The organism is Brevundimonas sp. EU05-FHT14B11 (assembly GCF_058790835.1).
On record NZ_JBYTCY010000001.1, the window covers coordinates 658132 to 712674 of the forward strand.

Genomic DNA, 54543 nt, shown 5'->3' on the forward strand with positions numbered 1-54543 from the left:
TGCGGCGGATCAGGTCGAAATGGTTGACGCCGCAGTGGCTGGTCTGGCCGTCGATCTTGAAGACATAGCGGCCCCAGACTGTGGCGATATTGCCGTCGATGGCCACGGTCGGGTTGGGCATCTGCTCCTCGAACCGCTCCGGGCCCGCGGTCAGGCCGCTGGTGAATTCCGCCCAGGTCGGCGTACCGACGCGGCGTGCGCCGTCGACGCGATCCACCACGACGGTGATCCGGCCGTTCTGATCGACGTGGGGCAGGATCGCCTGGCCGTCGCGGGCGGCGAGCGCCGCGAAGACGGCGTTCACGGGCGCCATCACCGCGGCGCCTTCGGGCGAGGCGGGATCGACGGCGCCCGCCGGGGCGGCCTGAAGCGAAAGCGCGAGAGCGGTGGCGACGAGCATGGGATCCCTCCGAACAGGGCGGAACGGTAGCATGCGCCGCCGGACCGGCAATCGCCGTTCGATCAGGAAGAATCAGCCCCGCGTCCGCTCGCGCGCGTGCACGGTGGCGGTTGGGACCGGCGAGCTTTGTCATTCGGCTTCAACGTCCTATCGTTCGGCGACGGGAGGCGGCTGATGGACGGAGAACCAGTGATCGCGGGCGAGGACCCTTTCGCCCGGCTGCGCGAGGTCTTTGCGGGCCGCGCCGCCCTGTTGCTCGAGGATGATCCGGACCTGTCCGAACATGTCGCCGAACGGCTGCTGCGCGCCGGCTTCGAGCGGGTGGATCGGGTCGACCGGGGCGAGACCGCGCTCGAGGCGGCGGCGGCCCGGCCCTATGACGTGCTGATCCTCGACCGCCTGACCGCCGGGATGGACGGCCTGGAGACGCTGAAGCGCCTGCGCGCCTCCAACGGGCCGTCGTCCGATGCGCCCGCCCTGATGCTGACGGCCCTGGGCGGCGAACGGCAGAAGGTCGAGGGCCTGCTGGAGGGCGCCGACGACTATGTGGCCAAGCCGGTGGGGGACGAGGAACTGCTGGCGCGCATCGCCGCCCAGCTGCGCCGCGCCGCCCGCCGGGCGAAACCCGTGAACGCCGATCTGGTCAACGGACCCATCCGCCTGTCGTTCGGCGCGCGCACGGTGAAGCTGGAGCTGGGGGCGACGTCGCGCACCATCGACCTGTCGCCGCTGGAATTCGCCATCGTCTGCGAGCTGATGACCGCGCGCGGCCAGCCGGTGACCAAGACCATGCTGTGGGACCGGTGCTGGGTGGAGTGGAATTTCCTGCCCGACAATTTCGTCAACATCATCGACGCCCGCATCAGCGCCCTGCGCCGACGGCTGAAGGAACAGGCGTCCGAACTGGGCGACGACCTGCATCCGCTGATCGTCTCGGCGCGCAGCCAGAGCCTGGTGTTCCGCGACCTGTCCGACTGGACGGGCTGAGATCGCCGTGACCGGCCCGTTCCGCCGCATCAGGGCCTGGCTGGGGCGGCGCACGACCACCCAGCTGGCGGCGGGAATCGCCGTCCTGTCCGCCCTGGCCCTGACCGGGTCGCTGGCGGTGACCAGCGCCGCGGTGCGCATGGACCAGCGCCAGAAGGCCGCCCTGGCCGCGCTCGACGACTACGGCGCCATGGCCTCCAAGCTGGGCGTGGAAGGCATGACCGGGGATACGCTGAGCCCGGCCGACGCGGTCTATCTGTCCAACTGGCTGACCGCCTTCCAGAACGGCCCGGCCCGCGAACGCGAGGCGCGGACGCTGGAGGAGACCTGCCGTACCGGCCGGGGCGGCGCGGGGGTGCGCTTCATCCGTGCGCCGGTCGGCAAGCCGGCGGGCCTGTCGGAGCTTGAAAGCCTGCGTGGCGAGCGGTCGCCCCGGCTGGGCGCCGACGTCTATGTGATGCGGCTGGGGCGCGGCGTCCTGTGCCCGGCGCGCGCCGTCGAGGTGGTGGTGGTCAAGCGTTCGGTCGGGGCGCTGGACATCGCCGTGGGCCGCGTCGTGGACGCCTCGGGCGACGCCTGGGGCTGGGCGGTGGCGGCGGTGATCGGGGCGGGGGGACTGCTGCTCGCCATCGGCCTGAGCGCCGCCACCTTTGCTCGCCGCCGCCTGACCAGCGCCGTGGCCCGGGTCAGCAAGGCGCTGGACCGCGCGGCGGTCGGCGACTTCTCCGAACGCGCGCCCGAGACCGAGGTCGCGCCCGAGCTGACCGAGCTGTCGGGCCATGTGAACAGCACCCTGGACCGGCTTGAGGAGCTATTGGCCTGGCTGCGCGATTCCGCCGACCAGCTGGCGCATGATTTCCGCACGCCCCTGGCGCGCGCCTCGGCCCGGCTGGAGCGGTTGGCCGAGACGGCGGAGACGCCCGAGGCCCGCCGCCTGGTCAATGAGGCGCGCGCCGACCTGAACGAACTGACACGGGCGATGAACGAGGCCATGGCGCTGCGCGACGGCGAGGCCTGGTCGTTCGAGCCCGTGCGCCTGGACACCCTGGCCCGTCAGGCGGCCGAGCTCTACGAACCGCTGGCCGAGCTGCGCGGCGTGTCGATCCGGATCGAGGTCGAGCCGGTCGAGGTGCTGGGCGTGCGCAGTCTGCTGCAGCGGGCCGTGGCCAATCTGGTGGACAATGCGGTCAAGTATTCGCCGGACGACGGCGTCGTCACCCTGGCCGTCTCGGCGAGTGAGGGGCGGCCCCGCTTCTCGGTCGCCGACCAGGGCCCGGGCTTCCGGGGCGGCGGCGCGGGTGACGCCGCCAGCGTCGCCGCCGCCTCGGCCGAGGGCCGCGAGAGCCACGGCATGGGACTGGCCTTCGTGCGGGCCATCCTGAAACGGCACGGCGCATCCATGACGATTGATGACGCCGCGCCGGGAGCTGTCGTCACGGCGCATTTCTCGCGCTAGGGTCACGGTCCAGAACAAGGGATACGGCATGCGGCGCATCATTTCTCGGACCGGCGGAGTCTCCGTGCTGGCCCTCGCGCTCGCCGCACCCCTGCTGATCGCCGCGCCCGCTTGGGCCCAGACGGCCCAGCCGCAGTCGCTGCCCTATGACGCCGAGCGCGGCGTCTTCACCTTCGCCACCGACCTGGAACGCGCCCTGCCCGCCGTGGTGCAGGTGACCACCCTGGGCCAGTCCGAAGGTCCCAGCTCCGGCGACAACGAACCCCGCCCGATGGCCAGCGGCTCGGGCGCCGTGCTCGACGCGGCCGAGGGCATCGTCGTCACCAACAATCACGTGGTCGAGGGCGGACGGAAATTCACCGTCGATCTGACCGACGGCCGGATCTTCGACGCCGTCCTGATCGGGGCGGACAAGGCCACCGACATCGCGGTGCTGAAGATCATCGCCCCGGGCCTGTCGCAGATCGAGGTGGCCAGTTCCGACACCCTGCGCACCGGCGACCTTGCCTTCGCGGTCGGCTACCCGCTGGGGCTCGACCAGACCCTGACCATGGGCGTCATCTCGGGCCTGGGCCGTTCGGGCATGGGCGACCGGATCGAGGACTACATCCAAACCGACGCGGCCGTGAACTCGGGCAACTCCGGCGGACCGCTGCTGGACAGCCGGGGACGGCTGATCGGCATCAATACCTCCATCCTGTCGGGCGGCGGCGGCGGCAATGACGGCATCGCCTTCGCCGTGCCCAGCCGGATCATGATGTATGTCGTGGAGCAGCTGCGCACGACGGGCGAGGTCAAGCGCGGCACGACCGGCGCCATCCTCGGCTCGCTGAACGCCGCCCGTTCGCGGGACTTCGGCCTGGGCATCGTGCGCGGCGCCGTGGTCGAGGACGTGACCCCGGGCTCGTCGGCCGAGAGCGCGGGCCTGCGCCGCGGCGACGTCATCACCCGTATCCAGAACCGCCCGGTTTCCAACGCCGGCACCGTCCAGGCCACCATCGGCATCGCCGAACCGGGGACCCAGGTCGAGGTCGTCTATCTGCGCGCCGGCCACGAGGGCCGCGCCACCCTGACGGTCACGCCGCGGGTCGAGCGTCAGGTCATCATCGGCGCCGAGGTGGTGCTGGCGCGCGGCGCCAGCGTGCGCGACGGCTCCACCGGCCTGCAGGTCTTCGCGGTGGAGGGCGGTTCGCCCGCCGCTGCCGCCGGCCTTCAGGCAGGCGACATCATCCAGTCGGTCAACGGACGGTCGGTGTCGGATCTGTCGGGTCTGGCGCGGGCGCTGGACGGAACCGGCGAGCGCCGTCTCTCGGTTCAGCGTGGCGGCGAGACGGAACGGGTCACCCTGCCCTGAGGCCTGCCGACGCCTGAACCCTGCTCCGGACAACAAAACGCCCGCTCGGCCGGAGGGGGGGAGGTGGCGGAGCGGGCGTCTCGCTTTGGAGGAAGCATCGGCCCGCCGAAGCCCTTGAATGGAACAATTCCAGGGGGCTGGGGGGGCTGTTCAGGATCCGGAACCGCTCCGAACTCCGACGAGCCGATGGGTCCGGTGTCGCCTCCCAAGGGGGCGGGCGATGGGCGGAACGGAGGCGTTTTCGTGTTCGGGGCGATTTCCTCGCATTGCGGCGTTCCGGACACGCCGTTCGGCCGCAAGCAGGGACTGGCGCCCGGCGACCGCCCGCCTAGATTAAGGGGATGAGCGACGCCGCCGACGCCCAGCAGGCTGGACCGATCTTCTTCGACCGGCGCGAGCTGGACCAGATCCTGAGAGTCTACGGTCGTATGGTCGCCGCCGGCGAATGGCGGGACTACGCCATGGTCGGGCACAGGGAGGTGGCCGAGTTCGCCGTCTTCCGCCGCTCGGGCGACGCCCCCGCCTATCGCATCGAGAAGCGCCCGGCGCTGCGGCTGAAGCAGGGGCAGTGGGCGGTGATCGGGGAGGGCGGGATGGTCCTGCGCCGGGGCCGGGAACTGCCGCAGGTGCTGCGGGTCTTCGACAGCCGCAGGTTCACCGTCGTGGAATAGAAAAGGGCCCCGGCGTCGCCGCCGGGGCCCTCATTCTTTTGTGGCCTAACGCTCCCCGCGCGGCGGGTCGCTGCTTGAGGCCATCCTGTTGGCCTATCGCTCACCACGCGGTGGTTCGCTGCATGAGGCCGGTCTGTCAGTTCGCCGCGGCGATCGCGCTCAAGCAGTGAGCCGCCGCGCGGCGAACGTTGGCGCCCTTAAGAGATCAGCGACGACCGCCGAACAGGGCCAGCAGGAATTGGAACATGTTGATGAAGTTGATGTACAGGCTGAGCGCGCCGAAGCTGGTGGCCACGCCCATCGCGTTCTGGTTCCCGCCCAGCGCATAGTAGGTCATCTTCAGGCGCTGGGTGTCGTAGGCCGTCAGGCCCGCGAAGATCAGGACGCCGGCGATGCTGATGATCATCTGCATCATCCCGCTTTGCAGGAAAATGTTCACCACCGAGGCGATGATCAGGCCGATGACGCCCATGATCAGGAAGCTGCCGATGCCGGTCAGGTCCTTCTTGGTCGTGTAGCCGAACAGGCTCAGCGCGCCGAAGGCGGCGGCCGTGATCAGGAAGGTCTGCACCACCGAGGCGCCGGTGTAGAGCAGGACCACGGTGCCCATCGAGGCGCCGATCAGGGCCACGATCAGCCAGTACAGCGCGCTGGCGCCGCCCGAGGTCGGGTTCTTCATCACGAAGTTCGAGCCCAGCAGGATGACCAGCGGCGAGAAGGCCACGATCATGCCCAGCAGGGTGTAGCCGGTGATCCGGGTCACGCCGTCGGGGAAGACCGCCGTGGCGAACAGCAGGTCACGCACCGCCGGCACCGAGCCGGTGATGTAGGCCAGCACGGCCGAGACCAGCAGGCCGATGGCGACCTTGTTGTAGACGCCCAGCATGAAGCTGCGCAGGCCCGCGTCCACCGACATGTCGGCGGTCTGCGGGATGGAATATCCGTTTCTGAAATCGCTCATCGCGGTTTCGATCCTCCTCAGAGCCGGGCGATCCCGGCCTTTGCAGCAAATATCGGTCGCGACCGACCCTTCCGCAAGGAAAACCGGACTTGGGATCAGAGTTCGGACCCGCTACCAACGGTCGCATGATCCGGCTGTTCACCGCCCTGTCCGTCCCCTGGGACGTGGCCGAGACGCTGAAGCGTCGCCAAAGCGGCCTGCCCGGCGCCAAATGGCGCACCGACGAACAGCTGCATGTGACCCTGGCCTTCTATGGCGAGGTCGATGAACGTCGGGCCGACGATCTGGCGGTGGAGCTGGAGCGCGCGGCGACCGGCGGGGCCTTCGAGATCGAGCTGAAGGGCGTCGGCGCCTTCGGCGACGCGCACCGCAGCCACACGATCTGGGCGGGCGTGGCACCCAGCGAACGCCTGGGCGTGCTGGCGGGCCGCTGCCGGTCGGCGGCCGAACGGGCGGGCGTCGCTCTGGAACGCCGCGAATATCGGCCGCACCTGACGCTGGCCTATCTGAAGCCCCAGACCAATCCAGACCGGATCGGCGCCTGGATCACCGGCCACAACCTGCTGCATTCGCCGCCGATCCGGATCGACCGGTTCGGCCTCTATTCCAGCGTGCTGACCCCTGACGGCAGTCAGTACCAACTCGAACGGGAGTATCTGCTGTGACCGGACCGGTGCTTCAGACCGAACGCCTGACCCTGCGTCCCCTCGCCATGGAGGATTTTCCGCGCTGGGCCGAGATGATGGCCGATCCCGAGGCGTCGAAATTCCTCGGCGGCCCCCAGCCGGCCTCGACCGCCTGGCGCGGCTTCATGAGCATGGCCGGAGCGTGGAGCCTGACGGGCGTGTCGATGTTCTCGCTCATCGAGCGCGACAGCGGCCTGTGGCTGGGCCGGATCGGGCCGTGGCGGCCGCACGGCTGGCCGGGCAACGAGGTCGGCTGGGGCCTGCATCCGGACGCCCAAGGCAAGGGCTATGGCGTCGAGGCGGCGACGGCGACGCTGGACTACGCCTTCGACGTGCTGGGCTGGGAGGACGTCATCCACTGCATCGATCCGGACAACACGCCGTCGCAGCGCTTGGCCGAGCGGATCGGCTCGCGCAACCTGGGACCGACCCGGATGCCGCCGCCCTTCGCTGACCTGCCGGTCGACGCCTGGGGCCAGAGCAAAGCCGACTGGAAGGCGCGGCCCCGCCGTTGAAGCTGCGGTAAGGCGACGCTTTGACCGCCGTCCGGCTTCCGCTAGGCAGGACGGTAAGAAGAAAATGAGGGTGGAAATGCGCGTACTGGTTCTGGGCGGGGACGGGTTCTGTGGTTGGCCGACGGCCCTGCATCTGTCGGCCCGCGGCTGGGACGTGCTGGTCATCGACAACCTCAGCCGCCGCAACATCGACAACGAGCTGGAGGTCCAGTCCCTGACCCCCATCCGGACCATGGGCGAACGTATCGCCGCGTGGAAGGAGGTCTCGGGCAGGGAGATCGAATTCGAGAACATGACGGTCGGCAAGGAGTTCGACCGGCTCGTCGCCGTGATTCGCGAGTGGAAGCCCGACAGCGTCGTCCACTTCGCCGAACAGCGGGCCGCGCCCTATTCGATGAAGTCGGCCCGGCACAAGCTGTACACCGTCGACAACAACCTCAACGCCACCAACCACCTGCTGGCCGCCATCGTCGAGAGCGGCCGGGACGTGCACCTGGCCCACCTGGGCACCATGGGGGTCTATGGCTACACGACCGCCGGCCTGCGCATCCCCGAGGGCTATCTGAAGGTCACGGTGGACACCGACTTCGGCCCGGCCGAGCAGGAGATCCTGTTCCCGCCGAACCCCGGCTCGATCTACCACATGACCAAGACGCAGGACGCCCTGCTGTTCCAGTTCTACGCCAAGAACGACGGCGTCCGGATCACCGACCTGCATCAGGGCATCGTCTGGGGGACCCAGACCGAGGAGACCCGCAAGGACGAGCGGCTGATCAACCGTTTCGACTACGACGGCGACTACGGCACGGTGCTGAACCGCTTCCTGATGCAGGCGGCGGTCGGCTATCCGCTGACGGTGCACGGCACCGGCGGCCAGACGCGAGCCTTCATCCATATCCAGGACACGGTGCGCTGCGTCGAACTGGCCCTGAAGAATCCGCCCAAGACCGGGGACCGGGTCAAGATCCTCAACCAGATGACCGAGAGCCGCCGGGTGCGCGATCTGGCCACCATGATCGCCGGCATGACCGGAGCCGAGGTCCACAACGTCCCCAACCCGCGTCAGGAAGCCGACGAGAACGAGCTGGTCGTGGCCAACGACCAGTTCCGCGACCTGGGCCTGAAGCCGATCACCCTGCGGCAGGGGCTGCTGGACGAGGTCACCGACATCGCCCGCCGCTACGCCGACCGGGCCGATCTGACCAAGGTGCCCTGCGTGTCCAGCTGGAACACCCGGCGCGCCGAAGCGCTGAAGAGTGAAACCGCCACGGTTGCGACCGTCGGCGCTGAAACCCATGCCCGTTCCGCCTGAGGTCTGATGCCCGACGCCGCTTCGTCCGTTTCGCTGCTGGTCTTCGGCGGCGGCTGGCTGGGTCGCGCCGCGGCGCTTGAGGCCATTCGCGGGGGCGGGACGGCGGTCGCCACCTCGCGCGACGCCGATACCCGCGCCGCGCTTGAAGCCGAAGGCGTCGCCGCCGTCGATCCGACGGATGAGGCGGCCCTGTCCGTCGCCGTGGCGAAGGCTTCGGCCCTCCTCGTCACCGCTCCCCCGGACGCCCACGGCTGCCCCGGGCTGAAGGCCCTGATCCCGGCCATCACCGCCTCGGGCGCCTGGCCCGACTGGATCGGCTATGTCTCGTCCACCGCCGTGTTCGGCGACCGGGCGGGCGGCTGGGCCTTCGAAGACGACGAACTGAACGCGGCCAGCCTCGAAGGCGCGCGGCGCGTGCGGGCCGAGCGTGACTGGCTGGACGCCGGGCGCGGCATGGGCCTGACCATCCAGCTGTTCCGCCTGCCCGCCCTCTATGGTCCGGGCCGCTCGCCGCTGGACAAGCTGCGCGACGGCACCGCCCGGATCGTCCGAAAGCCCGGGCAGGTGTTCAACCGCGTCCATGTCGAGGACGCGGTGGCCGGACTGTTCGCCTCCATCGCCCGGCCGCACCCGGGCGCCGCCTACACCCTGTGCGACGACGAGCCTTCGCCGGCCGACGTTGTCATCGCGGGCGCGGCGGCCCGGCTGGGCCTGCCCCTGCCGCCTGAGGTCGATCTGGACGATCCCTCGGTGTCGGACGCCATGCGGCGCTTCTACCTGGACTCCAAACGCCTCTCGAACGCCAGGGCCAAGGCCGAACTGGGCTGGCGGCCGCGCTATCCGAGCTGGCGCGAGGGGCTGGAGGCGCTGATCCGCGAGGGCTGAGCAAAGACGCGGTCGCGCTCAAGCAGGGAGCGACCGCGTCGCGAGCGCCCTTCCTAGAACGGCAGGATGTTGCGCTGGCGGCTGTAGGCCATGGTGCCGACGTTGGCGCCCAGGCGCAGGCCGACGCCGGTGCGGATCGGGGCCAGGACGATGCCGTCGGCGCGCTGGTAGTTCACGCCCACGCCCCCGACCAGATAGGCCGAGCCTTCCACGCCGGGGTAGCGGCGGTAGATCATGTCCGGGTGGTACAGGCCGTAGACCAGGGTGAAGACCCGGCTGCCGTTGCCGCCGACGTCCCAGCCGATCGAGATGCCCTGCCAGAACACCTCCTGCGAGGCCGACAGGTCCTTCATGTGCAGGGCGCCCCGGCCGTAGCGCAGGCCGACCCCGGCCGCGCCGGAGGCTTCCTCGCCCGCGATATAGGCGGTGGGGCGGTCGCCCTGGTCGGCGAAGATGCGCTCGATGGCGCCGCCGAGGGCCTCGGCCGCGATGCCCAGTTCGCGCGAGCCGGCCGCGATCAGTTCGTCGGAGGTGTAGGCCGGCGCCGTCTGGTCCGAACGGATCGGATAGTTGGGATCGGTCGGCCCGTTGCTGGCGCAGGCGCCGAGGGCGGAGGTCGCGCCGAGGGCGAGGCCGGACTGGATCAGGTGGCGGCGGTGCATGGTTCTGGCTCCGAAGACGAGGAGGGCCGCCCGACTCGCGCGGGCGCTCATGCCACCGTCGCCGGGCTTTGCGTCAGCCTTGCGGCGGCAAGGTTAACAGGAGATTGCGCTCCGTTCGGGCCCGCCGCCTCAACCGAGAAGCGCGTGACCCAGGAGCGCGCCGCCCGCGATGACCAGCGGCGCGGCCAGGCGGTTTCTCCAGCGCCAGATCACGATCAGGGCGAGCGCCAGGATGGCCAGGGCGGGCCAGATCGACGGGACCCGCCCGGCCGTCGTCCAGGCCAGTTGCAGGAGCGTCGCGGCGATGAGGCCGACCACGCCGGCGGCGATCCCGGTCAGGGTCCGATGCAGGCGCGGATCCGCCACGACGGCCTCCAGCCGCTCGTACAGGACCATGGAGAAGGCGAAGGCCGGCAGGAAGACGCCGACCGTGATCGCCGCCGCCCCCATCCAGCCGCCGGCCAGGTAGCCGACGAAGGTGCAGAAGATGACCAGCGGCGCCGGCAGCACGCCGGCGAAGGCCACGCCGTCCAGGAATCGGCCGTCCTCGACCCATCCGCGCCCGACGGTGTCCGCCCGCACGAAGGGAATGGCCGTATAGGCGCCGCCGAAGGTCAGCAGCCCCGCCTTCAGCCCTGACCAGAACAGAGCGACGGCGCCCGGTTCGGTCACGGCCTCGGTCATGGGCGCGAAGGTCGGGGCCTGGTCGAGGCCGGTCAGGCGAAGCGTCAGCGCGGCCGCCAGGCCCGCCGCCAGGGCGAGCCACGGCGCGGTTCGCCGTCCGGACGCCATGAGTCCGTAGACGGCGCCGGCCGTCGCCAGGATGACCCAGAAGCTGACGCCCGCCAGGGTGGCGACGAAGGCTCCCGCGGCCAGGCCGAAGAGCAGCCGGTTCTCCAGGGCGTGTCCGCCGATGTGGCGCACGGCCCGCGCGATCAGGGCCAGGACCACGATCTGCACGCCGAGAAGGGCGGCGTCGAAGGCGTCGGTTTCGGTCAGGAAGCGGTCGTAGGCCCAGGCGACCCCGAGCATCAGCAGCAGGCCGGGCAGCATGAAGCCGAGGCCGGCCAGCAATCCGCCGAAGCGGCCGCGCGCGCCGATGCCCAGATGGACGCACAGTTCGTGGGCCTCGGGGCCGGGCAGGACCTGCATCACCGCCAGAAGGCGATTGAAGCGGGCGCTGCTGATCCAGTGTTCGTCTTCGACCAGCGCCTTGCGGATCATGGCGATCTGGGCGACCGGCCCGCCGAAGGCGTTCAGGCCGAAGTGCAGAAAGCGCAGGAAGAGGCGGCCATAGCCGAGGCGGGGCGGCGTGGGTTCGTAGGTGGCGTCCAAGGTCTTCGCTCCTGGCCGCGCGTCGAGGCGCGGCGAAAAGAACGGAGCTTGGGCGAGACGCCTGAGCGGGCGCCCGTGCCAGCCCGCGCGCCGATCCTAAGCCAGAAGGCCGGGGGAGCGGAAGAGGCGAAACGCCGTGCCGGGGGTCAGCCCCGAAGCACGGCGCCCAGCTTGCCGGCCGCCGCCACGACCTTGGCCGACAGGGCCTCGATCTCGGCGTCGGTCAGGGTGGCCTCGACCGGCTGGATGACGACTTCCAGCGCCACCGACTTGAACCCGTCGTCCACGCCTTTGCCGCGATAGATGTCGAAGACCCGGACCTCGTCGATCAGGGCCTTGTCGGCGCCGGCCACGGCGCGGACCAGATCGCCGACCGCCTTGCCGTCCTCGACCACGAAGGCGAAGTCGCGGGTCAGGGGCATCAGATTGGCCAGGCTGGCCGGACCCCGCGTCTTGGACTTGGCGCCGCGCGGCTCGGGGACCGCGTCCAGCACGATCTCGAAGGCCAGCATCGGGGCGTCGGCGTCCAGCGCCTTCAGCACCCGGGGGTGCAGGGCGCCGAACTCGACCATCACATTCTTCGGACCCAGCTGCAGCCGCGCCGAACGGCCCGGGTGCCACCAGTCGCGGTTCTGGCCCTGAACCAGCTGCAGCGACGCCGTCGGCGCGCCCAGTTGGTCCAGCAGGGCGATCAGGTCCCCCTTCAGGGCGAACAGGGCGTCTTCCGCCCCACCGCCCCAGTGGCGTGCCGAGCGCGGCGCGATCAGGCCCGCGATGACGGTGCGCTGGCCGTTCGGCTGGTCGTCCAGATAGATCGGGCCGATCTCGAACAGGGCGGCGTCGGCGTGGCCGCGCGCGGCGTTGCGGGCGGCGGCCTGGATCAGGTTCGGCAGCGCCGAGGGCCGCATGCAGTCCAGATCGGCGGCGATCGGGTTCTCGACCACCAGCTTTTCATCGCCGCCGCCGAACAGGGCGGCGATCGACTGCTTGGTGAAGGACCAGGTGATCGCTTCGGCGTAGCCCATGGCGGCCAGGGCCCGGCGAGCCAGGCGCACCCGCGCCTGACGCGGGTTCAGAACCCCCTTCGAGGGCGCGCCCTGGTCGGGCAGGGGCGTCGACGGCAGCTGGTCGAAGCCCTCGATGCGGGCGACCTCTTCCACCAGGTCGGCGGGACCGTCCACGTCGCGGCGCCACGAGGGCGGCGTCACCGCCCAGGGCGAGCCGCGCTCCACGGCGAAGCCGAGGGCGATCAGGATCTCGGCGATGCGGTCTTCCGTCAGCGACAGGCCGGTCAGCGAACCGACACGGGCGGGGTCGAAGGCGAAGGCGGTCGGAACGGCCGGCGCCTGACCGGCGACCACGACCTCGGACGGCTCGCCGCCGCACAGGTCGAGGATCAGCTTCGTCGCCAGTTCGACGCCCGGCACGGCCGAGGCCGTGTCGACGCCGCGCGCGAAGCGGTACTGGGCGTCCGAGGTCAGCGACAGGGCGCGGCCCGTCTGGGCGATCAGGATGGGGTCGAACCAAGCGGCCTCGACGAAGACGTCGACGGTCTCATCCGAGCAGCCCGTGCTCTCGCCGCCCATGACGCCGCCCAGGCCGATGGGGCGCTCGCCGGCGGCGTCGGAGATGACGCACATCGACGGATCGACGGCGTAGGTCTTGCCGTCCAGCGCGATCAGATGCTCGTGCTCGCCCGTATCCTTGGCCACCTGTCCCTGGCGGACGATGATCTCGGTCCCGGACAGCTTGGCGATGTCATAGACGTGCAGCGGGCGGGCGCGGTCGTAGGAGATCAGGTTGGTCACATCGACCAGCCGGTTGATCGAGCGCAGGCCGATGGCCTCCAGGCGGCGCTTCAGCCACTCGGGCGACGGGCCGTTCTTGACGCCGCGGATCGTGCGGCCGGCGAAGACCGGGCACATCTCGGGCGCGTCGAGGCGCACCGTGATCGGCGAGGCGAAGGTCCCGGCGATCGGCGCGACGGCGGGGGTCTTCAGCGTGCCCAGGCCGGCGGCGGCCAGGTCGCGGGCGATGCCGGCGACGCCCAGCCAGTCGGGGCGGTTCGGCGTCACTTCGAAATCGATGACCGGTTCGGCGCCGAACACGCCGGCGGCGGGCTCGCCCACCTTCAGGGCGTCGTCCAGCTCCAGGATGCCGTCGCTCTCATCGGCCAGCTCAAGCTCCGAGGCCGAGCACAGCATGCCGTTCGAGACCACGCCGCGCACCGGCTTCTCGACCAGGGTCACGCCCAGGCCGGGCACATAGGCGCCGATCGGCGCATAGATGGTGGTCAGGCCCGCGCGCGCATTGGGCGCGCCGCAGACGATCTCCTTCATCCCGTCGACGGTCTCCACCTGACAGACCTGCAGGCGGTCGGCGTTGGGATGGCGTTCGGCCGAGACGATCTTCGCCACCGTGAAGGGGGCCAGCGCGGCGATGGGGTCGTGGACGTCCTCGACCTCAAGGCCGGCCATGGTCATGGCTTCGGCCACGGCGGCGACGTCCGCCTCCGTGTCCAGATGGTCCTTCAGCCAGGAGAGAGTGAATTTCACGAAGCGGTCCCGGGGAGCTGGCTCGTCAGGGTCGTCACGCCGGCCTGCAGCTGCTCGAGCAGGCCGTCCGAGCCGGTGAAGCCGACCTGGGCGAAGCGGCAGCGCACGAAGGTGCAGTTCGACATGCCGACCACGCCGGCCAGCTTCTGGCCCATCGGCCGGTACAGCAGGTTCCGCGTGTCGGTGGTGGTGCCCATGGCGCAGGAATCGAAGGTCGTGTTGTTCATCACGGCGACCACGGCCGGGCCTTCGATCAGGCAGTCGGTGAAGGTCTTGCCTTCGATGCTCATCTTGCCGGCGTTCCAGTGCTGAACCGCCATGGCGGGCAGCCAGACGGCTTCCTTCTCGAAGGCGTCGCGGCTGACCAGATCCTGGTTGGCCATGGCGTCGAGCGGCATCGGTGAGGGGGTGTCGGTCATGATCGTCTCTACACTCTGAATCAGCTGAGGCCGCTTGCCGGGTTCGGGGCGGCGAAGGCGGAGAAGCCGTAGTGCGCCAGCCAGCGCGTATCGGCCTCGAACATGGGGCGCAGGTCGGAGATGCCGTACTTCAGCATGGCCAGGCGATCCACGCCCATGCCGAAGGCGAAGCCCTGATACTCGTCCGGATCGATGCCGCAGTTGCGCAGCACGTTCGGATGCACCATCCCGCAGCCCAGAATCTCCATCCAGCTGTCGCCGGTGTTCAGCTTCAGCTCGCCGCCCGAGCGATCGCAGCGGATGTCCATCTCGGCCGACGGCTCGGTGAACGGGAAGTGGTGCGGGCGGAAGCGCGCATCGACGCCGTCCAGTTCGAAGAAGCGGGCGACGAAGGTCTCCAGCGTCCACTTCAGGTGACCCATGTGGATGGCCTTGTCGATCACCAGGCCCTCGACCTGGTGGAACATCGGCGTGTGGGTGGCGTCGCTGTCCTTCCGGAAGGTCCGGCCCGGCGCGATGATCCGGATCGGCGGCTTCTGCGTCATCATGGTGCGCACCTGCACCGGGCTGGTGTGGGTGCGCAGCACCTTGCGCTCGCCCGTTTCCGGGTCGGGCTTCAGGAAGAAGGTGTCGTGCATCTCCCGCGCCGGATGCTTGGGCGGGAAGTTCAGGGCCGTGAAGTTGTGGAAGTCGTCCTCGACGTCCGGGCCTTCGGCGACGGCGAAGCCCATGTCGGCGAAGATGGCGATCATCTCGTCCATCACCTGCATGGTCGGGTGCACGCTGCCCTGGCGGCGCGGGCGCGGCGGGAGGGTCAGGTCGACGTGTTCGGCCTTCAGCCGGGCGTCCAGCTCGGCGCCTTCCAGCTCGGCCTTGCGGGCGGCCAGGGCGGATTGCACCCGGTCGCGCAGGCCGTTGATAATCGGACCCTGCTCGCGGCGCTCGTCGGGGCTCATGGCTCCCATGCCCTTGAGCAGGCCGGAGATCGAGCCGGACTTGCCCAGCGCCGCGACGCGCAGGTCCTCCACGGCGGCGGCGGTTTCCGCCGAGCCGATGGCGTTGATCAGGTCGAGTTCGAGTTGGGCGAGATCGGTCATGTCCGGCAGCATCTAGCGGCTGACGGGCCGCGCGTCACCTGTCCGGCTCAAGGCGCGGTGCGCGCGGCGGACTGGGCCGCCGCCAGATCCTCGGCCGTGCCCCGATTGGCCGCCACGATCCATTCCGGCGGCTCGGGCTCCCAGCGGATCGCCCGGCCGTCCGTCCGCGTCCAGCGATGCAGCCACGATATGCCGTTGGACCGGACATAGCTGTCGGCGTGGCTGTAGATCGGATCGGCCAGCGCCTCGCCCAGCGGCACGAAGCGATAGCCCCGCGCCAGGTAGAGGGCGTGGATCCGCGGATAATAGTCCCGGTTCAGGCTGTTGGCGTGCAGCAGCAGGACCTGCGCAGGCTCCCGGCCGCCGGTGATCTCCGCGCTGTACGGCTCGAAGAAGTCCAGCACGGTGGTCATGTAGGCGACGTAGGCCTCGCCCACCCGCGCCTTCAGGGCCGGATCATCCAGCCGCTCGGCCTTGCGGTAGACGTCGGCGAACATCCAGTCGACGTTGTCGATGGTCACCGGCGCGACTTCGTAGCGGCGCTCGGCCAGCCCCGCGGCGATGGCGGCGTGCTTCTCCGGCGTCTCCCCGGTGAACAGATAGGGGTGGCGGAACCAGCGCAGTTTCTGGCCGCGCGCCTCCAGCAGCGGCCGGGTGATCTCCGCGCCTCGGTCCGCGTCGGCGAGATAGGCCTCAGCCGTGTTCTGATGAATGTTGATGTGGCTGAAGGTGTGGTTGCCGACCTCGAACCCGGCGTCCAGCCACAGGGTCAGCAGTTCGGGCAGCAGGACCGCGCGCTGGGCGTCGCAGACCTTGCCTTCATTGACGAAGATCGTGCCGTGCGTGTCCAGCGGCGCCACGACCGCGATCAGGTCCCGGGTCAGGGCGCGCGCCGCGTCCGGATCGCACAGGGCGGCTTCCGGCGCCTGATAGGGCAGGTCGTCGAAGGTCACGGCCACGGCGCGCTGCTGGGCGGCGGCGGGGCCGGCGAGGCCGAACACGAGGGCGGCGACGAGAAGCGGGCGCGAGATCATGGCCGCAGCCTAGCCGCGCAGCGTCCGATACGGCAACGCCCGGCGCCGTCTGACCGGGTCGTCCTCAGTCGTTGAGGACGAAGGTGACCTTCATGTTCACCCGGTACTCGGTGATCTGGCCGCCCTTCACGATGACCTTCTGCTCCTGGATCCAGGCGCCCTCGACGTTCTTCAGGGTCTTGTCGGCGCGGGCGATGCCCTGTTTCAGCGCGTCCTCGAAGCTGACGGTGGACGAGGCGGTGATTTCGGTGACCTTGGCGACGGACATGGGTCGGCTCCTGGATCAGGTTGGACGCCGGTTTATGGCGACGCTTCCCTGAACGACCGGCCACGCCCGTCGGTTGCGCGGAGCATACGAAAACGCCCGCCCCGGCGAACCGGAGCGGGCGTGTTTCAGACGTTCGGCGTGAAGGCTTAGGCGGCCTTCAGAGCGTCACGGACCTTGTCGGCGATCGCCTTGAAGGCGGCTTCGTCGGCGGCCATCGCGGCCAGGACCTTGCGGTCCAGTTCGATGCCGGCTTCGCCGAGGCCGTGGATGAACTGCGAGTAGGTGAAGCCTTCGATCCGGGCCGCGGCGTTGATGCGCTGGATCCACAGGGCGCGGAAGTTGCGCTTCTTGGTGCGGCGGTCGCGGTAGGCGTACTGGCCGGCGCGATCGACGGCGGCCTTGGCGGTGCGGATGGTGTTCTTGCGGCGGCCGTAGAAGCCCTTGGCCTGCTTCAGAACCTTCTTGTGTTTGGCGTGGGACGTTACGCCCCGAGTGACGCGAGCCATGTCGCTATCCTTTCAAATTCAGGTGGAGATCAATCGAAACAGCGCGCGCCGATCAGGCGTACGGCATGTAGGATTTGATCTTCTTGGCGTCGGCGTCGGCCATGACCGAGGTGCCGCGGTTCTGGCGGATGTATTTGCTGTTGTGGCTGATCAAGCGGTGACGCTTGCCAGCAACGCCGGCCTTAACCTTGCCAGTGGCCGTGAATTTGAAGCGCTTCTTGGCGCCCGACTTCGTCTTCAGTTTCGGCATTTTCATCTCACTTTTTGAGTGGGTTACCGCTCTTCGAGCCACTTGGGCCCGAGGGGAGGTTTCCCTGATTAAGAACCGCCCAGGCATGCCTGTTCGCCCGGCGGTTCGGTACGCGAAGGCGCGGCTTCTAGTCGAAGCGGCGGCCAGAGTCCAGTGTTGAGCGGGATTTCAGGTCGCCGCAGCCTCCGCCTGATGCTTGCGGAAGGCGCGGCCGGCGTTGATCGCCATCAACGCCGCCGGAACCGTCAGCGCCGCCCCGACCAGGAAGGGCCAGTCGTGGCCCAGGGCCGAGAACAGGGCGCCGGCGGCCATCGGGCCGAAGATGCGCGCGATCGAGCCCGAGGCCATGTTCAGCCCCAGCATGGCGCCCTGCCGGTCCGGCGGCGTCGAGCGGCTGATCAGGGCCGAGATGTTGGGCATGGCCAGCGACATGCCGCAGGCGCCGACCGCCATTACGATCGGAATGATCCAGCCCTGCGCGACGGGCAGCGTCCAGGCGCCGATGTCCAGGGACACGGCGGGGAACCAGGCGACGGGCGCGGCCACCTGGGCGACCAGCGAGGCGCCGAACAGCAGCATCCCGAACGCCAGCACCGGCGCCTCGCCGAACCGCTTGGCCAGCCGCCCGGCGAAGAAGCCCTGGTTCAGGGTCGAGACGATGCCGACGATCATGAAGCTCAGCCCGACCTCCAGCGCGTTCCACGCATAGCGATCCTCGGCCCACAGCCCGAACACGCTCTCCATCGCCGAGAAGCCGGCCATGTAGACCAGGGTCACCAGCAGCACCCGCGACACGACCGGATTGGCCCGGGCGTCATGCAGTCCGGCCAGGAAGCGCGGACGCGGAGCGGCCGGATCGGCCTTGGCGCGGCTTTCCTTCAGGAAGACGACCACGCCGACCGCCGCCACGGCGGCCAGGGCCGCGGCGGTGAAGATCGGCAGCTGATAGCCGATATGCCCCAGTTGCGGCTGGGTCAGCAGCCCGCCCAGACCCGGACCGACGATGAAGCCCAGTCCGAAGGCGGCGCCGATCAGGCCCATGCGCCCGGCCCTCTGTTCCGGCGGGGTGATGTCGGCGACATAGCCCTGGACGGTCGAGATGTTGCCCGCCCCCAGGCCGGTGAACAACCGCACCGCGATGGCCAGCCAGATGTTGGGCACGAAGGCCAGCGCCAGATAGCCCACGGCGTTCGCGATCAGGGTGATCAGCAGGACCGGCTTGCGTCCGATCCGGTCCGACAGCCGCCCCCAGAACGGTTCGGCGAAGAACTGGCCCAGCGAATAGGCCGAGAACATCAGCGTGATCTGCCAGGCCTCCGCCTTCAGGCTCTGGGCGAAGAACGGCAGCAGGGGCACCACGAGGCCGAAGCCGACCAGATTGATGAAGACGACGGAAAACAGCACGGCCAACGCCGGAGCCTGAACCTTGGGCGCGGGAGGCGAAGCGTCGGTCTGTGTCATGCGGACAGGCTTAGCCTGTTGCGGCGCATACGAAAACGCCCCGGCCGATGGGCCGGGGCGTTTCTGTTTCAGCGGCGGATCCGATCAGCGCGGGGCCAGGATCATGATCATCTGGCGGCCTTCCATACGCGGGGCGTATTCGACCTTGGCGATCTCGTCGAAGTCGGCCTGCACCTTGTTCAGCAGCTTCATGCCGAGTTCCGGGTGGGCCATTTCACGACCGCGGAAGCGCAGGGTGACCTTCACCTTGTCGCCCTCGTCGAAGAAGCGATGCATGGCTTTCGCCTTCACTTCGTAGTCGTGGGTGTCGATGTTCGGGCGGAGCTTGATTTCCTTGAGCTCGACGACCTTCTGGCGCTTGCGGGCCTCGGCCTTCTTCTTCTGCTCCTGGAAACGGTGCTTGCCGTAGTCGAGGATCTTGCAAACGGGCGGATCCGACGTGGCGACGATCTGAACCAGATCCAGGCCCGCCTCCTCGGCGGCCTCCAGCGCGGCCGAGGTCGGCATGACCCCCTGCTTCTCGCCATGCTGGTCGATCAGCAGGACGCGAGGTGCGCGGATATCGTGGTTCATGGGCGGCCCGTCCTTGACGGGCGGCGTTTGCATCGGACGGCGAATGGGCGTCGTTTCCTTATGTGGTCGAAGAGGGTCGATATTCTGACGAGAAGGAGCGCGCGATAAATCGCGGCGTTCCCCTCCGGCGGCCTATATGAGCCTCAAACCCCGTATTTTCAAGGCGTGACGGGCGCTCAGGACGCGATGAAGTCCGCGTGTAGCGCCAGCACCGCATCATAGACGTGATCGACCGTCAGGTCCTCGATGGGCGCGAACTGGCCGCGCGTCTCGTTGGAGGCCGCGGTGCGGGTTTTGGGGCCCCACGGGCCGTACAGCCACCACTCGGTCGGCCCGAACAGGCCCAGCGTCGGTCCGCCCAGCGCCGCCGAGACGTGCATCAGGCCGGAATCGTTGCCCACGAACAGCGCCGCCCGGTCGATGGCCGCGGCCGAGGCCAGGATGTCGCCCTTGCCCACGAAGTCGATGCCGCGGTCTCCGGCGGCTTCCAGCGCGGGGGTCGCGGGCGGTCGGTCGCCCGGGCCGCCCACGGGCATGAAGCGCCAGCCGTCGAAGCGGGGATCGGCCTTCAGCTTCTCGACCAGGGCGCCCCAGCGGTCGGCGGGCCAGCTCTTGCCCGGCTGGTGGGCGATGGGGGCCAGGGCGAGGATCGGGCCCGGCCCGGCGCCGCCCGCCAGTTGCGGATCGATGACGGCGGCGGCCTCGGCGCGGGCCTGGTCGTCCAGCCAGATTTCCGGGTCCAGCGGCGTCTCCGAGCCCATCAGGCGCGACACCATCTCGACCTTGCGCAGGCCGGTCTCCCACGAGCGGTTGTAGATCACCCGCCGTTTCGTCGGGATGATGTAGGCCAGGCCCGAGCCGCGGATGTCGATGACCAGATCCCAGCGGGTCCCGACCACCTGCTTCCACAGGTCGATCCAGTGTCCGGACAGCTTCTTCTTGTCCAGGATGATGGTCCGCTCGACGCCGGGCGCATTGCGGAAGAAGGGGGCCGGCGGACGGCCGCAGGCGACGGTGATCCTCGCGCCCGGGATCTGGCGGCCGATCTCGCGGATCACGCCCGAGGAGATGACGCAGTCGCCGATCCGGTTGGAGGTGACGAACAGGACCTTGGGTTCAGACACGCGTTTCGGCCTTCGCTTCGATGATGGTCGTTCGCTATCAGTCCCCGAACGATTTCGCGAGAGGAACGGCCATGGATGATCTGGAACGCCTGAACCGCCCGGACGGCGAGACCCTGGCGCTCAATCGCGTTCACGGGGCCGGACCGACGGTGATCTGGATCGGCGGCTTCCGGTCCGACATGGAGGGGACCAAGGCGCTGGCGCTGGAGGCGGCGGCGCGCGAACGCGGCTGGGCCTACGTCCGCTACGACCATTTCGCCCATGGCCAGTCCTCCGGCGACTGGCGCCGGGCCACCATCGGCCGCTGGCGCGAGGACGCCATCGCCTTGATCGACAGCCTCGAAGGCCCCGTTATCCCGGTCGGTTCGTCCATGGGCGGCTGGGTCGCCCTGCTGGCCGCCGTGGCGCGGCCCGAGCGGGTCAGGGCGCTGGTTCTGGTCAATCCGGCGCAGGACTTTACCGAGCGGCTGATGTGGCCCGGCCTGCCGGATCACGTCCGTCAGGCCATCCTTCGGGACGGCGAGGCCCTGATCGTCGAGGAGGGGCTGGGAGAATATGTCCTGACCCGCCGCATGTTCGAGGAGGCCCGCGACTGGCTGCTGCTGGACAGCGTCATCCCGGTCGCTGCTCCGGTCCATATTCTGCAGGGGCGCAAGGACGATGTCGTGCCGTGGCGTCATCAGATCGAGCTCGCCGAACGGCTGAAGGGCGGCGACGTCACGCTGGACCTTGTGGCCGACGGGGATCATCGTCTGTCCACGCCCGCCGATCTCGACCGTCTGGTCGAGGCGGTCGAGCGCAACCGTGGGCAGGCCGCGACATTGTCCTGACCAAAGGAGGAACGCATGCGCACCCTGACGATCTTCACGCCCGTCGTGCTGGGCCTGGCCCTCTCGGCCTGTTCGACCGCCACCGGACCGGACCGGTACAACACCGACCTGCAGAAGCTGGCCGACGACTGCCGCGCCCGCGGCGGCATCCTGGCCCCCACGGGCCAGCTGACAAGCAATCCGCAGACCGACAACGTCTGTGAAATCCGCGGCCAGACCGGACGCGCGCCCAGCAACCCGGGCTGATCGCCGCCCCCGGCGCTTACGCGCCGGATGTCCTAGAGGAGCGCGGTGATCGCCGCGCGCGCCGCCTCGCCCAGATCGGCGCGCTTCAGCGCCAGCGCCACATTGGCGCGCAGCAGGCCGATCTTGTCGCCGCAGTCGTGGGTCACGCCCGCGTACTGGACCGCCGTGAACGCCTGGTCGGCCATCAGCCGCGCCATGCCGTCGGTCAGCTGGATCTCGCCGCCCGCGCCGCGCTCCTGGGTTTCCAGGATGTCGAAGATTTCCGGCTGCAGGATGTAGCGGCCCGAGATCGACAGGTTCGACGGCGCCGTGCCCTTGGCGGGCTTCTCGACCATCCCCTTCATGCGGATGCGGTTGCCCTCGCGGCCCTCGATGGGATCGACGATGCCGTATTTGTGGGTTTCGCTCTCGGGCACCTGTTCGACGCCGATGACGTTGCCGCCGACCTCGGCGTAGACCTCGGCCAGCTGCTTCAGCGCGCCCGGCTGGCTGTCCACGATCACGTCCGGCAGGATCACCGCGAACGGCTCGTCGCCGATGATGTCGCGGGCGCACCAGACCGCGTGACCCAGGCCCTTGGGCTGCATCTGGCGGGTGAAGCTCATCTCGCCGGCGCTGGCCAGTTCGGCGTTCATCATCTCCAGGATGTCGGTCTTGCCCTTGGCCAGCAGCTGGGCCTCTAGCTCGATCTGGTGGTCGAAATAGTCCTCGATGGCGCCCTTGGAGCGGCCGGTGACGAAGACGATGTGCTCGATCCCGGCCTCGCGGGCCTCCTCGACGATGTAGCTCAGGATCGGCCGGTCGACGACGTTCAGCAGTTCCTTGGGCGTGGTCTTGGTGCCGGGCAGCACCCGGGTGCCGAGGCCGGCGACGGGCAGAACGGCCTTGCGGAGACGGCGGGAATGGGCGGGCATGAAATGTCCTGATCAGAAGGGTCGGGCAGCCTAACGTATTTGCGTCAGGAAGCGATCACTCGACGGTGACCGACTTGGCCAGATTGCGCGGCTGATCCACGTCGGTGCCCTTCTGCACGGCGGTGTAATAGGCCAGCAGCTGCACCGGGATGGCGTAGATCAGCGGCGCGATCAGCGAATGGCATTCCGGCGCATCGACGCGGCGGATGCCCGCGCCGTGCGGATCGGGCGCCGACTTCGGCGCGATCATGATCACCGGCCCGCCGCGCGCGGCGACTTCCTGCAGGTTGGAGGCGGTCTTTTCGAACACCTCGTCCAGCGGGGCCAGGGCCACGATCGGCGTCAGTTCGTCGACCAGGGCGATCGGCCCGTGCTTCAGCTCGCCGGCGGCATAGCCCTCGGCGTGGATGTAGCTGATCTCCTTCAGCTTCAGCGCGCCCTCCATGGCCAGCGGGAACATGGCGCCCCGGCCCAGGAACAGCACGTCCGTCGCCTTGGAGATGTCGTGGGCGACGGCCTTCAGGTCGTCTTCCATCCGCATGGCTTCGGCGATCAGGCGCGGCGCCTCGAACAGCGCCTTGACCAGTTCGGCCTCCTTGGCCGCGTCGATGCGGCCGCGCTGCACGCCCGCCGACACGGCCAGCGCCAGCAGGGCGGCGACCTGGGCGGTGAAGGCCTTGGTCGAGGCGACGCCGATTTCCGGCCCGGCGTGGGTCGGCCACAGGGTCTCGGCTTCACGGGCCATGGACGAGGAATGGACGTTGACCAGGGCGGCCGTCTTGAGCCCGGCGGCCTTGCACCAGGACAGGCTTGCCAGGGTGTCTGCGGTCTCGCCCGACTGGCTGACGGCGACGGCCAGCGTCCCCGGCGTCAGGGCCGGATGGCGATAGCGGAACTCCGACGCGATCTCGACGTCGCAGGGCAGGCCCGCCAGCTTCTCAAAGGCGTAGCGGCCGATCTGCCCGGCATAGAAGGCGGTGCCGCAGGCGACGATCTGGACCCGGTCGACCTGGGCGAAGTCGACCTCATTGGCCTTGGCCCGGCCGTTCACGAAGTCGAGGTAGTGGCTCAGGGTGTGCTGGACGCTGTCCGGCTGCTCATGGATCTCCTTTTCCATGAAGTGCCGGTACTCGCCCTTCTCGACCAGGGCCGAGGAGGCGGAGACCTGCACGATCGGCCGGTCCACGGCCGCGCCCGAGGCGTCGAACATGCGCGCGCCGTCGCGATCCAGGGCGACGAAATCGCCTTCTTCCAGATAGCTGATGCGGGTGGTGAAGGGGCCGACCGCCAGGGCGTCGGAGCCCAGGTACATCTCGCCGTCGCCCCAGCCGACGACCAGCGGGCTGCCCCGGCGGGCGCCCAGGATCAGGCCGTCCTCGCCCTCGATCAGCACGGCCAGCGCATAGGCGCCGGTCAGCCGGTCCAGCACCGACTTGAACGCCACCAGCGGGTCATTGGACTTGGCCAGCTCGCTGTCCAGCAGGTGGGCCACCACCTCGGTGTCGGTCTGGCTCTCGAAGGCGTGGCCCTCGGCGACCAGCTCGGCTTTCAGCTCGGCGAAATTCTCGATGATGCCGTTGTGCACCAGCGTGACCCGGCCCGCCTTGTGCGGGTGGGCGTTGGCCGTGGTGGGCGCGCCGTGCGTGGCCCAGCGGGTGTGGCCGATGCCGATGGTCGCGTTCAGCGGTTCGGCGGCCAGCACGGCCTCCAGCTCGCGAATCTTGCCCTTGGCCCGGCGCCGTTCGATCTTGCCGTCGACCAGCGCGGCCACGCCCGCGGAGTCATATCCGCGGTATTCCAGCCGCTTCAGGCTGTCGATCAGACGGGGAACGGCCGGGCCGACGCCCGTCACGCCAATGATGCCGCACATGAGAGAACCCTCGGAGAAATAATGGTATCCGCGCTTGGCGCCGCGGCGCGGGAGGGTCTAAGCCGACCCTGACTGTCAGCGCCGGTGTAGGCGACGATGACCTGGATTTGCACCTGAAAAGCGGTTTCGCAAGGTTACGGCGAACCGTCGAGCAAGGAAGACTGGATTTGGCTGAGCGACGCTATTTCGGCACCGACGGCATTCGCGGGCGCGCCAACACCCATCCGATGACGCCGGAAGTGGCGCTGCGCGTGGGTCTGGCCGCGGGCCGGATGTTCATGTCGTCGGACGACCGCCGCCATCTGGTGGTCATCGGCAAGGACACCCGCCTGTCGGGCTACATGATCGAGCCGGCGCTGGTGGCGGGCTTCTCGTCCGCCGGGATGGACGTGCGCACCTTCGGTCCCCTGCCGACGCCGGGCGTGGCCATGATGACCCGCTCCATGCGCGCCGACATCGGGGTGATGATCTCGGCCTCGCACAACGCCTTCCTCGACAACGGCATCAAGCTGTTCGGTCCCGACGGCTACAAGCTGTCGGACGCGGTCGAGCTGAAGATCGAATCGATGATGGACGAGGATCTGGGCGCCGGCCTGGCCCCCGCCGACGGCCTGGGCCGGGTCAAGCGCATCGACGACGCACAGGCCCGCTATGTCGAGATCGCCAAGGCCAGCTTCCCCAAGGGCCTGAGCCTGCAGGGCCTGCGCATCGCCGTCGATTGCGCCAACGGCGCCGGCTACAAGGTCGCCCCGACCACCCTCTATGAACTGGGCGCCGAGGTCTTCCCCGTGGGGGTCGAGCCGAACGGCCTGAACATCAACGAGAACTGCGGCTCGACCCACCCCGGGACCCTGTCCGAGGCGGTCCGCGCCTGCCGGGCCGACATCGGCATCGCCCTGGACGGCGACGCCGACCGGGTCATCATCTGCGACGAGAAGGGCGAGGTCATCGACGGCGACCAGATCATGGCCATGGTGGCCCTGGACTGGGCGCGCCGGGGCCGGCTGACCGGCGGCGGCCTGGTCGCCACGGTCATGTCCAACCTGGGTCTGGAGCGGGCGTTGGCGGCCGAGGGCCTGACGCTGGAGCGCACCAAGGTCGGCGACCGCTATGTCATGGAGCGCATGAAGGAAGGCGGCTTCAACGTCGGCGGCGAGCAGTCGGGCCATATCATCCTGCACGACTACGCCACCACGGGCGACGGCCTGATGTCGGCGCTTCAGGTCCTGGCCGTGCTGGTCGAGAGCGGCCGTCCGATGAGCGAGCTGGCCCGCCAGTTCGACAAGGTGCCCCAGCTTCTGGAGAACGTCCGCTTCACCGCCGGCAAGCCGCTGCAGGACGCCGCGGTCAAGGCCGCCATCGCCGACGCCGAGGCCCGCCTCGCGGGGGTCGGCCGCCTGCTCGTCCGCCCCTCGGGCACCGAAAAGCTGATCCGCGTCATGGCCGAGGGCGACGACGAGGCGCTGGTGAAGTCGGTGGTTGCGGACGTGTCGGCGGCGGTGCGGGCGGCGGGCTAAGGCCTCAGTCCGGCCGTCCCCAGTCGCTGACCGGCTGCGGCTCCGGCGCCAGTGTGGTCTCGCCATGGCGGTTCGGTCCGGGCGCGCCCCGCTGGGCCAGGATGATGATCAGCGTCACCAGCGCGACCATGTAGAGCGCGTTGTTGAGGACCAGCAGGCCGAACAGGCCGAGGTTCGGCGTCTCGCTGGCCATCATGTCCGTCATCATGATCGGAAAACCGATCGCGGCGATGCCGAGGAAGGGCACGGGCATCAGGCCCCAAAGCGCCGTCATGTTGCGATCATGCAGGCGCCGCGACACCGCCGCCGCCAACAGGCTGATCGCGAGGACGACCGTCACTCCCATGACTCCGCCCAGGATGCGGAAGTCCGGCGTCGGCGGCGGCGGAAGCGGAGGCGGCTCCGCCTCGATCCGTACGGGGGTGTCGGGCGGCAGGTCTGGGTCGATCAACAGGACCGGTTGCGCGTCGGTATAGGCCTGCGCCTTCCCGATCAGATCGGCCATCACCCAGCTCATGCCCATGGCCTGGACGAGGAACACCAGCGCGACCACCATGCCGACGTAGGGCCAGAACTCGCCGCGTGTATCGCGGCCCGAGAACTGCGTCAGCTTGCTGAAGCCTCGAATGATCGGATTGGCCATGCCGTCCCCCTTGATGACGGCTCCAGCCTATCGGGGGACGCCGGTCGGGGCCAGTCAGTCCCGGATCGGCTCCACCGTCAGCACCGTCGCGTCGCGCGCGCCCACCTCGCCGCGGGGGCAGGGACGCGGGTTGAACGACAGGTCGTTGCAGATGCGGACCTCGCGCAGCCGGTCGTCCTCCGTGACGGCGATATAGACCGCCTGGCGCGGCAGGCCCGGGTTGGCGCGGGCGAAGGCGTCGCGCAGCTCGCCCGCCGTGCGCAAGGCCCGCGGATCGGGCCGGACCAGCTTGTCGTACATGGCGGCCGATTGCTGGAAATAGGCCTCGGGCGTGTCCCAGCCGCAGGTGCCGTGCGCGGCCCATTCATGCTGCACCAGATCGACCGACGGCGTCCGGCACAGCTCGGCCCGGATGGTCTGGGGCGCCACCCGTGTCGCCGCCCGGCAATAGCGCGGATAGGGCCGCCCGTCCGAGTTCGGCCACAGCCCGTGCAGGGTCCAGCCGAAGCGGTTGGCGTCGCACGCCAGGTCGCCCTGGCCGTCCCCGCCGGTGCGGCAGGTCTCGGGCATCCAGGTCACCGCCAGCATGTGGAACAGGATCGGCCGGTCGGCCACGACCTCGTCGGGTCGGACATGCTCCATTTCCGGCGCGGGCAGCACGGCGGGCAGGCGGCAGGACTGCGCCGTCGCCGCGACGACGGCGGGCGCCGCCGGCTGCGTCTCGCAGGCGGTCAGCGCGGCGGTCGCGGTCAGCAGGCCGGCCAGCAGGATCGTGGGTCGGATACGCATCACGCCGGCTCCCGGTTCAGCGCGCCCAGGGCCTGGGCCACATCGTCGACCCGCTTGCGGATGTCCGGCACGGCGATGGTCTCCCAGAAGGTCGCGCGGGCCGGCGGTCCCAGCACGAACAGGCGCGGGTCGGTCGTCCCGTCGGCGTGCAGGACGCGTCCCTGCAGGTCCAGGTCCAGGCCCAGCCTGAGCGGGTCCATCCGCGCCCGTCCGTCCGCCAACAGGGGTCCGGTCAGCGGGTCCTTGGCCGGGTCGTGGCCCGGCCCGGTGCAGTCGATCAGCCAGCGTCCGGTGATCGGCGGCTGTTCCGGCCCGCTGCGGGGGCGGAAGGTCAGGGTCACGGCTTCCGCGCCCTCCTCGATCCGCTTCACGCGGCCGGCGGTGATCGTCAGACGGCCTTCGTCCTCAAGGGCGGCGATGGCGGCGGCGATGGTGTCGGCGATCCGGTGCCGGTGGACGTCCCACCAGGGCCGAAGGTGGCGCACCAGTCGCGCCCGGGTCGGAATGTCCGCCGCCTGCCACAGGTCGGCGGTGATCGGCCTCAGCCCGTCCATGACCCCGCGCCAGTCGCCGTCCGCGGACAGACGCCGCGCTTCGTGAAGCCGTCGGGACGGGGCCGCGTGCAGCAGGTCGTCCGTGGGTTCGACATAGGCGTCGGGCCGGTTGTCGTGCCCCCGGGGCTTCAGCCCCCGTCGCGAGAGCGCCCGCGCCCGGCCGCGCCAGCCGCGCGCCTGAAGCCACAGCACCATGTCCACCATCGTCAGCCCGGTGCCGACGACGATCACGTCGTCTTCCGGTCCGATGCGGTCCAGCGCGCCGGCGGCCCAGGGGTCGCCGATCACCCGGCCCGCCGTCCCGTCCTGGCCGGCGGCCGCCGTCTTCGGGGCCGGGTTTCCGGTGGTCAGGACGATGGCGTCGGCTTTCACGATCTGTCCGTCGGCCAGGCGCACCGCGTCGGTGTCGATGCCGACGACCTCGCCCTTCACGGTCTCGATCAGGCCGGGGCGGGCGGCCCGCACCTCGGCCAGCCGGTCCTGCACATACCGGCCGTACAGGCGGCGCGGCGCGAAGCCGTTCGGGTCGGCGCGGTCGGGATGGTGGGTTTCCAGCCAGCGCACGAAGTCGCCGGGACGGTCGCTGATCGCGCTCATCCGGTTGGAGCGCACGTTCAGCAGATGCCCGTCGAACGGCGTCGAATAGGCGACGCCCAGGCCGAAATTCCCGGTGCGGTCGATGATCGTCGAGGCAATTCGCCGTTCGGCCAGCCGCGCGGCCAGCATGGCGCCGGAGAAGCCTCCGCCGATGATCGCCACGCGCTCGATGGTCCGGGTCACGACGCCTCCTCCGTTGGCGGGGTTCTGGACCGCGCCGCCCGAGGGGTCAAACCCGGGTCACTGAACCTCGCAGCCGTAGGCCTCGCGGTAGGGTCGGTCGAAGCAGCTCTGCAGGCGGCGCAGGGCGCGCGCGTTGATCTGGTTGCGCATCCCCTCCTGCGCCGACAGGGCCGTGACCGCGGCGTCCATCGCGGCCCGGTCCTTGGTCAGGAAGGCGTGGGTGCCCCGGGCGTAGGTGTTCCAGTCGAAATTGTCGGGCGTCATCTCTTCGTTGCGCATGGTGGTCGCCATCACCCGCGCCGCCTCCAGCTCCGCGCCCGCTGAGGCCAGGTACTGACCCAGGTGCCAGCTCACCACCTGCCTTTGGCGCTCGGTCAATTCGGGACCGTGCAGCAGATAGTCCTCGCTGGCCCGCGCCGCCTCGACGTAGCACTCGCGCTCGCCCAGCTTGCGCGCCGTCCACGGCGTCACGCCCCGCTGGTCGAACGACTCGAAACTCAGGGTCCGGTTGGCGACCAGATGTTCGGGCGTCAGGGCGCAGCCGACGGCGGCGTCGGGCGCGGCCTGCAGGGCGAGGGCGGTCACGAGGGCGGCGAGCATGATCGGCTTCTCCGTTTATGGTGAAGCTTAATCTGTCCGCGCCATTGTGTCGGAATCAGGCCCGGCGGCTGACGTCAGATTTCCTGGTTGTAGGCGCCGACTTCCTTGTACTTCGCCAGACGCGGCTTCACTTCCTCGCGGAACAGGGCCCGCATGTCGTCCTCGGACCGCATGCTTTCGACCACCACCACCAGCTCGGGCTTGTTGGACGAGGCGCGGACCAGGACCCAGCTGCCGTCTTCCAGGTGCACGCGCACGCCGTTGACGGTGATGGCCTCGACGATCTTGCGGCCCAGGATCGATCCGCCGGCGTCCGCCAGGGCCTGATACTCGGCCACGATCCGCTCCAGCACCTCGTACTTCAGCTCGTCGTCGCAGTGCGGCGACATGGTCAGGCTGGTCCAGGCGTCCGGCAGGGCGGCCTTCAGCTCGCTCAGCTTCTTGCCCGGATTGCGGTCCAGCATTGCCAGCACCGCGCCGGCGGCGACGATGCCGTCGTCATAGCCGTGACCCAGCGGGGCGTTGAAGAAGAAGTGGCCCGACTTCTCGAAGCCCGCCAGCGCGCCCAGCTCGGCCGTCTTGCGCTTGATGTAGGAGTGGCCGGTTTTCCAGTAGACGGTGGTCGCGCCGTTGGCCTTCAGCACCGCGTCGGTCTTGTACAGGCCGGTCGACTTCACATCGACGACGAAGGTGGCGTTGGGGTGCAGGGCCGACAGGTCGCGGCCCAGCATCAGGCCGATCTTGTCGGCGAAGATCTCCTCGCCCGTGTCGTCCACCACGCCGCAGCGGTCGCCGTCGCCGTCGAAGCCCAGGGCCAGGTCGGCGCCGGTCTCGCGCACCTTGGCCGCCATCTGCACCAGCATGGCGTGGTCTTCCGGGTTCGGATTGTATTTGGGGAAGGTGTAGTCCAGCTCGGTGTCCATCTCGATCACCTCGCAGCCCATCCGGCGCAGGGCCTCGGGGGCGAAGGCGCCGGCGGTGCCGTTGCCGCAGGCCGCGACCACCTTGATCGGCCGCGTCAGCTGAACCTTGGACACGATGTCGGCGATGTATTTCTCGCGGAAGCCCTCGATGCGCTTCAGGGTCCCGCCGGCGCGCGAGACGCCCTGGTTCTCCAGCACGATCTCCTTCAGGCGGCCGATCTCGTCGGGGCCGAAGGTCAGGGGCGGGTTGGCGCCCATCTTCACGCCGGTCCAGCCGTTCTCGTTGTGGCTGGCGGTGACCATGGCCACGCACGGCGCGCCCAGCTCGAACTGGGCGAAATAGGCCGTCGGCGACAGGGCCAGGCCGATGTCCAGCACCTCCATGCCGCCTTCCAGCAGGCCCAGGGTCAGCGCCTGCTTCACCGACAGGGAGTAGGAGCGGTAGTCGTGGCCGACCACGATCTTGGGCCGCTGGCCGATCTCGTGGATGTAGGTCGCCAGCCCCAGGCCCAGCGCCTGGATGCCCAGCAGGTTGATCTCCTTCTCCAGCACCCAGCGCGCGTCGTACTCACGGAAGCCGGTCGCCTTCACCAGCGGCGTGGTCTCGTACTCGGCGGTGTTCGGGCGAAGGTCGGCGCGAGGCTTCAGCATGGGTCGTCCTGGGTGGCCGGACCGGAGCGGTCGCGGCGGAGGTGCGCCTTGATAGCCCCGGGCGCTCGGGCGCCGCAACAACGCGCGAACGCCGTCATGGGCGCCGGGAACCGGACGTCGGCCCAAAGCTTGACCCTTCCGGACCCCGGGCCTACCCCCGACAGATCACAACCGGAGACCCGCATGCCTCGCCTGATCCTGCTGCGCCATGGCCAGAGCCAGTGGAACCTCGAAAACCGCTTCACCGGCTGGGTCGACGTGGACCTGACCGCCGAGGGCGAGGCGCAGGCGCGCAAGGGCGGCGAATTGATCGCCGGAGCGGACTTCCACCCCGCCGTCATGTTCACCTCCGTGCTCAAGCGGGCCAAGCGCACCGGAGCGCTCGCCCTGGACTCGGCGGGTCTCAAGGATGTCCCGGTGGTCGAGGACTGGCGGCTGAACGAGCGCCACTACGGCGGCCTGACCGGGCTGGACAAGGCCGAGACGGCGGCGAAGCACGGCGAGGACCAGGTGAAGATCTGGCGCCGCAGCTACGACATCCCGCCGCCTCCGCTGGCCCCCGGCGGCGAATGGGACTTCACCGCCGACCCCCGCTACGCCGGCAAGGCCATTCCGGACACCGAAAGCCTGAAGACCACGCTGGACCGCGTCCTGCCCTACTGGGACGAGGCTGTCGCCCCGCGCCTGAAGGCCGGCGAGGACGTGCTGATCGCCGCCCACGGCAATTCGCTGCGGGCCATCGTCAAACACCTGTTCGGCGTGCCGGACGACCAGATCGTCGGCGTCGAGATCCCGACCGGCAATCCGCTGGAGATCGATCTGGACGGATCGCTCACGCCGACGGCCGCGCGCTATCTGGACGACAGCCGCGCCACGCCGCTGCCGCCGATCCCGGGAGCCTGATCATGACCAGCGCGCAGCAGGCGTCGGACGACATCCGCTTCATGGGCCGGGCCATCGCCCTGGCCAAGGCGCGGATGGGCCAGACCTGGCCGAACCCGGCGGTCGGCTGCGTGATCGTCAGGGACGGGGAGGTGGTCTCCGAGGCCGCCACCGCGCCCGGCGGCCGTCCCCATGCCGAAGAACAGGCCGTTCCGGCGGCGGGCGACAGGGCCAGGGGCGCCACCGCCTATGTCACCATGGAGCCGTGCGGCGCCCGGTCGTCGGGCCGCACCTCCTGCTCGCACTTCCTGATGGACGCCGGCGTCGCGCGGGTGGTCGTGGCCGCCGTCGATCCCTCGCCCTTCGCCTCGGGCCGGGGCGTCGAACGCCTGCGCAAGGCCGGGCTGGAGGTCGAGACGGGCCTGCTCTCGCAGGAGGCCGCCGTCCTCTACGAAGGCTATCTGCACCGCGTCGAGACGGGCCGCCCCATGGTCCGCGTCGACGACACCGGCGAGGGCTTCGACGCCCGCTTCGCCGCCTCCTCGCGCGCCGATCTGGCGACCGAGTTGAAGCGGCTGGGCGAGGCCGGCTACACCCGTCTGTGGGTCGGGCCGGGCGAATTGGCCGAGGCGCTGGACGAGCAGGGCCTGCTGACCCGATAGACTGGGCCTCAAAGTCGTCCGCGCTCAAGCAGGTCACGGCGGCGTCGTGACCGACAGCGCACTAAAAAACGCCCTCACGCTTCCTTAAGCGGAGGCGTGCCATTCTGGCGCAATGTCGGGAAACACGGCTCAAACCCCTGCCGCCAGAAGGCGCATCACCCAACAGGAACTGGACGTCATCTGCGCCCGGCATGACCGCCTGTGGCAGGCCAAGCCCGGCGGCGCCCGGGCGGTGTTCGCCTGGATGGATCTGTCCGGACTGTCGCTGACGGGCCGCAACCTCGCCGACGCCGATTTCGCCGCCGCCTGCCTGATCGGGTGTGACCTCTCCGGCTGCCGGCTGGACAACGCCACCTTCTTCGGCGCCGACATGCAGGACGCCGTCTTCCGCGACGCCAGCATGCGCCGTTCCGACCTGCGCGGGGCCTGCCTGCGCGGCGCCGACCTGACGGGCGCCGACCTGTTCGAGGCCGACCTGCGCGAAGGCGCCATCGCCGCCGCCGACGCCCGCCTGGGCTTCCGCGTGATCGAGGCGCGCTCCGTCCGCGACACCACGGCCCAGGGCGCCTGCCTGGCCGGCGCCAATCTGGAGCGGTCCAAGCTGACCGGCGTGGTCGCCGTCGCCGCCGACTTCTCCGACGCCATTATGAAGGACTGCAAGCTGGTCCGCGCCAACCTGAAGCAGGCCAGCTTCAAGGGCGCCAATCTGGCCGGGGCCGACCTCTCGGGCGCCGACCTGACCGGGGCCGACCTGCGCGACGCGGTGCTGGTGGGGGTCAAGTCCGCCATGTGGCGGACCGACGGGGCGGACATGGCCGGCGCCCTGACCGACGACAAATCGTCCGGCGAACCGGTCGGCAAGATGCCCGCCGCCGAAATGCTGTCCGAGCACGCCCAGTGGTGCGAGACCGGCGGCGCGTTGGGCCAGCCCTCCGTGTTCGACGGCGTCGATCTGCGGGCGCTGGGCTCGATCCGCGGCTACAATCTGACCGCCCTGTCCGCCAAGGGCGCCGTCTTCTACGGCCTCGACATGGGCGGGGTGCAGCTGCAGGGCGCGCATCTGGAAGGGGCCGATCTTCGCTCGGTCAATCTGCGCGGCGCCGACCTGCGCGGCGCGCGGCTGGCCCGGGCCCGCCTGGACGGCTCCGACCTGCGCGAGGCGCAGATGGGGCCGCTGATGATCGCCGCCGACCGCCTGCTGCCCGCCGACCTGACCGGGGCCAGCCTCAAGGGGGCGGACCTGTCGGGCGCCGACATGAAACGCGCCAGCCTGGTCGACGCCGAACTGAACCGCGCCATCCTGCACGGCGCCTGCCTGAGGCAGGCCGAGATGCGCGGCGCCGTCACCCACGGCGCCAAGGGTCTGGAAGCCGCGCTCCAGGCCTGAAAAAAGGGGCGACGCACCGCGCCGCCCCGCAGGTCTTTTCTTGCCCTATCGCCTATTGGCGGCTTGAGGGCGGATAGCTCAGGCGGCGGTCTTCGCCTTCTTGCCTTCGATCAGCTTGGAGCCTTGGCCGATATCGATGCGGCGGGGCTTCAGGGCTTCGGGCAGTTCGCGGGCCAGGTCGATCGACAGCAGGCCGTTGACCAGGTCCGCGCCCTTCACGACCACATAGTCGGCCAGCTGGAAGCGGCGCTCGAAGTCACGCTCGGCCAGGCCGCGGTGCAGGAAGTTGCGCTCGGGCGGCGCGACGCCGTCGCCCGGCAGGTCGTTGGCGGCCTTGCGGCCGGTCACGGTGAGCAGGTTTTCCTTCACCTCGATGTTCAGCTCGTCGGGCTTGAAGCCGGCGACGGCCACCTCGATGCGATAGGCGTTCTCGCCCGTGGTCTCGATGTTGTAGGGCGGCCAGCCGTTTTCCTGGCTGGTGCGCGCGGCGCTCTCCAGCAGATTGGCCAGACGGTCGAAGCCGACGGCCGAACGGTACAGCGGCGAGAAATCATAGGTACGCATGGGTCATCCTCCTGAGGATCAGCAAGGGGACCGGTCCCGCGGTTTGTGCCCGGACCGGCGATGGGAGTTCGGCTCGTGCGGCCCGTGATCGGCCCCGCGCGCTCCGGAGGCCCCGACATCGGCGGCCTCGACGGATCAGATGGGAAGCCGCGTTTGGACGTCAAGACCGCGTGATCGTGTCGCGTCGAACGCGATGCGGCTTGCTCCACCGGACGGGGGCCGTCAGGGTCGCCGCCTCTTCTGAAGCTTCCGGGAAAACCGATGCGCCTGACCATACTGGCCGTGACCGCCGTCCTCGCCCTTCCCGCCACAGCGTTCGCGCAGGCCCTGCCCGCCCTGCCCAACCTCGACGAATCCGCGGCCCAGCGCTCGGCCCGTCGCGCGGCCATGGCCCCGCCGGTGCTTCAGGAAGACGCCGCGCTGCAGGCCGCCGTCGCCTCGGCGACCCGTCCCGAGGCCGACCGCGCCCGCGACGCCGCCCGTCACCCGTTCGAGACCCTGACCTTCTGGGGCCTGCACCCCAACATGACGGTGGTGGAGATCGAGCCGGGCCGCGCCGGCTGGTGGCGCAACATTCTTGAGCCCTACGCCGCGGCGACCGGCGGCCGCTACGTCCCGGTCAATCGCCCGCTGGAAGGCATGGGCGTCGAAGACGGAAGCGCCGACATGATCGTGGTCGCCCGCGCCCTGCACAACTGGCACCGCAGCAACCGCACCGCCCCCTATATGGCCGCCTTCTTCAAGGCGCTGAAGCCGGGCGGCGTGCTGGCCATCGAACAGCACCGCGGCGCCGAGGGCCTGAACGCCGACCAGACCGCCCCGACCGGCTATGTCTCGGAAAGCTACGTCATCCACGCCGCCCAGGCCGCCGGCTTCGTGCTGGAGGGCCGCAGCGAACTGAACGCCAACCCGAAGGACGACCACGACCATCCCTACGGCGTCTGGACCCTGCCGCCGACCCGCGTCAGCACGCCGCGCGACGGCGTCGCCACGGACCGCCCGACACCGCTTACCGAACAGGAGCGCGCCCAGTTCGACGCAGTCGGCGAGAGCGACCGCATGACCCTGCGATTCCGCAAGCCGGACTGAGCGATGTGCGTTTTGACCGCGCGGATGAACAGGGTTAAGCCCTCCGTTCCGGGGCGGGACCAAGGGCGTCCGGACCGTCCTGCGGGGGCCGTGCATGAATGATCTGAACGAGGCTTGGCGACGGCGTCCTTCACGCCGGAGCGTCCTGACCGGCGTTGCGGCCTCGGCCCTCGTCGGTCTGGCCGCATGCGGCAAGCGGGAAGAAACCGCCGAGCCGCCGACCACGCCCGACGGTCCGCCCAAGGGCTCGCTGGAGTGGGCCGTCGCCGGCCCCTGGCGCGCCCAGGACCGCAGCCGCGACGCCGCCCGTCATCCGATGGAGACCCTGCGCTTCTTCGGCCTGCAGCCGCGCATGACCGTGGTCGATTTCTGGCCCGGCAGCGGCTGGTACACCGAAATCCTCGCGCCCTATCTCGCCGAGGGGGCGGGCCACTACATCGCCGCCGGCTTCCAGACCGGACCGGGCGCCAATCCGGCGCAGGTGCAGCTGATGTCGGCCTTCCAGCAGCGCTTCACCAACGACCGCAAGCTCTACGGCGAGATCGAACTGACCGCCTTCGGCCCGACCTCGGGGCCGGTCGCTCCCGCCGGCACGGCGGACCTGGTCCTGTTCATGCGCAACATCCACGCCTGGATGGCCGCGGGCATCGCCGAAAAGGCCTTCGCCGACGCCTGGGCCGCCCTGCGTCCCGGCGGCGTCCTCGGCGTCGAACAGCATCGCCTCGGCCCCGATGAAGATCAGGACCCGGCCGCGGCGAACGGATACGTCCAGGAAGCGTTCGTCAGGCAGCTGGCGGCGGAAGCCGGGTTCGCCTTCGTCGCCGCGTCGGAAATCAACGCGAATGAAAGGGATACCAAGGATCATCCCTTCGGAGTGGATACCTTGCCGCCGCTGCGCCTCACCGCGCCGCGCGGTTCGCCGCCGGATCCGGCCTTCAATCGTACGAAGTACGATGAGATCGGGGAAAGCGACCGCATGACCTTGAAGTTCAGGAAGCCTGAGTGAACCGAGCCGTCGCCTATGCCGCCAACGCGCCCCTGATGGGCGTTCCGGGCGCCTCTTCGCCTCCCGGCGGAGAGGGTGAGTGGTTCCGCGGGGCCGGGGGCTTGCGCCTGCGCGCCGCCTTCTGGACGCCCTCGGCCCTGGTGGCCCGCAAGCCGCGCGGCACCGTGGTGCTCAGCCCCGGCCGCACCGAGCCGATCGAGAAATATTTCGAGGTCATCGGCAATTTCCTCGCGCGCGGCTGGTGCGTCCTGGCCCACGACTGGCGCGGCCAGGGCCTGTCGGCCCGCCTGCTGCCGGACCGCCTGAAGGGCCATGCCCGGGCCGTGGAGGAATTCCTCGACGACTACGCCCGCCTGCTCGACGCCTTCGAAGGCCGGGCGCCCAAGCCCTGGGTCATGGTGGGCCATTCCATGGGCGGCTGCCTGAACCTGATGACGCTGGAGAACGGCGAGGACCGCTTCTCGGGCGCCCTGCTGTCCAGCCCCATGCTGCGCATCAAGACCGGCAAGCGGTCGATGTGGTCGGTCAAGCTGGCGGTGCGCTGGAACCTGCGTCACGGCAAGGCCGGGGACTATGTGCTCGACGACGCCGATGATCCCTTCGACCACACCTTCGAGAAGGACGCCCTGACGACGGACGAGAGCCGTTACGAGCAGTGGCGCCAGCAGCTCTTCGCCTGCCCGCACCTGGCCGTCGGCGGTCCCACCTGGGGCTGGCTGGCCTTCGGCCTGGACGCCGGCGAGCGCGCGCTCAAGCCCAAGGCGCTGAAGGCCGTCCGCATCCCCGTCGCCATCGTCCAGTCGGGCGAGGACGACCGTGTCTGGAAGCAGACCAACAAATGGGCCGCCAAGCGGCTGGGCCGCGGCCGCTACATCGAGGTCGCGGGCGCCAAGCACGAAGTCATCATGGAGACTGACGACAAGCGCGCGGTCTTCCTGGAGGAGTTCGACGCCCTGGCGGCCTATGTCTCGCCGATCGAGGACCTGAGCCCGGTCGTCGTGACGCCCGAGCCCGCTGCGGTCGCGGAACCGGCCTCGGACCTGGGCTTCCCGCCGAGTACGGAACCCTCGGCCGCCTGAGCCCAGCCAGTGATAAGTGGTTAGTGATTAGTGGATGCTGGCTTCGAGGGCGGTAGTCGCCGTCCTGGCGCTGACGCCTGCCCCATCGAACCACTAGTCACTAACCACTAATCACTAGCTAGGCGCTGCCGCACGAAGACGGCCCTCCGCGTTACAGCGCCGCCCGCTTCAGCGTCACCAGCGCCTGATCGATCAGGCGTTCGTCGCCGACCGCCAGCACCTGCCCGCCGTCGTCCGGTTTCTGGCCGCGCCAGTTGACCACCTTGCCGCCCGCCGCCTCGATCACCGGGACCAGCGCCGACCAGTCCCAGGGCTTCAGGCTGGTCTCGGCGACCAGATCCATCCGCCCGGCGGCGACCATGGCGTAGGCGTAGGCGTCGCATCCCAGCCGGGCCAGCCGCGCGGTGGCCCGCACCTGGGTCCAGGCGCCCAGTTCGGCGCCGTTGAAAATGTTAGGATCGGTGGTCGAGATGACCGCGTCGGTCAGCTTTTCGCAGGCGCGCACCTTCAGCGGCGTCTCTGCCCCGCCATGCAGCAGGCGCGCGCCCGACGGCCCGCCGATGAAGATCTCGTCCAGATAGGGTTGGGCGATCGCGCCCACCGTCGGCGTCCCGCCCACGCGCAGGGCGATCAGCGTCGTCCACAACGGCAGGCCCGAGATGAAGGCCCGGGTTCCATCGATGGGATCCAGCACCCAGACGAACTCGGCGTCCGGCCGGTCCTCGCCATACTCTTCGCCGATCACGCCGTGGTCGGGATAGCGTTCGGCGATCAGCTTGCGGATCGCCGCCTCGGCCTGTTTGTCGGCCTCGGTGACGGGATCGAACCCGGCGGCGCCGCCCTTGTCCTCATGTCCGATGTCGGACCGGAAGAAGGGCAGGGTGACGGCTGCGGCCGCCTGCGCCAGTTCGACGATGAAACGCTCATGTTCGGTCATGGCAGGCGGCATACCCACGCGCCGCCCGCCTGTCACCGGATGATCGCCGTCCCCGCGCCGTGCAATGCCCGTGAGACGGCCGCCCGGGCGCTGTGCAACGCGCCACGGGGGAACTCGAACCTGCCCTCAAGAAGCGCGACCGCGCGTTAGGGCAAGCATAAAGCCCTCAGGCAGCGCGCCGCCGCGCGGCGCGCGATGGGGCAAGGAAAGACATCAGGCCGGCTCGCCGCCTTCCGCGTGCAGCGACTTGGCCAGGTCCAGCAGGCGGCGGCGCGGACGTTCGCCCAGTTGATAATAGGCCTGGATCAGGTCGAGCGTTTCCTTGCGGGAAAACATCTCGCCGCCCTGGCTGGCTGCCTCCCGGCGTTCCATGGCCTCTTCCAGGCCGTCGTAGAAATAGCTGATCGGCGATTCCAGGGCCTCGGCCAGCTGCCACAGGCGGGCGGCCGAGATGCGGTTCGCGCCGCATTCGTATTTCTGGATCTGCTGGAAGCGGATGCCGACCTGCATGGCCAGCTGCTGCTGGGTCAGGCCCAGCAGGCGGCGGCGGCGGCGAAGACGGCGTCCGAGGTGAAGATCGATGTCCGAAGCCATGGTCCGGGTCCCTGGTGCGATGTCCCGATGCGGGACGGCTCGCCCTCCAAGGGGCAAGGGGCGTGCCGGGCTCGCGTCCCGGGGGATTACGGAAAAACAGGGTTCGCCACGGTCAAGGCAACCCAAGCGAAGCGGGGGCGTTCGTTGCTCGAGCGTTGCTTTGTGGAGAAAGCTGAAATGAACATCATCTTCTGGATTATCGTCGGCATCATCGCCGGTTGGCTGGCCGAACAGATCATGGGCCGCAACCACGGCCTGCTGACCAATCTGATCGTCGGCATCGTGGGCGCCCTGATCGGCGGCTTCATCGCCAACGCCCTCGGCTTCGCCTGGGGCGGCTGGATCGGCTCGACCATCGTCGCCACCCTCGGCGCGATCATCCTGCTGTTCCTGCTGGGTCTGGTGAAGCGCAAGGCCTGATCGACCGGCGAGAACGAACGAAAAAGGGCGGCTCCTTCCGGAGCCGCCCTTATCTTTTGCCTTCAGCCGATCAGTTGCTCGGCGGCGTGGCCGGTTCGGCCGGCTCAGCCGGCGGTTCGGCGGGGGTCGCCGGTTGGGCCGGTTCAGTGATGGCCGGGGCCGCGGAGAACTGCGAAGCGGACCAGCCCACGGCGACGCCGGCGCCGTCCTGGCGCACGCCGCCGGACACGGGCACGCCGCGCAGGACGCCGTCCGAACCGCGTACGGTCAGTTCCTGGCCCGCCGGGGTGTTGCGGGCGCCTTCAAGCTTGCCCAGCACCGCGCCGTCCGAGCCCTTCACGTCCGAACCGGGTTGAAGCTCGAGAGCCTGTGATTGTTCAGCCGCCGGCGGGGAGGCCGGGGCGGGGGTTTGCGGGGTGGCCGTGCTGTCCTGGGCGAACGCGGGAGCGGTCATGAGGAGCAGGCCGGCGACGCCAGTGAGGAGCGCGGTCTTTCGCATGATGTCAGCCTCGATCAACGCGGGCGGAAGCGCCCACCTGGGCAAAACACCCTCTGTTTCGGTTTGTTTCAGGCGCCCAGAAATGACCTTGGGCTTGCCGTGATTGGCCGATTCCGGCTCTACGAGAGGCATGGGGAAGGGAAAGACCATCCGCCGCGGACTGGCGGCCCGGGCGGCCGGACTGGCGCTCGAAGCGTCGCCGCAGGTCTTCGCCATGCTCGCCGTGGCCGCCGGGGCGGTGATCCTGGTCTCGGGCGCGACCCCCGCCTTCGCCGATCGCTTGGCCACCGTGCGCGCCTTCCTGCCGCCGGTGCTGATCGACCTGTCCCATTTCGCGGCCAGCATCGCGGGCTTCCTGCTGCTGCTGCTCTCCGCCGGCCTGTGGCGGCGCCGGCGCGGGGCCTGGCTGGCGGCGCTGGTGGTGTTGCTGGGCGGCGCGGCCTTCTCCCTGCTCAAGGGGCTGGACTGGGAAGAGGCGATCGAGCTGACGGCCCTGGCCCTGATCCTGGCTCCCTGCCGCCCGGCCTTCGACCGCAAGTCCCGCCTGTTCGAGGCGCTGTCGCCGACCTGGGTCGTGCTGGTGGTGGCGGTCGTGGCCGGAACGCTGTGGCTGGGCTTCTTCGCCTATCGGGACGTGGCCTATACCGATGACCTGTGGTGGAGCCTGCTGATCGATCGGGAGGTTTCGGGCTTCCTGCGCGCGGGCGCCGTCCTGGCCCTGCTGGCCGTCGTCATCGCCGGGCGCTCGCTGGTCTCGGCTCCGGGCGCGCGCAGGCATGGCCCCGCCGCCCCGGACCAGGTCGAGCGCGCCCTGTCGGTGCTGCGCGACGGTCAGGGGGTAGCCCCCGACGCCTGGCTGGCGGCGCTCGGCGACAAGGCCCTGATGTTCAGCCCCTCGGGCCGCGCCTTCATCACCTATCGGGTGCGCGGCCGCCGCTGGATCGCCATGGGCGAGCCCGCGGGCCCCGCCGAAGAGCGCCTGCCCCTGCTCTGGGCCTTCGCGGAGATGGCCGACAGCTACGGCGCCGCTCCGGTCTTCTATGCGGTCGGCGAGGCGGCGCTGGCCGATCTGGCCACCCTCGGCATGGCCATGCGCAAGGTCGGCGAGGCCGCCCTGGTCGACACCCGCGCCTTCTCGCTGGAGGGCAAGTCGCGCCAGAACCTGCGCACCGCCGTCAATCGCTGCGAGCGCGACGGTGCCGCCTTCGACCTGTTGCCGCCAGGCGACCCCCTGATCTTCGCCGACCAGCTCAAAGCCGTTTCCGACGCCTGGCTGGCGCATCACAACGGGTCGGAGAAGGGCTTCTCCCTCGGTCGTTTCGACCCGGCCTATCTGTCGCTCAACCCCGTCGCCGTGGTGAGGCAGGGCGGGCGGATCGTCGCCTTCGCCAACCTGCTGCCCGGCACGGACCGGATGGCCGTGGACCTGATGCGCTTCACGCCCGACGCCCCTCCCGGCGTCATGGACTATCTGTTCGTGCGCGCCATCCAGTGGGCCGGGGCTCAGGGCTATCCCGTCCTCGACCTGGGCATGGCTCCGCTGTCGGGGCTGGAGGATCGCCGCCTCGCGCCGGTCTTCGCCCGCGTCGGGGCGCTGGTCTTCGAGGAGGGCGGGGCCCTCTACGGCTTCGCGGGCCTGCGGGCGTGGAAGTCGAAATTCGGCCCGGACTGGCGGCCGCGCTTCATCGCCGCCCCGGCCTCGACCCCGCTCGCCTTCGCCCTGCTGGACGTGGCCCTGCTGACCAGCGGCGGCTGGCGCGGCATGCTGGGCCTGAATGCGAAAAGGGCGGACCCTGCGGCCCGCCCTTCAAGTGCTTCGGCTGTCGCGGAAGACTAGTCTTCCTTCACGCGGCGCTTGCGGAACGAGGGGTTCAGCACGGCCTTGCGCAGGCGGATCGACTTCGGCGTCACTTCCACCAGCTCGTCGCTCTCGATGTAGGCGATGGCCTGTTCCAGCGACGGACGGCGCGGCGGGGTCAGGCGCACGGCCTCGTCCTTGCCCGAGGCGCGGACGTTGGTCAGCTGCTTGCCCTTGATCGGGTTGACGTCCAGGTCGTCGCCGCGCGAGTTCTCGCCGATGATCATGCCCTGATAGGTCTTCTCGCCGGCGCCGACGAACATCACGCCGCGGTCTTCCAGGTTCCACAGGGCGAAGGCCGCCGTGTCGCCGTCCGAGTTCGAGACCAGCACGCCCTTCAGGCGGCCTTCGATGGGACCCTTGTGCGCCTCATAGTGGCTGAACACGCGGTTCAGCACGCCCGAGCCGCGCGTGTCGGTCAGGAACTCGCCCTGGTAGCCGATCAGCGAACGCGACGGGCACATCAGCTGGATGCGGGTCTTGCCCGCGCCCGACGGGCCCATGTCCTTCAGCTCGGCCTTGCGGGTCGACAGCTTCTCGATGACCACGCCGGTGTACTCGTCGTCGACGTCGATCATGACGTCCTCGATCGGCTCCAGACGCTCGCCGTTCTCGCCGGTCTGGTAGACCACGCGCGGACGGCTGATCGACACTTCGAAGCCTTCGCGGCGCATGTTCTCGATCAGAACGCCCAGCTGCAGTTCGCCACGACCGGCGACTTCATAGGCGTCGGCGCCGGCGGTCTGCGTCACGCGGATGGCGACGTTGGCCTCGGCTTCCTTCAGCAGGCGGTCGCGGATGACGCGCGACTGGACCTTGTCGCCTTCGCGGCCGGCCAGCGGGCTGTCGTTGACCGAGACGGTCATGGAGATGGTGGGCGGATCGATCGGCTGGGCCGGCAGGGCGTCCATGACTTCCAGGGCGCACAGGGTGTCGGCCACGGTCGCCTTGGACATGCCGGCGATGGCGACGATGTCGCCCGCTTCCGAACCTTCGTCCAGGGCGGTGCGCTTCAGGCCGCGGAAGGCCAGGACCTTGGTGATCCGGCCCTGTTCGATCTGCTTGCCGTCGCGGTCCAGCGCCTTGATGGCCATGCCGGGAACGGCTTTGCCGCTCTCGATGCGGCCGGTCAGGATGCGGCCCAGGAACGGGTCGGACTCGATCAGCACGTTCAGCATCTGGAACGGCTTGTCCTTGTTCTCCTGCACCTTCGGCGCCGGCACGTGCTCGACGATCAGGTCGAACAGCGGCGCCAGGGTGTCGGACTTCTCGTTCATGTCCAGCGTCGCCCAGCCGTTACGGCCCGAGGCGTAGATGTGCGGGAAGTCCAGCTGCTCCGGCGTCGCGCCGATGGCCTCGAACAGTTCGATGGTTTCCAGGTGCACGCGGTCCGGATCGGCGTGGGCGCGATCGACCTTGTTGATGCAGAGGATCGGACGCAGGCCCATCTTCAGGGCCTTGGTCAGGACGAATTTGGTCTGGGGCATGACGCCCTCTTCGGCGTCCACCAGGATGACGCAGCCGTCCACCATGCCCAGGATGCGCTCGACCTCGCCGCCGAAGTCGGCGTGGCCCGGGGTGTCGATGATGTTGATGCGGGTCTCGCCCGCCTTGCCGTTCCACAGCACCGAGGTGGCCTTGGCCAGGATGGTGATCCCGCGCTCTTTTTCCTGGTCGTTGGAGTCCATCGCGCGCTCGGTCGTCGCTTCGTTGGCTCGGAACACGCCCGACTGGGCCAGCAGTTGATCGACCAGGGTCGTCTTGCCGTGGTCAACGTGGGCGATGATGGCGACGTTGCGCAGATTCATTTGAGTATCGCGAATGGGCGGCCGGAACGGTTCGGGCCGCTGGGTCAGGGCGTAAATGCGGGAAGGCGCGCGCCTCTTACCGAAGCGCGCGCCGAAAAGCCAGCATCACCGGTTTGTGAGGCGGATTGAGGGCCGGTCCGCGGCCCCTGGGTCACGCCGCCGGGGCTTCCTCCTCCGGAGCCCGGGAATCGGGAACGGCGGGCTTCCTGAGAAGCAGCCGGAGCAGCGGCCAGCAAAGCGCGGCGCCCCCCAGCATCAGGCTGGCGCTGAACACGGGAAGCAACCAGGGCCAGGCCGGAGGCTCGGGCGAGCGCGCCAGGGCGATCCCGATGAAGATCGACGCGATCCCAAGGGCGACGAGCGACAGCCCCAGGATCGCCAGAACGCCCAGCGGCGCATAGACCCGCCAAAATCGTCGGGGCGAGGGAAACGGCCCCGCCCGACCGATCGCTCTTGAGTTCAGCCACAGGCGCCAGATCAGCAGGGCGGAGAAGCCCAGGCTCCCCGCCGCCATCAGCCAATGCTTCGGCGACGTCGGAACCAGGACGGCGCTGCTGATCCAGCCCCCCGCCATCAGCAGGGCCAGCGGCAGGGTGATCCAGTAGAATACGACCACGGACCCCCGGAAGACCCTCAGGGCCTTCCGGGCGCGCGGCGTGGGGGCGGCCCCTTCGGTCAAACCTTGGCCGACTGGCGGATGACCCAGTTGTACAGGCCGAAGGTCAGGACCACGAAGGCCGCGATCCCCGCCAGCATGGCCGGCCAGGCCGACCCTTCCGGCAGCATGGCGAACGGCGCGTCATTGCCGGTCCCCACGATCACGCCGGCGGTCATCACCAGGAACAGGCTCTCGCCGACGATCAGGCCGGACGCCAGCAGCACGCCCATGCGGCGGCCGACATCGGCGAAGCGGGTGCTCTTGATCGCCTTGTCGTAGATCCAGCCGCAGACGGCGCCGACGACCAGCATCGTGGTCACGGCGGCGGGCAGGTAGAAGCCGATGCCGACGGCCAGCGGCGGCAGCTTGACCTTGCCCTTGGTCGCCTTGTTCAGCACCGCGTCCAGCACGATGATGACCACGCCGATCACCGCGCCCAGGCCGATCAGGTCCCAGCGCAGGCCGCCTTCGATCACGCCCTTGGCCAGGGCCGAGATCAGCGTGGCCTGCGGCGCGGCCAGCGGCGCGTCGGCGATGCCCTTGGGTCCGCCCGCGAAGCCGAAGGCCTGGTTGAGCAGGTTCAGGATCACCGGGATCACGATGGCGCCGGCGCCGACGCCGATGATCAGGGCCACCTGCTGACGCCAGGGCGTCGCGCCGACCAGCTGGCCGGTCTTCAGGTCCTGCAGGTTGTCGTTGGCGATGACGGCCACGGCGAAGACCACGGCGGTCACGATCAGGGCGAAGGCCACCACCGACGGATCGGCGGGCACGCCGGCCAGGGCCAGCACGCCCAGCAGCAGGACCGAGGCGATGACGATGGCCAGGATGCCCACGCCCGAAACCGGGCTGTTCGACGAGCCGATCAGGCCGGCCATGTAGCCGCAGATGGCGGCCACGGCGAAGCCGATGACGATGACATAGACCAGGCCGCCGCCGACCAGCAGGGCGGTCGATCCGGCGAGGGTCGGATTGCCCTGGGCGAACAGCGCCAGGATGGCCGCGATGCCGACCAGGCAGACGACCGACAGGCCGGCCACGATGTTGATCGGGATGTCCTGCTCGGTGCGGTCCAGCACCTCGCCGCCCTGGCGGCGGCGGTTGGCGGCCAGCGCCGAGGTCAGGCCGCCGATCAGCGGTCCGGCCAGCTTGATCAGGGTCCAGATCGCGGCCACGCCGATGACGCCGGCGCCCATGAAGCGGACTTCCTTGGCCCAGACGGTGCTGGCCAGTGTCTCGGCCTCCACGCCCACGGGCAGGGTCGTCGCGATGGACGGGATATTGTGCGCGGTCAGCCAGGCGATGGTGTCAGGGCTGGTCAGCAGGGGCACCGCGATGCACCAGGCCAGGATCAGGCCGAACAGCTGGGCCAGGCCCACGGTCAGGCCGATCAGGTGGCCGGCGCCCAGCAGGGCGAACTGCATGCCGAAGCCGATGCCGGTCGCGCCGCCGCCCAGCGCCGCCGGCAGCTTGATGAATTTGGCCGCCTCGCCGGCGAACACCCGGCCCGCCACCAGCAGGGCGTAGCCCGCCGAGGCCACGGCGCCGGCGATCACGACCCACAGGCCGGCCGCGTTCTCACGCACCGCGCTCTCGGTCTGCTCGGCGCCGCGCGACCCGACGGTCAGCACCTCGGCCGCCGCCACGCCCTCGGGGTAGGGCAGACCGGCTTCGACCACCAGCGCCCGGCGCAGCGGGATCGAGAAGGTCACCCCCAGCACGCCGCCGAAGATACAGATCGCCACCGACTCCCAGAACGGGAACTCCAGCCACCAGCCGACCATGACCAGGCCGGGCAGCACGAAGATGATCGAGCTCATGGCCCCGCCGACCGACGCCACGGTCTGGACGGTCATGTTCTCCCAGATGGTCGAGGTGCGGAACGCCCGCAGGATCGCCATGGAGATCACCGCCGCCGGAATGGCGGAGGCGAAGGTCAGCCCGACCTTCAGGCCCAGATAGGTGTTGGCCGCGGTGAAGACCACGGCCAGCAGACAGCCCAGGATCACCGCCCGGATGGTCAGTTCGATGCGCTTGCCGCCGGTCGCGGCGGGCGTGTTGGTGGCGTCCGTCATTGCGGCCCTCTCCCTTGTTGCGCGGACCTAAACCGGAAATGGTTCAGGCGTCGAGAGGGCGCGCGCGATTGACAGGCGTACCGGCGCGGCGGAGCTTCGCCGAAACGGGAGAGGGACCCCATGCGCAAGACACTGACGGCCGCCGTGATCGGCCTGCTCTGCATCGGCGGCGCCGCGAACGCCCAGGGCTCGCCCGAGGTGCTGGTCAAGGCGCGGCAGGCGGGCATGGCCCTGTCCGGCTCGGTGGTCGGCGGCATCAAGGCGGCCATCGACGCCGGCCAGGCGCCCTCGACCCAACGCAACGCGGCCCGCTCGCTCGCCCGCTGGTCCCACACCCTGCCCGAGCTTTTCCCGGAGGGGACCGACCCGGCCTCGCTGGAGACCGGCGCCCAGCCCGCGGTCTGGACCGACCGTGAGGGCTTCAACGCCAAGGCCGCCGAGTTCGCCGCCGCCGCCGACCGCCTCGCCGAACTCTCCGAAGGCCAGGACGCCGCCGCCTTCTCCGCCCAATGGACCGTCGTCCGGAGCAACTGCCAGAGCTGCCATTCGGTCTACAAACAGTAGGCGCGCGCCCGGTCAGTGATTAGTGGTTCGATGCGGCGCGGCCGGTTCCCACTGAGGCGACGACCGTCGTGCTCCAACCACTAACCACTAACTACTAAACGCTGGCGCAGCCCTCCCATGCCCGAACTTCCCGAGGTCGAAACGGTCCGTCGCGGCCTGCAGCCGGTGCTCGAGGGCGCCCGGCTGGACCGTGTGCGCCAGAACCGTCCCGACCTGCGCTTCCCGTTTCCTGACCGCTTCCCGGAACGGCTGGACGGGGCGACCGTCGAGCGGATCGACCGCCGGGCCAAATATCTGCTGATGCGGCTGTCGACCGGCGAGACCTGGGTCACCCACCTGGGCATGACCGGCCGCTTCACCCTCGACGGGCGTCAGTTGGGCGAGTTCGAGGAGCCGGCGCCCATCGCCGGCAAGCACGAGCATATGAGCTTCTGCGCCACCAAGGGCGCCGCCACCCACCGCATCGGCTTCGCCGACGCCCGCCGTTTCGGCTTCATGGGCCTGATCCCCACCGACCAGGTCGAGGCCCATCCGTGGTTCGCCGGCATGGGGCCTGAGCCGCTCGGCAACGGCTTCTCCGGCGCGCATCTGGCCGAGGTCTTCTCCGGCAAGAAACAGAACATCAAGGTCAGCCTGCTGGATCAGCGGATGGTCGCGGGCCTGGGCAACATCTACGTCTGCGAGGCCCTGTACCGCGCCCGCATCTCGCCCCTGATCGCGGCGGGCAAGGTCTCGAAGCCCCGGCTGGAGATCCTCGCCGCCGAGGTCCGCAATGTCCTCAACGACGCCATCGCCGCGGGCGGCTCGACCCTGCGCGACTTCGCCAACGCCGAGGGCGGGCAGGGCTATTTCCAGCATCGCTTCGACGTCTACGGCCGCGAGGGCGAGCCCTGCCGCGGAGACGGCTGCACGGGTGTCGTCAAACGCATCGTCCAGGGGGGGCGCTCGACCTTCTACTGCCCCAGCTGCCAGAAGCGCTGACCATGCCGATCCGCATCGCCCTCATGCGCAGCATCCTGATCAACGGCCGACGCGTGAAGGGCGAGGAGGCGAGGGGGCTGGCCCAAACCGCGGGCGCCGCCGACGTCCGCTCGGTCGGCGCCACCGGCAACCTCCTGTTCCGCTCGCGCAAGGCGCCCGCGACCCTGGAGCGCGAGCTCGAGGCCGCCTGCGCCGAACTCTATGGCCGTCCGACCGAGATGGTGGTCAAGACCGTCGAGGAATGGCGCGCCTTGCTGCAGGCCAATCCCTTTCCGGACAGGACGGCCGCCGCGCCCGCCCGCGTCCTGGTCTGGGCCATGCGCGAGCCGCTTCCCGACGCGGGCCTCGACCAGCTGCGCCGCCGCGCCTCCGCCGACGAACAGGTGGAACGCACCCGGTCCGGCGACATCTACATGTGGTTCGGCGGCGAGGATCCCAACGCGTCCAGGCTGCCGGCCGGCTTCGGCCTGAAGGCTCTCGGCGCGGTCGGCACCAACCGCAACTGGAACACCGTGATGAAGATCACCGCCGTGCTTGACCAGATGGAGGCCGCGACATGACCCACCGCATCATCCTGTTCCGGGGCATGAACACCGGCGGCGTCCGCGCACCCGTGGGCGAGCAGCGCGCCATGGCCGAAGCGATGGGCCTGAAGAACCCCCGCACCCTCGCGGCCAGCGGCAACCTCGTGGTCGAAAGCGGCAAGGGAACCGCCGCGCTGGAAGCCGACATCGAGGCCGCCATGGAAAAGACCTTCGGCCTCAAGGTCGCCGCCATGGTCCGCACGCCCGAACAGTGGTCGGCCCTGATCGCCGCCAACCCCTTCCCCAGGGAGGCCGCCGCCCATCCCGCCAAGGTCGTCGCCATGGTCATGAAGGACGGGATCAAGCCCGGCGCGGTCGAGGCCTGCCGCGACCTGGCCGCGGGCGGCGAGGCGGTCCAGGCGATCGACGACGTGCTCTATTTCTGGTTCCCGAACGGCCAGGGCGAATCCGCCATCTTCAAGAAGGCCACGCCCCGCATGCTCGGCATGGGCACGGGCCGCAACTGGAACACGGTGCTGAAGCTGGGCGAGATGGCGGGAGTGGGATCATGAGCCTGCGAGAGAAACAGCTCTGGGCCAGCCTGGCTGCGGGGCTTGTGGTCTGGGGCGCCTATGCGGCGTGCGTCGTCCCGATCCTGCTCGATCCCGGCCATCCCCATCCCGCCCGTGCGACCGGTCTGGCCTTCCTCGTCGCGCTCATTGTCTTCGTGGTCGTTGAGGGCGCCCTGGCCGGCGCCATGGCCTGGTTCCAGCGCCGCCACCGCCCGGCCCAGGACCAGGCCCTGACCGACGCCGCCCTCGTCGCGGGCCAGGTCGCCCTGGTCGTCCTGATCGGGCTGGTGGTCCTGACCCTGATCGGCCTCTGGCTCTTCGCGGTCTGGATCGAGAGCCAGTATGCGGTTGGTGTGGGCGCCACCCTCCTCAGCCGCGCCCCCATGCTGCTGGCCAATCTGCTGCTGCTCGAGATCATCCTCGCCGAAGGCGTGCGGACCATCCTCACCCTTCTGCTGGTCCGGCGACGCTGAGGCGGCTTTCGCCGGGATGAGCGGATGGGTATGCAGACCGCAGACTTCTGGAGAGCTTCCATGGCCGACACCTACGCCAACATCCTCATCGAGCGTCACGCCGACGGCTATGCGGTGGTCACCCTGAACCGGCCCGAGGCGCTGAACGCGCTGAACTCGGCCCTGTTCAAGGACCTCGCCGACTTCCTCGACAGCGTCGAGCAGGACGACGGCGTCCGCTGCCTGATCCTGACCGGTTCGGGCGACAAGGCCTTCGCCGCCGGCGCCGACATCAAGGAGATGGCGGACCAGTCCTACGCCCAGATGTACACGGGCAACTATTTCGCCCTCGGCCACGACCGCATCACCCGCTTCCGCAAGCCGATCATCGCCGCGGTCAACGGCTTCGCCCTGGGCGGCGGCTGCGAACTGGCCATGCTGTGCGACTTCATCGTCGCGTCCGAGAAGGCGAAGTTCGGCCAGCCCGAGATCAACCTCGGCGTCGCCCCCGGCATCGGCGGCTCCCAGCGCCTGACCCGCCTGGTCGGCAAGTCCAAGGCCATGGACATGGTCCTGACCGCCCGCATGATGGACGCCGCCGAGGCCGAACGCGCCGGCCTGGCGTCGCGCGTCTTCCCGCACGAGACCCTGCTGGACGAGGCCCGCAAGATCGCCGCGAAGATCGCCTCGCAGAGCCCGCTGGCCGTCATGGCCAACAAGGAAATGGTCAACGCCGCCCTGGAGACGACGTTGACCCAGGGCGTCCAGTTCGAACGCCGCCTGTTCCACAGCCTCTTCGCCTTCGAGGATCAGAAGGAAGGCATGGCGGCCTTCGTCGAGAAGCGGAAGCCGGTGTTCACGGGGAAGTAGGCACCGCAGTTCCTCCCCGTTGGGGAGGGGGACCGCGCGAAGCCCGCAGGGCGCAGCGGGGCGGAGGGGGCTGGCGGCGCAAGGACGCGGCTTGCAACGTCCGGGCGAAGCGAGGCAGGAATAGCCATGGTTACTGAGCCGCAGAGCACTGCCGTCAAGGCTTACGCTAAACGTGTGCGCGATGAGCGCCGCGCCCATCCTGCCGTGACCGAACCCGGCCTTGCCCCAGGATTCCACCAATTTCTCATTGAGGTCTTGCCGCATCTCCCAGCGGTGCCGCACGATCTCGTGCCGCTGGCCGAGTTCATCAACCCTGGGGTCGGTCGTCCCGACATCGCCATGAAGCGGCCAGGCGAGCTAGCCCGAGCCTTCGTCGAGCTGAAGTCCCTCGACAAGCCGACAGACGGCCGTCGTTGGTCCCTGGCGCACGACAAACGGCAGTTCGGACGCTTCTGTGAATTTCCCGCTTGGGCGACCTGCAATTTCCACGAGGTGCGGCTCTACACCCGCGACAAGGACGAAGGTTATGCAGCGCTCGTCCCGCTGGCCGCTCTCGACCCAAATCAAACCGACGCCGCCGCCGACAAGTTGATCGAAGAGCACGATCCGGCTCCAGCCCTGCGTTTATTGGAACGACTGGCACAATCCGATCCGCCAACAGCCAAGGACGCGAAGCACCTCGCCGAGTTGCTGGCCCATTCGGCACGTCTCGTGCGCGGGATCATCCGCGACCGGTTGGCGGAAATGACCGCTAACGACACGACTGGCACACCGCTCCAGCAGGTCCGCCAAGAGTTCCGCGACGTCCTCTATTCCCACCCGGAGGCGGGCGGCTATTCGTCCGGCGATTTCGACGAGCTCTTCTCTGCCGCCTTCGCCCAGACGCTGGCGTTCGGCCTGCTGCTGGTGCGCGAGGCGACCGGCGGCGCGGGGGTGGATCACCACGCTGCCGATCACATGCCCGACGAGCATCCGTTGATGAAGGCGGCGCTGCGGGTGCTGAGCCTTGAACCGGTGCGCGACGAGGTTGGCGCGGGTTTCGCGGTGATGCTCCAGACCGTCAACGGTTTCGACCCGGCGATCCTCGGCATCCGCAAGGACGGTTCCGACCCGATTCTCTATTTCTATGAAGACTTCCTCGAAACCTTCGACCCTGACGCCCGCGAACGTTTCGGAGTCTATTACACCCCGGTCGAGGTGGTCCGTTACATGGTCTCGGCCATGGATCGGGCGCTGAAGGATCGGCTGAACACCAACGGCATCGCCGACGATCAGGTCCATATCCTTGATCCGGCCACCGGCACCGGCACCTTCTTGCTCGGCATCGCGGATCGCCTGCGCCGCGACGTCACGGACACTCATGGCCCCGGCCAGACCCCCGCCGCACTGCGCGGATTGGCGAGCCGGATGTACGGTTTCGAGCTTCTGATCGGCCCCTATGCCGTCGCCCATTACCGCCTTCACCACACCCTGTCGCGCAAGCTGGATGGGACCACCGACGAAACGCTCAATCTGCCCCGCCTTGGCGTCTATCTGACCGACACTCTCGCCCAGCCAGGCGCGGCGGCGCCGCTGGGCAGCCTCGGCTTCGTCAGCGACGGCATTCGCGACGAGCGCGCGCTCTCGGAACGGGTGAAGTCGCAGCAGGAAATTCTCGCCATCATCGGTAACCCGCCCTATCGGCGGCTGCAGGGCAACGAGAACGAAACCCTCGTCGGCCGCTGGATGGACGAGCTGTGGGACGATCTAAAGGCGCCGGTGCGCGACGCCGGACAGGGCAACCAGCTCAACACCTTCCCCGAACTTTCGGTCGCGTTCTGGCGCTGGTCGATGTGGAAGATGTTTGAGAGCGAGAACGCTCCTAAGCGGGGTGTCATCGTCTTCATCAGCAATCGCAAATTCCTGACCGGCTGGCCCTATGCCGGCCTCCGCAAGATGATGCGCGAGCGGTTCGATCGAATCGAGATTACCGACCTCCGGGGCGACGCCCGGAGGGGGGAACGCGCGGGGGTCGGGGCTGACCAGGGTGTATTCAACATCCAGGTGGGGACCTGCATCACCCTGGCCATCGCCGATGGGTCAAAAGCGGACGGCGAGCTGGCTGAGATCATCTACAACGACGCGTGGATGCACGATCGGATGTCGCGCAAGGCGAAGTTCGAGTGGATGCTGGAGGGCGAAGGGGTCGGTGCACTACCCGGAATGATCGTTGTAGATCGGGGATTGTTGGACGATATGCGTCCTAAGCCCTTCATGAATGGAGACTTGATTTCGCTCGCCGACTGCTTCGACGTGCGATCGTCAGGTTTGGAATCGAAGCGAGATCACATCGTCTATGGTTTCTCGGAAGAGGACCTTAAGAGGCGTATCGCCAAAGTGGTTAAGGCCCCGGAAGCCACCAGAGACCAGGACTTCAACTCCACCAGCATGAATCCCGCATATGTAGCGACCGCTCAGGAGTATGATCCGGGCGTAGTCCGGATCGGGGCTTATCGACCATTGGATCGCCGCTGGCACTATAGCAGCCCAGCTTGGAACGATCGCCCACGCCCAGCCTTGGCCGCGGCATGGGGCTCGACCAACGTTGCGCTTTTTTCGCTTCCATCTGGCACGAACGCTGGCCCCGCAGTTTGGGCGCATGGAAGCTATCCTGATCGTCACGCTTTTCGTGGAAGCTATGGTGGTTATGCGTTCCCTCTTTATGACCGGCGGCCTGGTCACGGCCCCTCCAATCTCAAGCCCGAACTAATAGCGGCGCTGGAGGTCGCCTACGGCTCCCAAGTGGCTCCCGAGGACGTCTTCGACGTCATCCTCTGCCTGCTTTCGGCGACTTCTTACACAACCCACTTCGCTGAGGATCTGGAGGATGTCTTCCCGCACATTCCCTTCCCCGCCAGCCGCGAGTTGTTTGATGCGGCAGCGAAAGTCGGCGCAGAGATTCGAGCCGTCGAGGTCTTCGCTCGACCGCCGGGCGAGGCATGGCTGAAGGGCCGCGCCATTGCGGCGACCGCTCCCAAAGAAAAGCTCGGATCGATCACCTTCGAAAACGGCACGATCACCCTTTGCGCCGACGGTTCCGGTAAGGTCACCCATGTTCCTACGGAAGTATGGGACTTCGAGGTCAGCGGCTACTACGTGCTGCGGCGCTGGCTCGCCGCTCGTGAAGGGATCGAGATCGGCCCCAATTTCATCCCCGAACTGCGCGATCTTGTGAGTCGTATCGGAGAGCTGATTGACCTGTTCGTCTCTGCCGATAGCCTTCTGGTTCGCACCCTGGACGATCCTTTGAGTCGCGCCGCGCTCGGATTGGATGCTCCAGTAGCGCCTTTGGAGTCCGCGACCCCCGATGAGTGACGCTTCCGACTTGTTCGGTCGACCCCCCGGCCCCGATCAGTTCAATCTGTTCGGCGAGGGTAATGACCGGCTGCAGGTGCCGACCAGCCCGGCTGTCGATCACCCCGCCCGTGCGCGAGCGAAACTGACGGCCTTACTGGAGACTGCCCGTGCGGCCCGGTCAATGCCGTGGCCCGAGCGCGACGCGCGGATGTGGCAGACAGTCTTTCCCCAGATGACCAATTGGCTGCCTGATGATGAAGCGGAACAACTCCGGTTCGAATTTCAGCGTGAGATCGAGCGTCTGAAGGCGGCCTGATCCTTGGCTGTCGATGGCCCCAGGTTGGTTGAAAAGTGCGCCTCTTGCCCCTTCCGACCCAACTCCCGATACCTTCCAGTCCTGCCAAATCCCGCCACCCCGCACTGTCTTCCCTGACCTTGCGGCGGGCTCCAGGCGGGTTCTTACCCGCCAGGGGGCCATCCGGATTGCAGTCGTCATGACGTTGCGCGCGCCAGCGAAGGCGCTCTGGCCCGGGCGAGATCACCCTGCGACCGTTTTACGCATATTGGCCGGGACGGTCTTTGACGGGGGTATCCAGCACTGCCCGCCTCGTGCGTCTTGTATTGGGATGACAGGGTTTGGGCGTTTTGGGCTACAGGATCGGCGGCGTGAGGGAGTGCAAGGGGCGGGGATCAGACTCGCCTTGCCCCGTTCCATCCTTTCCGCTATAGCCGCGCGCTCTTGAGATTTCCGCGCCGTGGACGTGTGCTCCGCGGCGTTTTCCGTTCGAAGGTTTGACTGATGGCCAACAACCCCGGCGCCAAGAAAGCGATCCGCAAGATCGCCGCTCGCACCGAAGTGAACAAGGCGCGCCGCACGCGCGTCCGCACCTTCCTGCGC

At 69.1% G+C, this 54543-nt stretch carries 56 protein-coding genes (2 of these 56 cut by a window edge); 28 read left to right on the plus strand and 28 right to left on the minus strand.

All coding sequences use genetic code 11. The annotated features are described in order from the left end of the window. Positions 1 to 400, minus strand: the 5' portion of a protein-coding gene (locus AC3WRV_RS03390) for a nuclear transport factor 2 family protein (protein ID WP_492312144.1). 65 nt of this gene lie to the left of the window's left edge; only the first 400 of its 465 coding nucleotides appear in the window; its start codon is at positions 398 to 400; its stop codon lies beyond the left edge, outside the window. A gap of 174 nt (positions 401 to 574) precedes the next feature. On the opposite strand from AC3WRV_RS03390, the gene AC3WRV_RS03395 reads away from it, so the two are divergent. From AC3WRV_RS03395 to AC3WRV_RS03410, 4 genes are all read left to right on the plus strand, one after another. Next, complete coding sequence (locus tag AC3WRV_RS03395) at positions 575 to 1387, plus strand: response regulator transcription factor (RefSeq protein WP_291834580.1); 813 nt, start codon at positions 575 to 577, stop codon at positions 1385 to 1387. Between the two features lie 7 nt (positions 1388 to 1394). Further along, positions 1395 to 2843, plus strand: coding sequence for a HAMP domain-containing sensor histidine kinase (locus AC3WRV_RS03400; protein WP_492312145.1), 1449 nt, complete (start codon positions 1395 to 1397; stop codon positions 2841 to 2843). A 28-nt stretch (positions 2844 to 2871) separates the two neighbouring features. Continuing rightward, complete coding sequence (locus AC3WRV_RS03405) at positions 2872 to 4197, plus strand: trypsin-like peptidase domain-containing protein (RefSeq protein ID WP_492312146.1); 1326 nt, start codon at positions 2872 to 2874, stop codon at positions 4195 to 4197. Between the two features lie 341 nt (positions 4198 to 4538). Next, positions 4539 to 4868 carry a DUF2794 domain-containing protein gene (locus AC3WRV_RS03410; RefSeq protein WP_291834571.1) on the plus strand — a complete coding sequence of 110 codons (330 nt, stop codon included), beginning with the start codon at positions 4539 to 4541 and terminating at the stop codon, positions 4866 to 4868. A gap of 205 nt (positions 4869 to 5073) precedes the next feature. Here the strand turns inward: AC3WRV_RS03410 and AC3WRV_RS03415 are convergent, their stop codons facing one another. Further along, positions 5074 to 5829, minus strand: a complete 756-nt coding sequence (locus tag AC3WRV_RS03415; RefSeq protein ID WP_291834568.1) for a Bax inhibitor-1/YccA family protein — start codon at positions 5827 to 5829, stop codon at positions 5074 to 5076. A 125-nt stretch (positions 5830 to 5954) separates the two neighbouring features. Between AC3WRV_RS03415 and thpR the strand changes: the two genes are divergently transcribed. From thpR to AC3WRV_RS03435, 4 genes are all read left to right on the plus strand, one after another. Beyond that, a complete protein-coding gene (thpR, locus tag AC3WRV_RS03420) occupies positions 5955 to 6494 on the plus strand; it encodes an RNA 2',3'-cyclic phosphodiesterase (protein ID WP_291834565.1) in 540 nt (179 codons plus the stop codon). Continuing rightward, a complete protein-coding gene (locus AC3WRV_RS03425; RefSeq protein ID WP_291834561.1) occupies positions 6491 to 7030 on the plus strand; it encodes a GNAT family N-acetyltransferase in 540 nt (179 codons plus the stop codon). The genes thpR and AC3WRV_RS03425 overlap by 4 nt, the downstream gene beginning before the upstream one ends. Positions 7031 to 7106: 76 nt before the next feature. After that, positions 7107 to 8342: an NAD-dependent epimerase/dehydratase family protein gene (locus AC3WRV_RS03430; protein WP_492312147.1), complete on the plus strand. Its 1236-nt coding sequence runs from the start codon at positions 7107 to 7109 to the stop codon at positions 8340 to 8342. Between the two features lie 6 nt (positions 8343 to 8348). Next, positions 8349 to 9227 (plus strand): Rossmann-fold NAD(P)-binding domain-containing protein, encoded by an 879-nt coding sequence (locus tag AC3WRV_RS03435; protein WP_492312148.1) that lies wholly within the window; start codon positions 8349 to 8351, stop codon positions 9225 to 9227. 53 nt (positions 9228 to 9280) lie between these two features. Here AC3WRV_RS03435 and AC3WRV_RS03440 read toward each other — a convergent pair whose 3' ends face one another. From AC3WRV_RS03440 to AC3WRV_RS03495, 12 genes are all read right to left on the minus strand, one after another. After that, positions 9281 to 9889 (minus strand): DUF1134 domain-containing protein, encoded by a 609-nt coding sequence (locus AC3WRV_RS03440; RefSeq protein ID WP_291834552.1) that lies wholly within the window; start codon positions 9887 to 9889, stop codon positions 9281 to 9283. A 129-nt stretch (positions 9890 to 10018) separates the two neighbouring features. Then, complete coding sequence (chrA, locus tag AC3WRV_RS03445) at positions 10019 to 11224, minus strand: chromate efflux transporter (RefSeq protein ID WP_492312149.1); 1206 nt, start codon at positions 11222 to 11224, stop codon at positions 10019 to 10021. Between the two features lie 146 nt (positions 11225 to 11370). Next, entirely contained in the window at positions 11371 to 13779 is a 2409-nt protein-coding gene (pheT, locus tag AC3WRV_RS03450; protein WP_492312150.1) for a phenylalanine--tRNA ligase subunit beta, read from the minus strand. Further along, positions 13776 to 14198 carry a hypothetical protein gene (locus tag AC3WRV_RS03455; RefSeq protein ID WP_291832146.1) on the minus strand — a complete coding sequence of 141 codons (423 nt, stop codon included), beginning with the start codon at positions 14196 to 14198 and terminating at the stop codon, positions 13776 to 13778. The genes pheT and AC3WRV_RS03455 overlap by 4 nt, the downstream gene beginning before the upstream one ends. A 20-nt stretch (positions 14199 to 14218) precedes the next feature. Continuing rightward, complete coding sequence (gene pheS / locus AC3WRV_RS03460) at positions 14219 to 15295, minus strand: phenylalanine--tRNA ligase subunit alpha (protein WP_492312151.1); 1077 nt, start codon at positions 15293 to 15295, stop codon at positions 14219 to 14221. A 47-nt stretch (positions 15296 to 15342) separates the two neighbouring features. Next, the gene (locus AC3WRV_RS03465) at positions 15343 to 16329 is read right to left on the minus strand and encodes a polysaccharide deacetylase family protein (RefSeq protein ID WP_492312152.1); all 987 of its coding nucleotides are present in this window, start codon (positions 16327 to 16329) and stop codon (positions 15343 to 15345) included. A gap of 64 nt (positions 16330 to 16393) precedes the next feature. Continuing rightward, positions 16394 to 16597 (minus strand): dodecin family protein, encoded by a 204-nt coding sequence (locus AC3WRV_RS03470; RefSeq protein ID WP_492312153.1) that lies wholly within the window; start codon positions 16595 to 16597, stop codon positions 16394 to 16396. A 146-nt stretch (positions 16598 to 16743) separates the two neighbouring features. Then, positions 16744 to 17103: a 50S ribosomal protein L20 gene (rplT, locus tag AC3WRV_RS03475; RefSeq protein WP_141625602.1), complete on the minus strand. Its 360-nt coding sequence runs from the start codon at positions 17101 to 17103 to the stop codon at positions 16744 to 16746. A 52-nt stretch (positions 17104 to 17155) separates the two neighbouring features. Next, entirely contained in the window at positions 17156 to 17353 is a 198-nt protein-coding gene (rpmI, locus tag AC3WRV_RS03480) for a 50S ribosomal protein L35 (RefSeq protein WP_003166435.1), read from the minus strand. Between the two features lie 168 nt (positions 17354 to 17521). Continuing rightward, entirely contained in the window at positions 17522 to 18814 is a 1293-nt protein-coding gene (locus tag AC3WRV_RS03485) for an MFS transporter (protein ID WP_492312154.1), read from the minus strand. Positions 18815 to 18898: 84 nt separating this feature from the next. Further along, the gene (infC, locus tag AC3WRV_RS03490; protein WP_291832151.1) at positions 18899 to 19420 is read right to left on the minus strand and encodes a translation initiation factor IF-3; all 522 of its coding nucleotides are present in this window, start codon (positions 19418 to 19420) and stop codon (positions 18899 to 18901) included. A gap of 143 nt (positions 19421 to 19563) precedes the next feature. Next, positions 19564 to 20511, minus strand: coding sequence for a glycosyltransferase family 9 protein (locus AC3WRV_RS03495; protein ID WP_492312155.1), 948 nt, complete (start codon positions 20509 to 20511; stop codon positions 19564 to 19566). A 71-nt stretch (positions 20512 to 20582) separates the two neighbouring features. On the opposite strand from AC3WRV_RS03495, the gene AC3WRV_RS03500 reads away from it, so the two are divergent. Further along, positions 20583 to 21341 (plus strand): alpha/beta fold hydrolase, encoded by a 759-nt coding sequence (locus tag AC3WRV_RS03500; RefSeq protein WP_492312156.1) that lies wholly within the window; start codon positions 20583 to 20585, stop codon positions 21339 to 21341. A gap of 15 nt (positions 21342 to 21356) precedes the next feature. After that, on the plus strand, positions 21357 to 21587 hold the full coding sequence (locus AC3WRV_RS03505) for a hypothetical protein (RefSeq protein ID WP_291832154.1): 231 nt from the start codon (positions 21357 to 21359) through the stop codon (positions 21585 to 21587). Between the two features lie 32 nt (positions 21588 to 21619). Here the strand turns inward: AC3WRV_RS03505 and galU are convergent, their stop codons facing one another. Both galU and glmS read right to left on the minus strand, forming a co-directional pair. Further along, positions 21620 to 22501, minus strand: coding sequence for a UTP--glucose-1-phosphate uridylyltransferase GalU (galU, locus tag AC3WRV_RS03510; RefSeq protein ID WP_291832155.1), 882 nt, complete (start codon positions 22499 to 22501; stop codon positions 21620 to 21622). Positions 22502 to 22556: 55 nt separating this feature from the next. After that, on the minus strand, positions 22557 to 24371 hold the full coding sequence (gene glmS, locus AC3WRV_RS03515) for a glutamine--fructose-6-phosphate transaminase (isomerizing) (RefSeq protein WP_492312157.1): 1815 nt from the start codon (positions 24369 to 24371) through the stop codon (positions 22557 to 22559). Between the two features lie 167 nt (positions 24372 to 24538). On the opposite strand from glmS, the gene glmM reads away from it, so the two are divergent. Further along, positions 24539 to 25888, plus strand: a complete 1350-nt coding sequence (glmM, locus tag AC3WRV_RS03520) for a phosphoglucosamine mutase (RefSeq protein ID WP_291832157.1) — start codon at positions 24539 to 24541, stop codon at positions 25886 to 25888. 4 nt (positions 25889 to 25892) lie between these two features. On the opposite strand, the gene AC3WRV_RS03525 is transcribed toward glmM, so the two are convergent. From AC3WRV_RS03525 to AC3WRV_RS03545, 5 genes are all read right to left on the minus strand, one after another. Beyond that, entirely contained in the window at positions 25893 to 26531 is a 639-nt protein-coding gene (locus AC3WRV_RS03525; RefSeq protein WP_492312158.1) for a DUF805 domain-containing protein, read from the minus strand. A gap of 54 nt (positions 26532 to 26585) precedes the next feature. After that, positions 26586 to 27320: a ribonuclease T2 family protein gene (locus AC3WRV_RS03530; protein ID WP_291832159.1), complete on the minus strand. Its 735-nt coding sequence runs from the start codon at positions 27318 to 27320 to the stop codon at positions 26586 to 26588. After that, positions 27320 to 28654: an FAD/NAD(P)-binding protein gene (locus AC3WRV_RS03535; RefSeq protein WP_492312159.1), complete on the minus strand. Its 1335-nt coding sequence runs from the start codon at positions 28652 to 28654 to the stop codon at positions 27320 to 27322. Before AC3WRV_RS03535 ends, AC3WRV_RS03530 begins: the two co-directional genes overlap by 1 nt. A gap of 57 nt (positions 28655 to 28711) precedes the next feature. Continuing rightward, complete coding sequence (locus AC3WRV_RS03540; RefSeq protein WP_291832161.1) at positions 28712 to 29254, minus strand: hypothetical protein; 543 nt, start codon at positions 29252 to 29254, stop codon at positions 28712 to 28714. A 74-nt stretch (positions 29255 to 29328) separates the two neighbouring features. Next, complete coding sequence (locus AC3WRV_RS03545) at positions 29329 to 30828, minus strand: phosphomannomutase/phosphoglucomutase (protein ID WP_492312160.1); 1500 nt, start codon at positions 30826 to 30828, stop codon at positions 29329 to 29331. 183 nt (positions 30829 to 31011) lie between these two features. On the opposite strand from AC3WRV_RS03545, the gene gpmA reads away from it, so the two are divergent. From gpmA to AC3WRV_RS03560, 3 genes are all read left to right on the plus strand, one after another. Further along, the gene (gene gpmA / locus AC3WRV_RS03550; protein ID WP_492312161.1) at positions 31012 to 31731 is read left to right on the plus strand and encodes a 2,3-diphosphoglycerate-dependent phosphoglycerate mutase; all 720 of its coding nucleotides are present in this window, start codon (positions 31012 to 31014) and stop codon (positions 31729 to 31731) included. Between the two features lie 2 nt (positions 31732 to 31733). Then, a complete protein-coding gene (gene ribD, locus AC3WRV_RS03555) occupies positions 31734 to 32372 on the plus strand; it encodes a bifunctional diaminohydroxyphosphoribosylaminopyrimidine deaminase/5-amino-6-(5-phosphoribosylamino)uracil reductase RibD (protein WP_291832164.1) in 639 nt (212 codons plus the stop codon). Positions 32373 to 32484: 112 nt separating this feature from the next. Beyond that, the gene (locus AC3WRV_RS03560; RefSeq protein ID WP_492312162.1) at positions 32485 to 33759 is read left to right on the plus strand and encodes a pentapeptide repeat-containing protein; all 1275 of its coding nucleotides are present in this window, start codon (positions 32485 to 32487) and stop codon (positions 33757 to 33759) included. Between the two features lie 78 nt (positions 33760 to 33837). On the opposite strand, the gene AC3WRV_RS03565 is transcribed toward AC3WRV_RS03560, so the two are convergent. Further along, complete coding sequence (locus AC3WRV_RS03565) at positions 33838 to 34323, minus strand: Hsp20 family protein (RefSeq protein WP_291832166.1); 486 nt, start codon at positions 34321 to 34323, stop codon at positions 33838 to 33840. 261 nt (positions 34324 to 34584) lie between these two features. Here AC3WRV_RS03565 and AC3WRV_RS03570 point away from each other — a divergent pair, with 261 nt between their 5' ends. The 3 genes from AC3WRV_RS03570 (at position 34585) to AC3WRV_RS03580 (ending at position 37497) form a co-directional block, all read left to right on the plus strand. Next, positions 34585 to 35412, plus strand: coding sequence for a class I SAM-dependent methyltransferase (locus AC3WRV_RS03570; protein ID WP_291832167.1), 828 nt, complete (start codon positions 34585 to 34587; stop codon positions 35410 to 35412). 94 nt (positions 35413 to 35506) lie between these two features. Next, positions 35507 to 36418, plus strand: a complete 912-nt coding sequence (locus AC3WRV_RS03575) for a class I SAM-dependent methyltransferase (RefSeq protein ID WP_492312163.1) — start codon at positions 35507 to 35509, stop codon at positions 36416 to 36418. Then, positions 36415 to 37497 (plus strand): alpha/beta hydrolase, encoded by a 1083-nt coding sequence (locus AC3WRV_RS03580; RefSeq protein ID WP_291832169.1) that lies wholly within the window; start codon positions 36415 to 36417, stop codon positions 37495 to 37497. Before AC3WRV_RS03575 ends, AC3WRV_RS03580 begins: the two co-directional genes overlap by 4 nt. 151 nt (positions 37498 to 37648) lie before the next feature. Here the strand turns inward: AC3WRV_RS03580 and hisN are convergent, their stop codons facing one another. Both hisN and AC3WRV_RS03590 read right to left on the minus strand, forming a co-directional pair. After that, positions 37649 to 38434: a histidinol-phosphatase gene (gene hisN / locus AC3WRV_RS03585; protein WP_492312164.1), complete on the minus strand. Its 786-nt coding sequence runs from the start codon at positions 38432 to 38434 to the stop codon at positions 37649 to 37651. Positions 38435 to 38647: 213 nt separating this feature from the next. Then, the gene (locus AC3WRV_RS03590) at positions 38648 to 39028 is read right to left on the minus strand and encodes a helix-turn-helix domain-containing protein (RefSeq protein WP_291832171.1); all 381 of its coding nucleotides are present in this window, start codon (positions 39026 to 39028) and stop codon (positions 38648 to 38650) included. A 177-nt stretch (positions 39029 to 39205) separates the two neighbouring features. On the opposite strand from AC3WRV_RS03590, the gene AC3WRV_RS03595 reads away from it, so the two are divergent. After that, positions 39206 to 39448, plus strand: a complete 243-nt coding sequence (locus AC3WRV_RS03595; protein WP_291832172.1) for a GlsB/YeaQ/YmgE family stress response membrane protein — start codon at positions 39206 to 39208, stop codon at positions 39446 to 39448. Between the two features lie 70 nt (positions 39449 to 39518). Here AC3WRV_RS03595 and AC3WRV_RS03600 read toward each other — a convergent pair whose 3' ends face one another. Continuing rightward, a complete protein-coding gene (locus AC3WRV_RS03600) occupies positions 39519 to 39947 on the minus strand; it encodes a superoxide dismutase (RefSeq protein ID WP_492312165.1) in 429 nt (142 codons plus the stop codon). 130 nt (positions 39948 to 40077) lie between these two features. On the opposite strand from AC3WRV_RS03600, the gene AC3WRV_RS03605 reads away from it, so the two are divergent. Continuing rightward, on the plus strand, positions 40078 to 41784 hold the full coding sequence (locus AC3WRV_RS03605) for a phosphatidylglycerol lysyltransferase domain-containing protein (protein WP_492312166.1): 1707 nt from the start codon (positions 40078 to 40080) through the stop codon (positions 41782 to 41784). Here AC3WRV_RS03605 and typA read toward each other — a convergent pair. The 3 genes from typA to AC3WRV_RS03620 all read right to left on the minus strand — a co-directional run bounded on the left by typA (position 41781) and on the right by AC3WRV_RS03620 (position 46346). Further along, positions 41781 to 43613, minus strand: a complete 1833-nt coding sequence (typA, locus tag AC3WRV_RS03610; protein WP_492312167.1) for a translational GTPase TypA — start codon at positions 43611 to 43613, stop codon at positions 41781 to 41783. The genes AC3WRV_RS03605 and typA overlap by 4 nt on opposite strands. Positions 43614 to 43764: 151 nt before the next feature. Next, positions 43765 to 44229, minus strand: coding sequence for a hypothetical protein (locus AC3WRV_RS03615; protein WP_492312168.1), 465 nt, complete (start codon positions 44227 to 44229; stop codon positions 43765 to 43767). A 59-nt stretch (positions 44230 to 44288) separates the two neighbouring features. Next, a complete protein-coding gene (locus AC3WRV_RS03620; protein ID WP_291832177.1) occupies positions 44289 to 46346 on the minus strand; it encodes an OPT family oligopeptide transporter in 2058 nt (685 codons plus the stop codon). A 120-nt stretch (positions 46347 to 46466) separates the two neighbouring features. On the opposite strand from AC3WRV_RS03620, the gene AC3WRV_RS03625 reads away from it, so the two are divergent. From AC3WRV_RS03625 to rpsT, 9 genes are all read left to right on the plus strand, one after another. Next, positions 46467 to 46910: a c-type cytochrome gene (locus tag AC3WRV_RS03625; RefSeq protein WP_492312169.1), complete on the plus strand. Its 444-nt coding sequence runs from the start codon at positions 46467 to 46469 to the stop codon at positions 46908 to 46910. Between the two features lie 117 nt (positions 46911 to 47027). Next, entirely contained in the window at positions 47028 to 47891 is an 864-nt protein-coding gene (gene mutM / locus AC3WRV_RS03630; protein WP_492312170.1) for a bifunctional DNA-formamidopyrimidine glycosylase/DNA-(apurinic or apyrimidinic site) lyase, read from the plus strand. Between the two features lie 2 nt (positions 47892 to 47893). Continuing rightward, entirely contained in the window at positions 47894 to 48451 is a 558-nt protein-coding gene (locus AC3WRV_RS03635) for a DUF1697 domain-containing protein (protein WP_492312171.1), read from the plus strand. Further along, positions 48448 to 48987 carry a DUF1697 domain-containing protein gene (locus AC3WRV_RS03640; protein ID WP_291832181.1) on the plus strand — a complete coding sequence of 180 codons (540 nt, stop codon included), beginning with the start codon at positions 48448 to 48450 and terminating at the stop codon, positions 48985 to 48987. Before AC3WRV_RS03635 ends, AC3WRV_RS03640 begins: the two co-directional genes overlap by 4 nt. After that, complete coding sequence (locus AC3WRV_RS03645; RefSeq protein WP_492312172.1) at positions 48984 to 49460, plus strand: hypothetical protein; 477 nt, start codon at positions 48984 to 48986, stop codon at positions 49458 to 49460. Before AC3WRV_RS03640 ends, AC3WRV_RS03645 begins: the two co-directional genes overlap by 4 nt. A 60-nt stretch (positions 49461 to 49520) precedes the next feature. Then, a complete protein-coding gene (locus AC3WRV_RS03650) occupies positions 49521 to 50309 on the plus strand; it encodes an enoyl-CoA hydratase-related protein (protein ID WP_492312173.1) in 789 nt (262 codons plus the stop codon). A 126-nt stretch (positions 50310 to 50435) separates the two neighbouring features. Next, positions 50436 to 53663, plus strand: a complete 3228-nt coding sequence (locus tag AC3WRV_RS03655; RefSeq protein ID WP_492312174.1) for a type ISP restriction/modification enzyme — start codon at positions 50436 to 50438, stop codon at positions 53661 to 53663. After that, positions 53656 to 53961, plus strand: a complete 306-nt coding sequence (locus AC3WRV_RS03660) for a hypothetical protein (RefSeq protein ID WP_492312175.1) — start codon at positions 53656 to 53658, stop codon at positions 53959 to 53961. Before AC3WRV_RS03655 ends, AC3WRV_RS03660 begins: the two co-directional genes overlap by 8 nt. Before the next feature lie 483 nt (positions 53962 to 54444). Further along, positions 54445 to 54543, plus strand: the beginning of a protein-coding gene (rpsT, locus tag AC3WRV_RS03665) for a 30S ribosomal protein S20 (RefSeq protein WP_291841218.1). Its footprint extends 171 nt past the window's final position; 99 of the gene's 270 nt are visible here — the first part of the coding sequence; the start codon lies at positions 54445 to 54447; its stop codon lies off the right edge, out of view.

What these genes read in the sequence shown, in the direction of transcription:
- AC3WRV_RS03395 (WP_291834580.1), top strand. Translation starts at nt 575, where the DNA reads ATGGACGGAGAACCAGTGATCGCGGGCGAGGACCCTTTCGCCCGGCTG.
- AC3WRV_RS03405 (WP_492312146.1), top strand. Translation starts at nt 2,872, where the DNA reads ATGCGGCGCATCATTTCTCGGACCGGCGGAGTCTCCGTGCTGGCCCTC.
- AC3WRV_RS03410 (WP_291834571.1), top strand. Translation starts at nt 4,539, where the DNA reads ATGAGCGACGCCGCCGACGCCCAGCAGGCTGGACCGATCTTCTTCGAC.
- AC3WRV_RS03415 (WP_291834568.1), bottom strand. Translation starts at nt 5,829, where the DNA reads ATGAGCGATTTCAGAAACGGATATTCCATCCCGCAGACCGCCGACATG.
- thpR (WP_291834565.1), top strand. Translation starts at nt 5,955, where the DNA reads ATGATCCGGCTGTTCACCGCCCTGTCCGTCCCCTGGGACGTGGCCGAG.
- AC3WRV_RS03430 (WP_492312147.1), top strand. Translation starts at nt 7,107, where the DNA reads ATGCGCGTACTGGTTCTGGGCGGGGACGGGTTCTGTGGTTGGCCGACG.
- AC3WRV_RS03435 (WP_492312148.1), top strand. Translation starts at nt 8,349, where the DNA reads ATGCCCGACGCCGCTTCGTCCGTTTCGCTGCTGGTCTTCGGCGGCGGC.
- AC3WRV_RS03440 (WP_291834552.1), bottom strand. Translation starts at nt 9,889, where the DNA reads ATGCACCGCCGCCACCTGATCCAGTCCGGCCTCGCCCTCGGCGCGACC.
- AC3WRV_RS03455 (WP_291832146.1), bottom strand. Translation starts at nt 14,198, where the DNA reads ATGACCGACACCCCCTCACCGATGCCGCTCGACGCCATGGCCAACCAG.
- pheS (WP_492312151.1), bottom strand. Translation starts at nt 15,295, where the DNA reads ATGACCGATCTCGCCCAACTCGAACTCGACCTGATCAACGCCATCGGC.
- AC3WRV_RS03465 (WP_492312152.1), bottom strand. Translation starts at nt 16,329, where the DNA reads ATGATCTCGCGCCCGCTTCTCGTCGCCGCCCTCGTGTTCGGCCTCGCC.
- AC3WRV_RS03470 (WP_492312153.1), bottom strand. Translation starts at nt 16,597, where the DNA reads ATGTCCGTCGCCAAGGTCACCGAAATCACCGCCTCGTCCACCGTCAGC.
- rplT (WP_141625602.1), bottom strand. Translation starts at nt 17,103, where the DNA reads ATGGCTCGCGTCACTCGGGGCGTAACGTCCCACGCCAAACACAAGAAG.
- rpmI (WP_003166435.1), bottom strand. Translation starts at nt 17,353, where the DNA reads ATGCCGAAACTGAAGACGAAGTCGGGCGCCAAGAAGCGCTTCAAATTC.
- AC3WRV_RS03485 (WP_492312154.1), bottom strand. Translation starts at nt 18,814, where the DNA reads ATGACACAGACCGACGCTTCGCCTCCCGCGCCCAAGGTTCAGGCTCCG.
- infC (WP_291832151.1), bottom strand. Translation starts at nt 19,420, where the DNA reads ATGCAAACGCCGCCCGTCAAGGACGGGCCGCCCATGAACCACGATATC.
- AC3WRV_RS03500 (WP_492312156.1), top strand. Translation starts at nt 20,583, where the DNA reads ATGGATGATCTGGAACGCCTGAACCGCCCGGACGGCGAGACCCTGGCG.
- AC3WRV_RS03505 (WP_291832154.1), top strand. Translation starts at nt 21,357, where the DNA reads ATGCGCACCCTGACGATCTTCACGCCCGTCGTGCTGGGCCTGGCCCTC.
- galU (WP_291832155.1), bottom strand. Translation starts at nt 22,501, where the DNA reads ATGCCCGCCCATTCCCGCCGTCTCCGCAAGGCCGTTCTGCCCGTCGCC.
- glmS (WP_492312157.1), bottom strand. Translation starts at nt 24,371, where the DNA reads ATGTGCGGCATCATTGGCGTGACGGGCGTCGGCCCGGCCGTTCCCCGT.
- AC3WRV_RS03525 (WP_492312158.1), bottom strand. Translation starts at nt 26,531, where the DNA reads ATGGCCAATCCGATCATTCGAGGCTTCAGCAAGCTGACGCAGTTCTCG.
- AC3WRV_RS03530 (WP_291832159.1), bottom strand. Translation starts at nt 27,320, where the DNA reads ATGCGTATCCGACCCACGATCCTGCTGGCCGGCCTGCTGACCGCGACC.
- AC3WRV_RS03540 (WP_291832161.1), bottom strand. Translation starts at nt 29,254, where the DNA reads ATGCTCGCCGCCCTCGTGACCGCCCTCGCCCTGCAGGCCGCGCCCGAC.
- AC3WRV_RS03545 (WP_492312160.1), bottom strand. Translation starts at nt 30,828, where the DNA reads ATGCTGAAGCCTCGCGCCGACCTTCGCCCGAACACCGCCGAGTACGAG.
- gpmA (WP_492312161.1), top strand. Translation starts at nt 31,012, where the DNA reads ATGCCTCGCCTGATCCTGCTGCGCCATGGCCAGAGCCAGTGGAACCTC.
- ribD (WP_291832164.1), top strand. Translation starts at nt 31,734, where the DNA reads ATGACCAGCGCGCAGCAGGCGTCGGACGACATCCGCTTCATGGGCCGG.
- AC3WRV_RS03560 (WP_492312162.1), top strand. Translation starts at nt 32,485, where the DNA reads ATGTCGGGAAACACGGCTCAAACCCCTGCCGCCAGAAGGCGCATCACC.
- AC3WRV_RS03565 (WP_291832166.1), bottom strand. Translation starts at nt 34,323, where the DNA reads ATGCGTACCTATGATTTCTCGCCGCTGTACCGTTCGGCCGTCGGCTTC.
- AC3WRV_RS03570 (WP_291832167.1), top strand. Translation starts at nt 34,585, where the DNA reads ATGCGCCTGACCATACTGGCCGTGACCGCCGTCCTCGCCCTTCCCGCC.
- AC3WRV_RS03575 (WP_492312163.1), top strand. Translation starts at nt 35,507, where the DNA reads ATGAATGATCTGAACGAGGCTTGGCGACGGCGTCCTTCACGCCGGAGC.
- hisN (WP_492312164.1), bottom strand. Translation starts at nt 38,434, where the DNA reads ATGACCGAACATGAGCGTTTCATCGTCGAACTGGCGCAGGCGGCCGCA.
- AC3WRV_RS03590 (WP_291832171.1), bottom strand. Translation starts at nt 39,028, where the DNA reads ATGGCTTCGGACATCGATCTTCACCTCGGACGCCGTCTTCGCCGCCGC.
- AC3WRV_RS03595 (WP_291832172.1), top strand. Translation starts at nt 39,206, where the DNA reads ATGAACATCATCTTCTGGATTATCGTCGGCATCATCGCCGGTTGGCTG.
- AC3WRV_RS03600 (WP_492312165.1), bottom strand. Translation starts at nt 39,947, where the DNA reads ATGCGAAAGACCGCGCTCCTCACTGGCGTCGCCGGCCTGCTCCTCATG.
- AC3WRV_RS03605 (WP_492312166.1), top strand. Translation starts at nt 40,078, where the DNA reads ATGGGGAAGGGAAAGACCATCCGCCGCGGACTGGCGGCCCGGGCGGCC.
- typA (WP_492312167.1), bottom strand. Translation starts at nt 43,613, where the DNA reads ATGAATCTGCGCAACGTCGCCATCATCGCCCACGTTGACCACGGCAAG.
- AC3WRV_RS03620 (WP_291832177.1), bottom strand. Translation starts at nt 46,346, where the DNA reads ATGACGGACGCCACCAACACGCCCGCCGCGACCGGCGGCAAGCGCATC.
- AC3WRV_RS03625 (WP_492312169.1), top strand. Translation starts at nt 46,467, where the DNA reads ATGCGCAAGACACTGACGGCCGCCGTGATCGGCCTGCTCTGCATCGGC.
- mutM (WP_492312170.1), top strand. Translation starts at nt 47,028, where the DNA reads ATGCCCGAACTTCCCGAGGTCGAAACGGTCCGTCGCGGCCTGCAGCCG.
- AC3WRV_RS03635 (WP_492312171.1), top strand. Translation starts at nt 47,894, where the DNA reads ATGCCGATCCGCATCGCCCTCATGCGCAGCATCCTGATCAACGGCCGA.
- AC3WRV_RS03640 (WP_291832181.1), top strand. Translation starts at nt 48,448, where the DNA reads ATGACCCACCGCATCATCCTGTTCCGGGGCATGAACACCGGCGGCGTC.
- AC3WRV_RS03645 (WP_492312172.1), top strand. Translation starts at nt 48,984, where the DNA reads ATGAGCCTGCGAGAGAAACAGCTCTGGGCCAGCCTGGCTGCGGGGCTT.
- AC3WRV_RS03650 (WP_492312173.1), top strand. Translation starts at nt 49,521, where the DNA reads ATGGCCGACACCTACGCCAACATCCTCATCGAGCGTCACGCCGACGGC.
- AC3WRV_RS03655 (WP_492312174.1), top strand. Translation starts at nt 50,436, where the DNA reads ATGGTTACTGAGCCGCAGAGCACTGCCGTCAAGGCTTACGCTAAACGT.
- AC3WRV_RS03660 (WP_492312175.1), top strand. Translation starts at nt 53,656, where the DNA reads ATGAGTGACGCTTCCGACTTGTTCGGTCGACCCCCCGGCCCCGATCAG.